General features: G+C 50.2%; 60 protein-coding genes and 1 tRNA gene (2 of these 61 only partly in view). 40 read left to right on the top strand and 21 right to left on the bottom strand.

Annotated features, from left to right (window positions below; genetic code table 11):
* On the top strand, window positions 1-171 hold the 3' portion of the coding sequence (locus G9C99_RS13240; RefSeq protein ID WP_166417985.1) for a Hint domain-containing protein. The gene continues 732 nt to the left of window position 1, outside the view; the window shows 171 of its 903 coding nt (coding positions 733-903); its start codon lies off the left edge, out of view; its stop codon occupies window positions 169-171.
* Window positions 172-256: 85 nt separating this feature from the next.
* Here G9C99_RS13240 and G9C99_RS13235 read toward each other — a convergent pair.
* Window positions 257-332, bottom strand: a tRNA-Trp gene (locus G9C99_RS13235).
* A gap of 178 nt (window positions 333-510) precedes the next feature.
* Here G9C99_RS13235 and G9C99_RS13230 point away from each other — a divergent pair.
* Window positions 511-1047, top strand: coding sequence for a peptide-methionine (R)-S-oxide reductase (locus tag G9C99_RS13230; RefSeq protein ID WP_166417984.1), 537 nt, complete (start codon window positions 511-513; stop codon window positions 1045-1047).
* A 44-nt stretch (window positions 1048-1091) separates the two neighbouring features.
* Here G9C99_RS13230 and G9C99_RS13225 read toward each other — a convergent pair whose 3' ends face one another.
* Window positions 1092-1997 carry a LysR family transcriptional regulator gene (locus G9C99_RS13225; RefSeq protein ID WP_166417983.1) on the bottom strand — a complete coding sequence of 302 codons (906 nt, stop codon included), beginning with the start codon at window positions 1995-1997 and terminating at the stop codon, window positions 1092-1094.
* A 111-nt stretch (window positions 1998-2108) separates the two neighbouring features.
* On the opposite strand from G9C99_RS13225, the gene G9C99_RS13220 reads away from it, so the two are divergent.
* The 3 genes from G9C99_RS13220 to leuB are packed head-to-tail and all read left to right on the top strand — an operon-like array spanning window position 2109 to window position 4400.
* The gene (locus G9C99_RS13220; RefSeq protein WP_166417982.1) at window positions 2109-2801 is read left to right on the top strand and encodes a gamma-butyrobetaine hydroxylase-like domain-containing protein; all 693 of its coding nucleotides are present in this window, start codon (window positions 2109-2111) and stop codon (window positions 2799-2801) included.
* Entirely contained in the window at window positions 2698-3306 is a 609-nt protein-coding gene (locus G9C99_RS13215) for a TauD/TfdA family dioxygenase (RefSeq protein WP_166418012.1), read from the top strand. The genes G9C99_RS13220 and G9C99_RS13215 overlap by 104 nt, the downstream gene beginning before the upstream one ends.
* Complete coding sequence (gene leuB / locus G9C99_RS13210; RefSeq protein WP_166417981.1) at window positions 3303-4400, top strand: 3-isopropylmalate dehydrogenase; 1098 nt, start codon at window positions 3303-3305, stop codon at window positions 4398-4400. Before G9C99_RS13215 ends, leuB begins: the two co-directional genes overlap by 4 nt.
* A gap of 26 nt (window positions 4401-4426) precedes the next feature.
* Here leuB and G9C99_RS13205 read toward each other — a convergent pair whose 3' ends face one another.
* The 7 genes from G9C99_RS13205 to G9C99_RS13175 all read right to left on the bottom strand — a co-directional run bounded on the left by G9C99_RS13205 (window position 4427) and on the right by G9C99_RS13175 (window position 12817).
* Entirely contained in the window at window positions 4427-5020 is a 594-nt protein-coding gene (locus tag G9C99_RS13205; protein ID WP_166417980.1) for a helix-turn-helix domain-containing protein, read from the bottom strand.
* 87 nt (window positions 5021-5107) lie between these two features.
* A complete protein-coding gene (locus G9C99_RS13200) occupies window positions 5108-6640 on the bottom strand; it encodes a trimethylamine methyltransferase family protein (RefSeq protein ID WP_166417979.1) in 1533 nt (510 codons plus the stop codon).
* Window positions 6641-6769: 129 nt separating this feature from the next.
* A complete protein-coding gene (locus G9C99_RS13195; RefSeq protein ID WP_166417978.1) occupies window positions 6770-7855 on the bottom strand; it encodes a hypothetical protein in 1086 nt (361 codons plus the stop codon).
* A 2-nt stretch (window positions 7856-7857) separates the two neighbouring features.
* Window positions 7858-9492, bottom strand: coding sequence for an ABC transporter ATP-binding protein (locus tag G9C99_RS13190; RefSeq protein ID WP_166417977.1), 1635 nt, complete (start codon window positions 9490-9492; stop codon window positions 7858-7860).
* Window positions 9489-10313, bottom strand: a complete 825-nt coding sequence (locus G9C99_RS13185; protein ID WP_166417976.1) for an ABC transporter permease — start codon at window positions 10311-10313, stop codon at window positions 9489-9491. Before G9C99_RS13185 ends, G9C99_RS13190 begins: the two co-directional genes overlap by 4 nt.
* The gene (locus tag G9C99_RS13180; RefSeq protein WP_166417975.1) at window positions 10310-11272 is read right to left on the bottom strand and encodes an ABC transporter permease; all 963 of its coding nucleotides are present in this window, start codon (window positions 11270-11272) and stop codon (window positions 10310-10312) included. The genes G9C99_RS13185 and G9C99_RS13180 overlap by 4 nt, the downstream gene beginning before the upstream one ends.
* Before the next feature lie 3 nt (window positions 11273-11275).
* On the bottom strand, window positions 11276-12817 hold the full coding sequence (locus G9C99_RS13175; RefSeq protein WP_166417974.1) for an ABC transporter substrate-binding protein: 1542 nt from the start codon (window positions 12815-12817) through the stop codon (window positions 11276-11278).
* A gap of 313 nt (window positions 12818-13130) precedes the next feature.
* Between G9C99_RS13175 and G9C99_RS13170 the strand changes: the two genes are divergently transcribed.
* Together G9C99_RS13170 and G9C99_RS13165 are read left to right on the top strand one after the other, a co-directional pair.
* The gene (locus G9C99_RS13170) at window positions 13131-13496 is read left to right on the top strand and encodes a c-type cytochrome (protein WP_166417973.1); all 366 of its coding nucleotides are present in this window, start codon (window positions 13131-13133) and stop codon (window positions 13494-13496) included.
* A gap of 14 nt (window positions 13497-13510) precedes the next feature.
* A complete protein-coding gene (locus tag G9C99_RS13165) occupies window positions 13511-14449 on the top strand; it encodes an XdhC family protein (protein WP_166417972.1) in 939 nt (312 codons plus the stop codon).
* 103 nt (window positions 14450-14552) lie between these two features.
* Here G9C99_RS13165 and G9C99_RS13160 read toward each other — a convergent pair whose 3' ends face one another.
* Complete coding sequence (locus G9C99_RS13160; RefSeq protein ID WP_166417971.1) at window positions 14553-15116, bottom strand: TetR/AcrR family transcriptional regulator; 564 nt, start codon at window positions 15114-15116, stop codon at window positions 14553-14555.
* A 123-nt stretch (window positions 15117-15239) separates the two neighbouring features.
* On the opposite strand from G9C99_RS13160, the gene G9C99_RS13155 reads away from it, so the two are divergent.
* From G9C99_RS13155 to G9C99_RS13145, 3 genes are all read left to right on the top strand, one after another.
* The gene (locus tag G9C99_RS13155; protein ID WP_166417970.1) at window positions 15240-15701 is read left to right on the top strand and encodes a (2Fe-2S)-binding protein; all 462 of its coding nucleotides are present in this window, start codon (window positions 15240-15242) and stop codon (window positions 15699-15701) included.
* A gap of 3 nt (window positions 15702-15704) precedes the next feature.
* Window positions 15705-17876, top strand: a complete 2172-nt coding sequence (locus G9C99_RS13150; protein ID WP_166417969.1) for a xanthine dehydrogenase family protein molybdopterin-binding subunit — start codon at window positions 15705-15707, stop codon at window positions 17874-17876.
* 204 nt (window positions 17877-18080) lie between these two features.
* Complete coding sequence (locus tag G9C99_RS13145) at window positions 18081-18896, top strand: SDR family oxidoreductase (RefSeq protein ID WP_166417968.1); 816 nt, start codon at window positions 18081-18083, stop codon at window positions 18894-18896.
* 124 nt (window positions 18897-19020) lie between these two features.
* On the opposite strand, the gene G9C99_RS13140 is transcribed toward G9C99_RS13145, so the two are convergent.
* Window positions 19021-19593 (bottom strand): helix-turn-helix domain-containing protein, encoded by a 573-nt coding sequence (locus G9C99_RS13140; RefSeq protein ID WP_166417967.1) that lies wholly within the window; start codon window positions 19591-19593, stop codon window positions 19021-19023.
* A 112-nt stretch (window positions 19594-19705) separates the two neighbouring features.
* On the opposite strand from G9C99_RS13140, the gene G9C99_RS13135 reads away from it, so the two are divergent.
* A complete protein-coding gene (locus tag G9C99_RS13135; RefSeq protein ID WP_166417966.1) occupies window positions 19706-20872 on the top strand; it encodes a benzoate/H(+) symporter BenE family transporter in 1167 nt (388 codons plus the stop codon).
* Window positions 20873-20968: 96 nt separating this feature from the next.
* Here the strand turns inward: G9C99_RS13135 and G9C99_RS13130 are convergent, their stop codons facing one another.
* A complete protein-coding gene (locus G9C99_RS13130; protein WP_166417965.1) occupies window positions 20969-21898 on the bottom strand; it encodes a DMT family transporter in 930 nt (309 codons plus the stop codon).
* A gap of 106 nt (window positions 21899-22004) precedes the next feature.
* Between G9C99_RS13130 and G9C99_RS13125 the strand changes: the two genes are divergently transcribed.
* Window positions 22005-22973 (top strand): LysR family transcriptional regulator, encoded by a 969-nt coding sequence (locus tag G9C99_RS13125; RefSeq protein ID WP_166417964.1) that lies wholly within the window; start codon window positions 22005-22007, stop codon window positions 22971-22973.
* Between the two features lie 144 nt (window positions 22974-23117).
* On the opposite strand, the gene G9C99_RS13120 is transcribed toward G9C99_RS13125, so the two are convergent.
* Window positions 23118-23912, bottom strand: coding sequence for a dimethylarginine dimethylaminohydrolase family protein (locus tag G9C99_RS13120; RefSeq protein ID WP_166417963.1), 795 nt, complete (start codon window positions 23910-23912; stop codon window positions 23118-23120).
* Between the two features lie 103 nt (window positions 23913-24015).
* Here G9C99_RS13120 and G9C99_RS13115 point away from each other — a divergent pair, with 103 nt between their 5' ends.
* From G9C99_RS13115 to G9C99_RS13085, 7 genes are all read left to right on the top strand, one after another.
* On the top strand, window positions 24016-24804 hold the full coding sequence (locus tag G9C99_RS13115; RefSeq protein WP_205859858.1) for an ABC transporter ATP-binding protein: 789 nt from the start codon (window positions 24016-24018) through the stop codon (window positions 24802-24804).
* Window positions 24805-24831: 27 nt separating this feature from the next.
* Entirely contained in the window at window positions 24832-25599 is a 768-nt protein-coding gene (locus G9C99_RS13110) for a transporter substrate-binding domain-containing protein (protein ID WP_205859857.1), read from the top strand.
* A gap of 49 nt (window positions 25600-25648) precedes the next feature.
* A complete protein-coding gene (locus G9C99_RS13105; RefSeq protein WP_166417960.1) occupies window positions 25649-26377 on the top strand; it encodes an ABC transporter permease in 729 nt (242 codons plus the stop codon).
* Complete coding sequence (locus G9C99_RS13100) at window positions 26370-27143, top strand: ABC transporter permease (RefSeq protein WP_166417959.1); 774 nt, start codon at window positions 26370-26372, stop codon at window positions 27141-27143. Before G9C99_RS13105 ends, G9C99_RS13100 begins: the two co-directional genes overlap by 8 nt.
* Before the next feature lies 1 nt (window position 27144).
* Window positions 27145-28074: a citrulline utilization hydrolase CtlX gene (gene ctlX, locus G9C99_RS13095; protein ID WP_166417958.1), complete on the top strand. Its 930-nt coding sequence runs from the start codon at window positions 27145-27147 to the stop codon at window positions 28072-28074.
* 16 nt (window positions 28075-28090) lie between these two features.
* Window positions 28091-29146 (top strand): ornithine cyclodeaminase, encoded by a 1056-nt coding sequence (locus G9C99_RS13090; protein WP_166417957.1) that lies wholly within the window; start codon window positions 28091-28093, stop codon window positions 29144-29146.
* Between the two features lie 71 nt (window positions 29147-29217).
* Window positions 29218-29859, top strand: coding sequence for a TetR/AcrR family transcriptional regulator (locus tag G9C99_RS13085; protein WP_166417956.1), 642 nt, complete (start codon window positions 29218-29220; stop codon window positions 29857-29859).
* 158 nt (window positions 29860-30017) lie between these two features.
* Here G9C99_RS13085 and G9C99_RS13080 read toward each other — a convergent pair whose 3' ends face one another.
* On the bottom strand, window positions 30018-31949 hold the full coding sequence (locus tag G9C99_RS13080; RefSeq protein ID WP_166417955.1) for a lytic transglycosylase domain-containing protein: 1932 nt from the start codon (window positions 31947-31949) through the stop codon (window positions 30018-30020).
* Window positions 31950-32115: 166 nt separating this feature from the next.
* Between G9C99_RS13080 and dapA the strand changes: the two genes are divergently transcribed.
* From dapA to G9C99_RS13045, 7 genes are all read left to right on the top strand, one after another.
* Window positions 32116-32991 (top strand): 4-hydroxy-tetrahydrodipicolinate synthase, encoded by an 876-nt coding sequence (gene dapA / locus G9C99_RS13075; protein WP_166417954.1) that lies wholly within the window; start codon window positions 32116-32118, stop codon window positions 32989-32991.
* Between the two features lie 166 nt (window positions 32992-33157).
* Window positions 33158-33367, top strand: coding sequence for a hypothetical protein (locus G9C99_RS13070; protein ID WP_166417953.1), 210 nt, complete (start codon window positions 33158-33160; stop codon window positions 33365-33367).
* Between the two features lie 423 nt (window positions 33368-33790).
* Entirely contained in the window at window positions 33791-34264 is a 474-nt protein-coding gene (gene smpB / locus G9C99_RS13065) for an SsrA-binding protein SmpB (RefSeq protein WP_166417952.1), read from the top strand.
* Between the two features lie 113 nt (window positions 34265-34377).
* Window positions 34378-34650 carry a hypothetical protein gene (locus G9C99_RS13060; RefSeq protein WP_166417951.1) on the top strand — a complete coding sequence of 91 codons (273 nt, stop codon included), beginning with the start codon at window positions 34378-34380 and terminating at the stop codon, window positions 34648-34650.
* An 80-nt stretch (window positions 34651-34730) separates the two neighbouring features.
* The gene (sseA, locus tag G9C99_RS13055) at window positions 34731-35585 is read left to right on the top strand and encodes a 3-mercaptopyruvate sulfurtransferase (RefSeq protein WP_166417950.1); all 855 of its coding nucleotides are present in this window, start codon (window positions 34731-34733) and stop codon (window positions 35583-35585) included.
* A gap of 1 nt (window position 35586) precedes the next feature.
* Window positions 35587-36771: an amino acid aminotransferase gene (locus G9C99_RS13050; RefSeq protein ID WP_166417949.1), complete on the top strand. Its 1185-nt coding sequence runs from the start codon at window positions 35587-35589 to the stop codon at window positions 36769-36771.
* A gap of 200 nt (window positions 36772-36971) precedes the next feature.
* Window positions 36972-39158, top strand: a complete 2187-nt coding sequence (locus G9C99_RS13045; protein WP_166417948.1) for a transglycosylase domain-containing protein — start codon at window positions 36972-36974, stop codon at window positions 39156-39158.
* Here the strand turns inward: G9C99_RS13045 and G9C99_RS13040 are convergent.
* The 3 genes from G9C99_RS13040 to G9C99_RS13030 are packed head-to-tail and all read right to left on the bottom strand — an operon-like array spanning window position 39155 to window position 40914.
* The gene (locus tag G9C99_RS13040) at window positions 39155-39553 is read right to left on the bottom strand and encodes a hypothetical protein (RefSeq protein ID WP_205859856.1); all 399 of its coding nucleotides are present in this window, start codon (window positions 39551-39553) and stop codon (window positions 39155-39157) included. The two genes, G9C99_RS13045 and G9C99_RS13040, sit on opposite strands and share 4 nt — an antisense overlap.
* Window positions 39554-39568: 15 nt before the next feature.
* The gene (locus tag G9C99_RS13035) at window positions 39569-40162 is read right to left on the bottom strand and encodes an MlaC/ttg2D family ABC transporter substrate-binding protein (protein ID WP_166417947.1); all 594 of its coding nucleotides are present in this window, start codon (window positions 40160-40162) and stop codon (window positions 39569-39571) included.
* Between the two features lie 2 nt (window positions 40163-40164).
* Window positions 40165-40914 (bottom strand): MlaA family lipoprotein, encoded by a 750-nt coding sequence (locus G9C99_RS13030; protein ID WP_166417946.1) that lies wholly within the window; start codon window positions 40912-40914, stop codon window positions 40165-40167.
* Window positions 40915-41094: 180 nt separating this feature from the next.
* Between G9C99_RS13030 and G9C99_RS13025 the strand changes: the two genes are divergently transcribed.
* From G9C99_RS13025 to G9C99_RS12995, 7 genes are all read left to right on the top strand, one after another.
* Window positions 41095-42831: a type I secretion system permease/ATPase gene (locus G9C99_RS13025; RefSeq protein WP_166417945.1), complete on the top strand. Its 1737-nt coding sequence runs from the start codon at window positions 41095-41097 to the stop codon at window positions 42829-42831.
* Window positions 42828-44132, top strand: a complete 1305-nt coding sequence (locus tag G9C99_RS13020) for an HlyD family type I secretion periplasmic adaptor subunit (RefSeq protein WP_166417944.1) — start codon at window positions 42828-42830, stop codon at window positions 44130-44132. The genes G9C99_RS13025 and G9C99_RS13020 overlap by 4 nt, the downstream gene beginning before the upstream one ends.
* 66 nt (window positions 44133-44198) lie before the next feature.
* Entirely contained in the window at window positions 44199-44663 is a 465-nt protein-coding gene (locus G9C99_RS13015; protein WP_166417943.1) for a RidA family protein, read from the top strand.
* Window positions 44660-45430, top strand: a complete 771-nt coding sequence (locus tag G9C99_RS13010) for a glycerophosphodiester phosphodiesterase family protein (protein WP_231704066.1) — start codon at window positions 44660-44662, stop codon at window positions 45428-45430. The genes G9C99_RS13015 and G9C99_RS13010 overlap by 4 nt, the downstream gene beginning before the upstream one ends.
* 48 nt (window positions 45431-45478) lie before the next feature.
* A complete protein-coding gene (locus G9C99_RS13005) occupies window positions 45479-46657 on the top strand; it encodes a GNAT family N-acetyltransferase (RefSeq protein ID WP_166417942.1) in 1179 nt (392 codons plus the stop codon).
* Window positions 46654-46941: a 4a-hydroxytetrahydrobiopterin dehydratase gene (locus G9C99_RS13000; protein WP_166417941.1), complete on the top strand. Its 288-nt coding sequence runs from the start codon at window positions 46654-46656 to the stop codon at window positions 46939-46941. The genes G9C99_RS13005 and G9C99_RS13000 overlap by 4 nt, the downstream gene beginning before the upstream one ends.
* Before the next feature lie 25 nt (window positions 46942-46966).
* Entirely contained in the window at window positions 46967-47752 is a 786-nt protein-coding gene (locus tag G9C99_RS12995; protein WP_231704065.1) for a mechanosensitive ion channel family protein, read from the top strand.
* Between the two features lie 39 nt (window positions 47753-47791).
* On the opposite strand, the gene G9C99_RS12990 is transcribed toward G9C99_RS12995, so the two are convergent.
* On the bottom strand, window positions 47792-48280 hold the full coding sequence (locus tag G9C99_RS12990; protein WP_166417940.1) for a peroxiredoxin: 489 nt from the start codon (window positions 48278-48280) through the stop codon (window positions 47792-47794).
* An 85-nt stretch (window positions 48281-48365) separates the two neighbouring features.
* Here G9C99_RS12990 and G9C99_RS12985 point away from each other — a divergent pair, with 85 nt between their 5' ends.
* The 3 genes from G9C99_RS12985 to G9C99_RS12975 all read left to right on the top strand — a co-directional run bounded on the left by G9C99_RS12985 (window position 48366) and on the right by G9C99_RS12975 (window position 50879).
* On the top strand, window positions 48366-49577 hold the full coding sequence (locus tag G9C99_RS12985) for an NAD(P)/FAD-dependent oxidoreductase (protein ID WP_166417939.1): 1212 nt from the start codon (window positions 48366-48368) through the stop codon (window positions 49575-49577).
* Window positions 49574-50131, top strand: a complete 558-nt coding sequence (rsmD, locus tag G9C99_RS12980; RefSeq protein ID WP_166417938.1) for a 16S rRNA (guanine(966)-N(2))-methyltransferase RsmD — start codon at window positions 49574-49576, stop codon at window positions 50129-50131. Before G9C99_RS12985 ends, rsmD begins: the two co-directional genes overlap by 4 nt.
* 103 nt (window positions 50132-50234) lie before the next feature.
* Window positions 50235-50879 (top strand): HAD family hydrolase, encoded by a 645-nt coding sequence (locus G9C99_RS12975; protein ID WP_166417937.1) that lies wholly within the window; start codon window positions 50235-50237, stop codon window positions 50877-50879.
* 2 nt (window positions 50880-50881) lie between these two features.
* On the opposite strand, the gene map is transcribed toward G9C99_RS12975, so the two are convergent.
* The gene (map, locus tag G9C99_RS12970) at window positions 50882-51691 is read right to left on the bottom strand and encodes a type I methionyl aminopeptidase (protein WP_231704064.1); all 810 of its coding nucleotides are present in this window, start codon (window positions 51689-51691) and stop codon (window positions 50882-50884) included.
* Window positions 51692-51767: 76 nt separating this feature from the next.
* Window positions 51768-52475, bottom strand: coding sequence for a DNA/RNA nuclease SfsA (sfsA, locus tag G9C99_RS12965; RefSeq protein ID WP_166417935.1), 708 nt, complete (start codon window positions 52473-52475; stop codon window positions 51768-51770).
* A gap of 114 nt (window positions 52476-52589) precedes the next feature.
* On the opposite strand from sfsA, the gene G9C99_RS12960 reads away from it, so the two are divergent.
* From G9C99_RS12960 to G9C99_RS12945, 4 genes are read left to right on the top strand one after another with little or no spacing between them, the layout of a single operon-like run.
* The gene (locus tag G9C99_RS12960) at window positions 52590-53321 is read left to right on the top strand and encodes a competence/damage-inducible protein A (RefSeq protein ID WP_166417934.1); all 732 of its coding nucleotides are present in this window, start codon (window positions 52590-52592) and stop codon (window positions 53319-53321) included.
* Complete coding sequence (locus tag G9C99_RS12955; RefSeq protein WP_166417933.1) at window positions 53318-54040, top strand: GNAT family N-acetyltransferase; 723 nt, start codon at window positions 53318-53320, stop codon at window positions 54038-54040. Before G9C99_RS12960 ends, G9C99_RS12955 begins: the two co-directional genes overlap by 4 nt.
* Window positions 54041-54061: 21 nt before the next feature.
* On the top strand, window positions 54062-54631 hold the full coding sequence (locus tag G9C99_RS12950; protein WP_166417932.1) for a peroxidase-related enzyme: 570 nt from the start codon (window positions 54062-54064) through the stop codon (window positions 54629-54631).
* Window positions 54632-54666: 35 nt separating this feature from the next.
* A complete protein-coding gene (locus G9C99_RS12945; protein WP_231704063.1) occupies window positions 54667-55572 on the top strand; it encodes an OmpA family protein in 906 nt (301 codons plus the stop codon).
* A gap of 80 nt (window positions 55573-55652) precedes the next feature.
* Here G9C99_RS12945 and G9C99_RS12940 read toward each other — a convergent pair whose 3' ends face one another.
* Window positions 55653-55976: the 3' portion of a LysR family transcriptional regulator gene (locus G9C99_RS12940; RefSeq protein ID WP_166417930.1), read on the bottom strand. It continues 582 nt past the right edge of the window; only the last 324 of its 906 coding nucleotides appear in the window; the start codon falls outside the window, past its right edge; it ends in the stop codon at window positions 55653-55655.

The raw sequence follows: 55976 nt of genomic DNA, 5'->3' as shown, positions 1-55976 counted from the left end.
AACGGATCCCCAAGCGAAAGCTTCTTAGCGGGGGATTATCTATGTAACGACGGAAGTGCGATTCAAAGAGAATTAGAAGAAATTTTCGAGAATCTACCTTTCAAACAAATCAAATCAGCAAAACGTATTTCTCGTTCTTTTGAAGCAACGGTCATCGCTTCCGCAGCTTAACCGGGTTTTGAATTTTCTTCACAGCAACGAAACACTCAAAGCTGTGCGGAGCTCAACCTGTTAATAACATTTTACGGAAGTGTCTTGGCAGGGGCTGAGGGACTCGAACCCACGACCCTCGGTTTTGGAGACCGATGCTCTACCAACTGAGCTAAACCCCTAAGACGAGGCAGGGATTACGGCACCTCAGGATTGGAATCAAGAGCCAAATGCGCTTTCGGCGATTTCTTTCAGTAAATTACTCTCGCTTCCGTGAGTTTCGATCAACAATTTCTCACGCAAGCTTGCTTCGACGCATACGAACCTCGTTGCTATCTTCTTCGCAGGAAGGAATTCACCATGATTGATAAACAAAATTTGGGCCGCCGCGCATTTCTAAAAACGAGCGCCGTTACGGCCATTGGCCTCCCACTTGCGAGCATCGCAAACGCTGCAACTCCGGCAGGCAACGACGGTTTTAACTACGAGGTCACTCGCACCGATGCAGAGTGGCGCGACTTTCTAAGCGATTCCCAATACACAGTAATGCGGTTCGGCTTAACAGAGTTGCCCCACACCAGCTCCCTTGCGACAGAGACTTCTGAAGGGACTTATAGCTGCCAAGGATGTGAGCTTGATCTTTATCAGTCCGTTTGGAAGGTAGAGCTTGATATTGGTTGGGTCTTCTTCAGCCACTCAATCCCCAATTCCATTTTGACTGCAATCGACGGAAACCCACCCGATGGCATGTCAAACGGCGACGAAGATCCAGCAGCGATGATTGAGGCCCACTGCCGTCGTTGTGGTAGCCACCTTGGGCATGTTGTTTACGCCCGGAATCAACTTGTGCATTGCATTAACGGCACGGCACTTAAGTTCACTCCAACTGCTGCCTAAACATATATCACACCCTAAAACACCCAGTGAAATGCGCTGGGTGTTTATTTTTGTATCAGATCCAGACAACGATCTGTAGCTGCAGGCATTGTTTCGCTTTCTGCCTGACCAAGAAGCCATTTCGCGAAAACATCGCATTTTGAAGCACCCGAAGTATTCACAACCAACCGATAGCCACGATCAGACTGAACCGTGTCGAAACTTGCTGGTACAAGCCTCTTTTGTTCGAAGTAGCGACCAATGAATGGCAAAAAACCTATCGCAACACCTCGCCCACACGCGGCGGCCTCTAGCACCAGATGCGGCTCTTCCAGAATTTCTCCGCGATCCGCAAATTTGACAGGGGCACCTACGGCAGCGAGCCAATGCCGCCAAGCGTTTCTGTCTCGATAGTGAATAGGTGTGATAAGGCTGTCCCAAAATTTCTGGCCCAACTTCAAATTCGGCGCTGCGACCGGAATAGACATCGTACTAAAAAGCGGATGACTTCCGGTTTTTAGATGTTCAAGTTCAGACCAAATGATCGAAACATCTGCGAACCGAGCATCTGGCTCCCCGATCAAATGAAGAAGATCAACTCGGAGCTCGGGATGTTCTGCTTCGAATTTGCCTATTCTTGGTAGCAACCATTGAGACGACAAATATGGGCCAACTGACACCCGCAAGACCTCTTGAAGCGTTATTTTTTTAGTGAGAGCTTGTAACTCTTGCCAGATCTGGGCGGTTGCCTCAGCAAGTTCAATTCCGTCTCGCGTCAGACAGACCTCCCTGACGCGTCGCTCAAACAGGCGTTTTCCCATCGCAGTTTCGAGAGCAGTAATGCGATGGCTGACCGCCGAAGGTGTCACATTCAATGCCACTGCTGCATTTGAAAAACTAAGCGCGTCGGCTGCATGATGAAAGTAGATCAACGCACCTAGAAATGAAGGGTCTTTGGGGTCGAGTCGCATATCTGCCCTACACTTGAAATTTGCTCAACTGTCCTGTGATGAGACATCGTTTGTCAATTCAAATTCAATGCAACCTAATGCTGCTCAAAGAACATGCTTAGGACGCGCCCCATGTTACCTGCACATCACACCTTACTTTCCGCAATAATTCAAAATGGCCTTCTGGTTTTGAAATGGGCCGACAACCACGAAAGCCGTTTTCACGCCATTTGGCTGCGACACCAGTGCTGGTGCTCAGAATGTGGCACTCCTGAAACCGGCGTCCGTAGTATTCGACTCGCCCAGTTTGACGAGAATATGTCGTTTGGCGAGATTGCTTTGACCGAAGAAGGTTTGAGTGTGACTTGGCCTGATGAAAACCACACTTCGGTTTATTCTGCACGTTGGCTCCGAAACCATTGCTATTCCGAACCCGAGCGCCAAAAACGCTGTGTAAATCCAGTACTGTGGGATGGAGCTCTAAGCGCAAACCTGCCAATTGGCTCCCTTACCGAAGCCGAAGCAGACCCATCAGCACGCCTACATATTTTAGAAGCTGTCCGTGATCATGGGTTCTGCAAAATTATTGATGCGCCAACGGATCCCGCCGAAGCTTCGCGAATGATCAATTTAGTTGGTACACAACGTCAAACCCATTTTGGCACCTACACTCTGAAAAAAAAAGAAAAGCGTCACCAACGTTGGCGATACAACAGGCCCACTGGATCCGCATGTCGACGAACCGTACCGCTTCGCCGCTATCGGAATCACAGTGTTTCAAGTGCAGCACCCAAGCTCGAATGGTGGTGCCTCAACACTGGTTGACGGTTTCGAAGCCGCGCGCATATTGAAAGAGCAGCACCCAGAAGATTTTGAATTACTGTGTAATACGCAGATTACATGTCAGCGATTTGATCCCGGTGACAATAGCCATGGAAACATGAGATGGTACAAGTCGCGCCTCCCCATTATTCAACTCAACGATCAGGGCGAGGTTTGCGGCGTTCGAATGAATGAGCGTCAGATTTCTCCGCTAGATGCGCCTGAAAATCAGGTTATTCCCACCTACCGCGCATTGAAGCGGCTATTTGCGTTGCTCTACGATGACGCGTTGCGTCTCACCTTTGACCTTAAGGCCAGTGAGGGCTTACTCTTTGACAATCAGCGGTTACTACATGGCCGAACCGGGTTCACCCCTGAAGAACCTGCACGAGCGGTGTTAACGTCATCGGTGGACCTAGATGACTTTCACTCGACCTTACGTCTGCTGCAAAGAGAATTGGACCCAGATGCGATGCATATGCTCTTACGTCAGGGAATGGCCGGATGAACAAGCCCTTTCAAGTTCTCGCCCTTGGGGGTGACCATATTGGCCCTGAAGTTGTCGCCAGTGGCTTAAGCGTTTTGCGCCATGTTTCAGCAAGATATGAGATTCCCGTCGAAATTGACGAAGACCTGCTGGGAGGCGCGTCGTGGGATGTGCATGGGACATTCTGTACGGACACGGTTGCCGCCAAAGCGCGCGCCGCCGATGCCGTACTGATCGGCGCAATAGGAGGGCCTGAATGGGATAACATTCAAATAGACGGTCCAATCACAGAAACCGACGGGCTGACCCGTCTCAGGATCGAATTAGACGTCTTCAACGCACTGCGCCCAGCGCGCGCATGGAACGCATTGTTGTCGAGAACCCCCTACCGTCATGAAGTTGTGGAAGGGGCGGACATATTAGTGGTTCGGGAGAACGCCGGGGGTATCTATTATGGAGAGCCCCGCGGGCGAGAAGTTCAATCCGACGGTCAAATTCGCGCATTTGAAATCAGCGAATATAGAACAGAAGAAATTGAGCGGATCGCCCGATGCGCGTTCAGAGCCGCGCAAGCTAGGCGTGGACATGTCACATCAGTCGACAAATCCAACGTTATGGAAACAGGTCGGCTGTGGCGAGAAACGATTGATCGAATTGGTCGAGACGAATTTCCAGATATTCGTTTATCGCACTTGTTGATGGACTATGCGCTTTTTGCCGTCGCCAAATCCCCCCAGGACTTTGATGTTTTGCTTGGCGACAATCTGTTCGGAGATCTCATGTCTGACCTAATTGGTGTGATTTCAGGCTCATTAGGCATGCTGCCCTCAGCAACGCTGCCCGGAATTGCACGCCCAGGACATCCACTAAAGGGCGGTATTTACGAACCGACACACGGCAGTGCCCCCGACATCTCCGGGCAAGGTGTAGCTAATCCGATTGGTACAATTCTCTCTGTTGCAATGATGTTTGAACACGGCTTCGGGGTCGCCTCTGCGGCAAGGGCGATCGAAATTGCGGTTGAGCAGTGCTTAGACTCAGGTCTGTTACCGCCTGACCTAGGCGGAACAACTTCAACGGAGGACCTAACACTGGCGATATTAGAACGCCTGTAAACAGTTCCCGATATGTTGAGTGGAAGCTAAGCCACCTTTGAACGAATGCTCATAAACGTGACTTCTGGAGATACAACTTCTTGCATACCGTGGCGCAACTCAGCATTGAAGCTCAGGACATCGCCTTCTGACAATTCGAAAATCTGCTGGCCGACGCTATAAACACATTCCCCGGTTAGGATGCGTAGTACAACGAAACCTCCCAATACATAGGATGGATGCGTTCCGTTGGTCTCACGGGAAACAGTAACATCCGCAACTTCGAGATCCTGAAGGTCATCTTTATATTTGCAATAAATTTGGAAATCATGGACATGGCCTTCTGCAATGCGCTTTGACGCGATTCCGGTACCCGCCTTGACCAAATTGATATCGAGCGTCGGAGCCGTATGTTCAAAAAATGAAACCAATGGCAAAGCAAGGGCCTTTGACAGCGCATGCAATGTCCCAAGCGAAGGAGATATTAACCCGTTTTCAATCCGAGAAACCATCGCTGCCGAGATATCAGACATATCTGCGACTTCTCTGAGTTTAAGACCGAGTTGCTTGCGACGTTTATAGACAACTTTACCGACGGCCAAATCCACGTCGACACCGATACCATTCTGATCGTCACTCATATTGTTGTCCATGTGATACCCGCATTGTTCTAGTCTGCATGTTCTTTCATTAGCACATTAAAACGAACGGGCACCACATGCTATAGATTAGGCCGCGCTCCTGGAACGGATTTCAGATTTTCGCCGCGCAACGAAATCTTTTAAAGCATCATCAACTGACTGATCCAGTGGCGGTTGCTCATATTCAGATAGTAACTTTTTCCACAGCCGGTTTGCGCGATTTTCCGCACCCTCGCTGCCCTGCTCCGACCATGTTTCGTAGTTGCGTGTATCCGTCAAAATTGGGTGATAAAAAGCATGTTCATATCGCTCAAGCGTATGGGAAGAACCGAAAAAGTGCCCCCCTGGACCAACTTCTTTAATCGCATTAAAACCTAACGTATCTTCGTTCACGACCATGGGTTGGAAACTTTCGGTCATAAGCTGTAAAAGTTCAGCGTCCAAGATAAGCTTCTCATAGGAACCCGACAATCCCCCCTCTAGCCATCCAGCAGAGGCGAAAATGATATTGGCGTGCCCCATAACAGCAGCCCACAAACACATTTCAGTTTCATAAGCCGCTTGGGCATCTACGAGATTTGAACCCGTATTCAAGGACGACCTGAACGGCAGACCATAGCGCCGCGCCAATTGCCCGGACGCCCAAGTGGTCTTCGCAAAAACCGGTGTCCCAAATACCGGTGAGCCCGTACGCATGTCCACATTTGTCAGGTAAGAGCCATACACAACCGGCGCACCTTTTCGCACAGCCTGTGCCAACACACATGCCGCTAAGGCTTCGGCATTTTGAACTGAAAGAGCGCCGGCTTCAGTTGCAGGGCTCATAGCACCTGCCATCGTAAATGGGGCGATCACAAGCGGTTGTCCGACTTGTGCCATCTCCACGATACCCTCAGCCATAGCGTTATCAATCATCAGCGGAGAATTCGTATTAATAGGCGCAGTTATTACAGGCCGAGCGATCATATCGTCATCGGAAGCATCCATAATGATTTTTGCCATAGAAATCGCGTCGCGGGCGCGCTCTTGCCCGTTGCTCCAAAACTTCCATGTTTTATCGGTCAAAGTCGCATGAGCATAGCCGACATCCAAATGCCGTGTCTCCGCAGGTAAATCTAACGGTTCAAATCCTCCGCCACCTGCCTGGTGCACCGCGTTAATGGAATGCACAAGTTTTACAAATTCGCACATTTCCTCAAACGTTCCAGCGCGCCGCCCACGATCCAAATCATTGGCAAACGGTGGACACATAACAGATGAAAAAATGATATTATCACCGCCGAGCGTCAAATCATAATCCGAGTTTCGAGCATGAAGCCGCACTTTTGATGGAGCGTGAGCAATCATTTCCATGACTAAACCGGGATCAATTTTGACCATTTCCGAAGCTTCGTCGACCAACGCCCCAATGGAACGCAAATAATCTCGAGATCTCGCATCTAGAACTTTTATCCCGATGTCACTGAGTATTCTCAACGAGTTGTTGTGGATTAGATCCAATTGCTCTTGGTCCAAAACTTCGATCGGCGGATAGGGGTTTTTAAATTCTTTCCACGGTGTTTGTTCCAGCTTTGCTGAACTGTCCCGCCGTTTATTGCGTCGGTTTGCGGTTCGGGCCATTGGGACACTCCTAAATTAGTTGCATACGTCATCCCGACAGGCCCGCTTAGGCGCAGTTTTGGTAGATTACCCCATCGGTTGATAATAACAGTTTAGCAATTTTTTGCATTTAAGGCAAATTTTTAATTATCAAGCAATTCCAATATCATTCAATTCAACAAGCTCTGAGTGACCATGTGTATTTAGCAATGCCTTAACCTGTGGGTCGTCAAGGAATTCAAAGCGGCCTTCGCGCCAGAAAACTTTGTTATCTAATTTTGCAGTTGCATCGAAAACGGTCCAAGCAATTTCACCCGGTGCATAATTTCCGCATGTGTGAAAATGAAGGTAACGCGGGTTTGCAAAGGCAACCTTACCCCAGCGCTCAATGTTACGTTTCGCGCCTATTGGGTAAAAGCACCCCGGATTGATCCCCGCGTGCCAACTGTGAACATTCATTGGATCGATACCCAAAAAATGACCCACACGTTTATAGTGCGTATGCACCTTTTCTGTTAACGCTTTTGGTCCATCAAACGCGATAATTTTGCCATCTTTTACTTCCGCCATCACCACCTCAGGAAGAAGGAGTTCATCATCAGGGTATTTTTGATTTCCCGACGCCATCAGCCAATTTGTCAAAGCAACAACACCGTTGGCCGATGCACATGATATTGGGCGCGGCGCGCACACCGGATACCGCGTTACCGTAAAATCTTCGGCCTCTCCTGCCTGAATTGCCTCTATATCTTGGCTGCCGCTGATATCCGTGCCGTGCGGGCAGGTGATATGCCATTTCTTCGCGCTATTGGCCTGCGCATCATAGGCGGCGCGAATATCTTCCATTAAACGATGTGGCACAGTGCATGATGGGCCACCCAAAACACCCACATCCAAAGCATAACTCATGGTTTTACTTGCAGATCCAGGAATATCACTAAATCGCAATGTATCCCCCAAACGAGAATGAAAAAACACATGGTCAAACTGACTCAATGCCCTTTTCACTTCAGCAGGAATATCATTCAGACCAGCGTGGTCGCCCACCTTAATGATTTGGGTGGAAATCCCTAATTCAGAAGCCACATCAGCCACACATTCCGGGACCACAGCATCATAGATTCCTAAGCTCGGGTCTTCGGCAATAATCGCGATACTGTCTCCCTTCGTTGCTCCGATCGCATCGCGAATTAAGGACTCAGCGCCTAATCTTGGGTCAAAGTTTTGAAATCCCATCGCTATTGCCCCCCCGCTTCCATTCGACGCTCGGTCAGAACGTTTTCCAACCACCCTACGCGCATCTCAGGTGTCGAGCTCATTAGCAAGTGGGTGTAATCATTAAATGGCGGGGCAAAAACTCGGGCCTTTGCGCCTTGTTCAACGACGGTTCCAGCCTTCATCACCACAACGTCATTCGCAATCGCGCGTACCATCGCCATGTCATGGGTGATAAAAATATACGAAATACCAAACTTTCTCTGAAGTTTTAGAAGCAGTTCGATGATCCCGTCGGCCACCAATGGATCAAGCGCGGAGGTCACCTCATCACAGATAATCACATCAGGCTCTGCGGCCAAAGCTCGAGCGATACAAACCCGTTGTTTTTGCCCACCCGAAAGCTGGTTCGGGTAGGCCTGCGCCATCTCGACAGGGAGGTCGACAAGGTGCAGTAACTCATGGACGCGGTTAAGCGTGTTTTGCTTAGACATCCCCACAAAAACTTGTGCGGGGCGACCAATAATCTCGGCAATTGTTTGCCGTGGATTCATTGCCACATCCGGTAATTGATAAATCATCTGAATAGATTTGCGCTGCGATGCTGTACGATCTGACAATCCCGATGAAAGCGGTTGATCATTATAGGAAAGAGTGCCTTTTGAAGGAGGTAACAACCCCATAATGACGCGCGCCAATGTCGATTTTCCACTGCCAGATTCACCAACTATCGCGAGATTTGATCCGCGTTTCAGCGCGACACTAACGTCATTAAGCACCTGCACAGTACCATATGACGCATCAATACCTTCCGCACCTAACGCAACAGGTTCATCGTCTGACAGCTCTGTTTCAATAACGGTGCTCCGTACATTCAACAGCTCTTTGGTATAGGCATTTTGCGGCGCATTTAACAGGCTTTCAGTGGCTTGCTCTTCGACTTCAGCACCATTTTTAAGCACCTTAATCCGGTCAGAGATCTGAGCCACGACACCTAAATCGTGAGTAATATATAATGCAGCTGTTTTATATTCTTGGATTACCTCTTTGATGATCGCGAGAACATCGATTTGCGTGGTGACATCCAGTGCGGTCGTCGGCTCGTCAAATACGATTAAATCCGGCTCACCTGCCAGTGCCATTGCAGTCATCGCACGCTGTAACTGCCCTCCCGAAACCTCATGTGGATAGCGCATTCCAAAAGCCTCAGGATGGGGCAGGCCCATCCGAGCGAACAATTCAACCGCACGTTTTTCGGCTTTCGCTGTATTCATATGTTTATGGATCTTGGTCACTTCCAAGACTTGAGCCAACAGTCGATGCGCAGGATTGAAGGACGCCGCAGCGCTTTGCGCAACATAGGCGACCTTCTGCCCTCGTAACTGGGCCAATTGAGCGACTGATCCCCCTAAAATTTGCTGACCGTCCAGCCAAATTTCTCCACTGGAAAGCCTCAGCCCACGCCGCGCATATCCCATAGCGGCCAATCCGATCGTTGACTTCCCAGCACCGGATTCCCCAATCAAACCGACAACTTCGCCTCTGCGTAGTGTCAGATCGATACCCTTCAAAATCTCTGTAGGTTTAGCCCGCTTTTTTCGGCTATCCACAATCGTTTCGATCCGGAGATCCCTCATTTCCAAAAGATAGTCATTCATTTGTGAAGGTCCAAATTGGCGTTTCGTTTCAATAAACCATCCACGATCAAATTCACCCCAATCGCGAGCAGGGCCAAAGCGAGCGCAGGTAAGATCGGCGCCGAACGGCCAAAAGTAATAGCCAGCGCGTTTTCTTTTACCATTCCTCCGAGATCAGGATACGGGGGTTGAATCCCCAATCCCAAAAAGGACAAGGATGAAATCAAAATCGCAGCAAAGACGAACCGAAGCCCAAATTCTGTGAACAAAGTTGGTGCGACGTTTGGCAACACTTCTTTGAACAAAAACCACCGCATGGTTTCCCCACGTAAACGTGCGACTTCGATGTATTCCATTGCAGCCACATCAGACGCTACAGCGCGTGTTAGGCGGAACACGATCGTTGAAGACAATACAGCCATCATCATCAACAAAGAGGGAATAGAAGTCCCAATTGCCGAGAGCACGATCAACGCAAGAATTAGGCCCGGAAAGGCCATCAACGCATCTACGCTCCGCGTTACGATGAGATCGAACCATCCCCCGGTTATTGCTGCGGCTATGCCCAGAGGGCACCCTATTGCGAACGCTCCACACGTAGCGAAGAACGACACCAACACTGTCATTCTCCCGCCGGTGAGTATGCGAGCCAACAAATCGCGCCCAACATTGTCCGTTCCCAACCAATGGGTTGCACTCGGGGGTTCCCAGACTGACCCCGAAATTTCTACAGCAGAATAGGGTAGCAACATTGGCCCAAACGTAACCGCCAACAAAAATACTACGACAATCACAACACCGATTCTTGCGCTCAAATTCAGGTCTCGCAGTAGGTTTATCATTTAGGCCTCCTACGGCGCGGATTTGTTAGAATAGATAAGATATCTGCCGACAAATTTAGCAGCACGTAGACCGATGCAAAAATAAGACCACAAGCCTGCACCAACGGCATGTCTCTCTTTGAAACAGCGTCGATCATCAACTGCCCCATACCGGAGTAATTGAACACAGCCTCGACCACGACGACCCCAACAATCAGATAAGCCAAGGTCAGCATGACAATATTCAAAACCGGAGACAGCGCATTTGGTAAGGCATGACGCAAAATAATGCGGCGACGGCCCGCCCCTTTGAGTTCAGCCATTTCAATGTATGCTTGGTTCATCACTGACAGCACAGCAGCCCGCGTAAGGCGCATTGTGTGCGCGGAAACCACCAATACCAAAGTTAGACATGGCAATGCAACGGCCTGCAATTGCTCAATAAAACTCATAGAAGACGAAATTCGCGACAATGCAGGAAACCATCCCAACGTCACGGCACCGACAAGCAATAACAAATATCCAAGCAAGAAGTCTGGCAGCGATACAAAAACAAGCGTCATAATCGTTATGCTTTTGTCGGCAAGCCGATCTTCGTACAGCGCAGCAACCAACCCCAATCCAACAGCGAACGGAATCGCGATAACCGCAGCAACTGATGCCAGAAAGAATGAGTTCCGCAACCTTGTGTCGATCAAATCCGTAATTTCGCGGCCGCTGATCAGCGACACACCTAGATCCCCCTGCACAAAGTTATAAAGCCACTCCAAATATCTCAAAATGGCTGGGCGATCTAAACCGAGTTCATCCCGAATGGCTTGAACCGAGTCCGGTGTGGCTTGTTGACCCAGAATCGCATGTGCGACATCCCCCGGTAGAATTTCTGTGCCCGCAAAAACCATAAGCGAAACAATGAAAAGTGTGACCAATCCCGAAGCTAGTCGCTTCAGGATTAGTCCGCTTAGACCTGCCGATTCCATAAATCAGCTTTCCAACCACACACGTTCGACAGCCCGAAGGCCTGACATGTTAAACGAACCTGCCGGATAGAACCCTTTCACTTCATCGCGCACGCCATCCTGGTTGTTGCGGAAGAACGGAATACCTGCCCCCCCATCTTCATGAATCATCAGCTGCGCATCATGATACAAGGCTTTGCGACGGTCAAAGTCTGTCTCTCCACGGGCCAATTCAATAATCTGATCAAATTGTTCACGACGCCACTTCGTATCATTCCAAGCAGCCTCGGAATGATAGGCCGTGGTCAGCATGATATCCGCGGTTGGACGCCCCCCCCATGCACCAATCATAAATGGCTTTTTCAACCAAACATTTGACCAGAACCCATCGTCTGGTTCACGCACGATCTCAATATTCAGCCCGGCTAAGCCTGCCGTTTGCTGAAACAAAGTCGCCATTTCTTCAGAGCGCGCACCTGCAACATTTGAAATACTCAGAGGAAGCGTGCCGTCAAACCCTGATTCACGCACATGAAACGCAGCACGTTCCGGATCATATGGCCGTTGCGGAATATCAGCCGCATAAAATGGATCAGATGGGGGAATGGGATGATCATTTCCCAACACGCCGCCATTAAGCTGATCAATGATTTGCTGACGGTCCATTGAGTATTTCACTGCCAGCCTAAGATCCAAATTATCAAAGGGCGCGGTATCGCAGTGCATTAAAATTGGGCTATGGCCCCCAGATGGATGGCTTTCGATGTGCACACCCGGCGTTGCTTCGATCAACGCAATTGCCTGCTCATCAATTTGCTGCGCCATATGCAACTCGCCAGTCACCAGTCCGCTGATACGAGCAGCCCGATCTTCAACAAACAGAACTTCCACTTCTGAAACATGGGCGCGATCTGCTTTCCAATATTCAGGGTTGCGCGACGCGCGCAGGAAATCACCCGGTTCAAATTCCTCCATTCTATAAGGACCAGTGAATACGCCTGCGGAAAAATCTTCAGTCCCATTTGGGACGATCAGCAGGTGAAAATCGCTCAGCAAAAATGGTAAATCAGCATTGGCTTTGGATAGGGTGATCACAACAGCGTTGGGCCCATCAACCGCGATATTCACAATATCGCCCATTAAGCCTGCAGCGCCGGATGTCGAATCTTCGCCGCGATGCAAATTAAGTGAATAAACAACATCATCCGATGTCATTGATTGCCCATTGTGGAATGTGACACCCTGACGTAGATTGAATTTCCACGTCTTCGCATCAGAAGATGCTTCCCAGCTTTCGGCCAGCTCTCCGACAAGTTCATTATTTTCTTCGATTTCAGTCAAACAATTACCAAGCGTAAAGCCAAGCATCGCATGGCCGCTTGATGAAAATGTGCGTGGATCAAGGGAATCGCTGGCTGCACCACCAGTCATGCCCACAACAAGAGTCCCCCCTGGCGTCGGTGCCGCTCGCGCAGAAGACAACCCCAGCCCTGCTATCATACCAAGTGCGGCAGAGCTTTTAATCAGCCCCCTCCGCGTTAAGCCATTTGCATTGTACGCGCTCATTTTTTTCTCCCTAGTTTGTCTGTCGGCATTGCACTGGGTGGATGTTCACATCTCTTAATTTGCTTATTAGGTAATTTTTTGCATTTTGAGAAAAAAAGCAAGCTATTTGTTACAGACGTAATTTTTTGCCCAGAGACAACCTGCACCCCAAAGGTGTAATTTAGATTGCGGTTCGGATTATTCGTTCGCTTTTTCATGGAGCAAAAGCAGACAGCTCTTCACTGGTTGCGCCCCAACTACGCAGCCACCCACATTGACAAAACAACCAGTTGGGTCTAATTGACAAAACTCCGATATCCACCAAGGACCCGTCATGAAAATGCTATCAACGCTAATCGCCTTGATGACCCTAATGCCCCTATCAGCCTTTGCTGACGCCAACGCCGCAGAAGGCGAACGCGGTTTCCGTCGCTGCACCTCATGCCATTCCGTTGAGCTAGGACAACGACGCTCCGGGCCATCTCTGTTTGGAATTGTTGGTGCACAATCAGGTGCCGTAGAAGGGTTCCGATATTCCAACGCCAATCTCAATGCATGCATCATTTGGAACGAAACAAACCTTATGACATTCCTTTCTAATCCACGCAGGTTCATGCCCGGCACACGGATGAACTCTCCGGGTTTGCGAAGTACACAAGATATCGAAGATTTAATTGCCTACCTCAGCCAACAGAATTAGAGCCCGTCACCAACATGAATAAGCACATTGCTCCGGAAGATAGCTTAGACGCTATTCGTTTTTTAAACGAAACGGACGAGCAGGGCGTTCTGGCGGTTATAATAGGTGTGTCAGGACCAAGTTATCGACCAGTTGGTGCGATGATGGCAGTCACTGCTTCGGGTCATTCCTTGGGAACACTCTCATCCGGTTGCGTTGAAAAAGATATTATTCTCAACGCCAAATCTGCACTTCACACCGGAAAGCCGAAAGTGGTTCGATATGGCCTTGGTTCTGAAATAATGGACATAATATTACCCTGTGGCGGAGGCCTTGAAATTCTACTGCTGCCAACACCTTCAAAAACTTTAATGCACTCTATCGTCGAAGAAACCGGGCACCGAAGACCTGTACTCCTACAGGTGCATCCAGAAGCTGGCATCGCTGTATCAACCAGTGAAGACGACAGTTTCGCACCCGCTACATGCCGTATCTTAATGCTACCCAAACTGAGATTCATTTTGTTTGGAAAAGGAAGTGAGATTACAACGTTTGCCAATCTGGTAAACAGTCTTGGATACGAGCAATGCATCTGTTCACCAGACGAACACGAATTATCTCAACTCAAGCATACTTTATCATCAACGATACACCTCAACGCACCACGCTGGCCAACTGACGTTCACACTGATCCTTGGACTGCTATCCTATTGTTCTTTCATGACCACGAAAGGGAACCCCCCATCCTGTTACACGCGCTGTTAAAACCTTGTCACTTTATTGGTGCACAAGGCTCGCGAAAAACAGCCGCGACGCGACGCGATCGACTCAGAACGATTGATCCGAACATAAACTTAGAACAACTCGCAGGACCAATTGGATTAATACCTTCGACACGCGATGCAAAAACGCTCGCTGTTTCTGTTCTCGCCGAGGTGTTGGCAAAGGAGCGAATAACAGGCTTCGAAGCCTAGAATTTTGGCAACGCTTTAAGTGCACAATCTGATATGGACGATGACACAGGCCCATGCCGTTGGGGCATCGCACACTACACCCCATTGCTGCAGATATACTATGTTACGCTGCACCGAGTATTGGCTTAAGCACTTGTTTAAGGGTGCTATACAATCGATGTAAGTGTTCCAGATCGTGCGCGTTACTTTTGATTTGGGAAAAGCTGGCCTTTATGAACACACTCAATTCGTCCGGTGTCACGCCCGCCTCTCGGATATTGGCCTCCGCCGGGGAGATCGCGTGTTTAACACCATCAGCATAGAGTTTCATCAAGCCGTCTTTGTCTGCACCATCCATTTGGTCAACCATCTGCATAATTTCATCGGCATGAGGAATTTGGGCCAACCCAACGAATGGATTCATCGCAACATGTCGATATGCGATATCAAGGCGCTCTAATATATCCTCAACACCCTCACAGTCTGCTGCAATCGCACCAGCCGCTTTTTGGGCATAATGATGCATCGCGCCACACATCAGCTCTTCTTTACTTGCAAACGCATTGTAAAGAGTCTGTCTGGAAACCTTTGCTTCAACAGCAATTTCACTAATGGTCGTCTTTTTGACCCCGTAGTGCGCAAACAATTTAAAGGCGGCTTCGACGATTTTTCTGTCTCTATCGTTCATTTAGCTGGCTTAGACCTCATCTGTCCACGTGTCAAATGTTTGACAAAATGATCAATTTAGTCCATTAGTACACTCAGTTTAAGTTCAGCTCAGCAATCCACCGAATTTTAGGGAGAAAAGCACATGGTCACCTCACTCATGATAAACGGTCACCGACAAGAAATTGATGTCCCGGATGGCACACCTCTCTTGTGGGTAATTCGAGACGAACTCAAGTTGACAGGTACTAAATTCGGATGTGGCGTAGCATCATGCGGAGCTTGTACAGTCCACATTGACGGCCAACCAACCCGTTCCTGTCAAACCTACATTGAAGATGTTTCAGATGCCGAAATCACAACCATTGAAGGCGTCGAATCCGAAGTCGCAGGCGCAGTGCACCAAGCGTGGAACGAGTTGAGCGTCGTTCAGTGTGGTTATTGTCAATCCGGCCAAATCATGTCGGCCATTGGGCTGTTAACTGAAAATCGCACCCCCAGCGTTGAAGAAATTGAAAACTACATGTGGGGCAACGCCTGCCGCTGTGCCACCTACCAGCGTATTCGTGCAGCCATCCAACGCGCGTCAGAAATTCTGGAGGCCTGATCAATGACCAACCACTTATCACGCCGCTCTTTTCTAAAATCCGCCTCCGCAGCAGCTGCGGCTTCTCTAATTATCGGTTTTGGCCCGGATAAGGTGCTTGCCGCATCCGACGGAATATCTGAATTCACACCTTTTATACGTATCTCTAGTGACGGTGTCGTTACCGCAATTATCAAGCATTTTGAATGCGGCCAAGGCGCAGCCACCGGCCTCGCGACGCTCATCGCTGAAGAAATGAATATGCCCCTTGATCAAATTGAGATCGAATTTGCCCCGGCAGACGGGACGCGCTATGCAAACTTACTCTTTGGTTCGCAAGGCACCGGAGGATCGACTTCGCTTGCTAACTCGTTCATGCAATATCGTACGGCAGGCGCCGCTGCCCGAGAAATGCTTATAACAGCCGCAGCCGAACAGTGGGGCATAAGCCACGAAACTGTATCTTTAGACAACGGTCAACTGATCTCAGGCAGTAACGTACTTAGCATCGGAGACGTCGCAGGCAATGCTGCGCAGCTCAATGTTCCGGCTGAACCTACACTTAAAGACCCTTCCGAATTTACGGTTATTGGCAACCCTAACACCGGACGCTTGGACAACGCAGCCAAAACAACTGGCACCGCGCAATACGCGATGGATATACATCTAGATGGGCAAATCGCGGCAGTGCTTTTGCGCAGCCCCAGATTTGGTGGCACACTTGTTTCGATGGACGACAGTGCTGCAAGCGAAATACCAGGTTTTATACGAGCAACTGAAATACCTACCGGCGCAGGTGTTGTCGTGTATGCCCAAACAACATGGGCAGCGTTCCAGGCCCGCATGGCCATCAGCGCAGAATGGGATTTTTCAAATGCTGAAAACAGAAGCTCTGACCAAATAAAGAGTGATCTGTTGGCTGCCGTAAACTCAGAACCCGAGCATCATGCTAAGGGAGACCGCACCGCCACAGAAGAAGCCCTGAACAACGCCACACAGATAATAGAGCAAGAGTTCTTTTTCCCGAATCTCGCCCACGCTCCTATGGAACCCTTAACCTGCACAATAGCGCCTGCTGAAAACGGGGTCGTTCTCTACGACGGTTGTCAAAGTCCTGCTGGTGGTCAAGCGGCGCTCTCTGCCGTATTGCAAATCCCGGCCGAAAACGTCGAAGTAAACACGCTATACGCTGGTGGCTCTTTTGGTAGACGTTCGACTGCGACCGCTGACTATCACGTCGAAGCAGCGCTAGCCTTTGCGCTGAACGGCGGTCATCAACCCGTAAAACTGGTCTGGTCTCGCGAAGACGATCTGGCCGGCGGATATTACCGCCCCGCTGTCGCGCACAAAGTGCGAGTTGGCCTAGATGAGAATGGGAAAATCTCTGCTTGGGATCATCGAACCACCAGCAAATCAATTTTCAAAGGAAGCCCCTTTGAAGCGTTTTTGGTCCACAACGGCGTCGATCATAGCTCTGTAGAGGGCATCACTGACACGCTTTACGATCTCCCCGGCCAATTTGTTGGCCTGACCGACGATAAAACGCCCATCACGGTGAGCTGGTGGCGCTCAGTTGGGCATAGTCATACGGCGTTTGTCATGGAATGCATGATGGATATGGCAGCATCTGCAGCCGAGCAAGATCCGATCGACTACCGATTAGCCCACCTTACCCAAGGAACTTCGGATCAAGCGCGCCTCGCTGAGGTTCTACGCATCGCCGCCGAGAAAAGCGATTGGGGGCGAAACCTCCAAAATGATAGGGCGCGTGGTATCGCTGTTCACAAATCATTTGGAACATATGTGGCAGAGGTCGTCGAGATTTCGCAAGATGATAGCTATGTGCAGATCGAAAAGGTAACATGCGCAGTCGATTGTGGGGTCCCTGTAAACCCGGACGTTATCAAAGCGCAGATCGAAAGTGGCGTCGGCTATGGCATCGGGCATGCAATGCGCAACGAAATTACCTTAACCGATGGCGAGGTCGATCAATTCAATTTTCCTGATTACGAGCCATTGCGCATCAACGATATCAGAGCAATTGAAACTCACATTGTTCCCTCCACGGAACCCCCTTCGGGGATCGGTGAACCCGGCACGCCCCCTGCCAGTGCTGCGCTCGCAAATGCGATCGCGGTGCTTGGTATGCGCGTTACCCACCACCCAATGAACAAAAACGGGGTCGACTTCGCTTAAGAGTCGGCTGGGCTAATTCAATTCCTCAATCGTGTTAGCCCAACACAACCCTACCACTATGTAACCCGCAAGCTAAATGAAGCCACGTAAACATCCTAGGGTGTTTCTAAATTCCTCGCGAATTTATGTGCCTTCCCCCTCTAACGCTCTGCACGTACGCGGTCGAGTGCTTCGTCGAATCTCAAATTCCCCAAAGGAAAACACATGCCACAAACCATTCTTATCACCGGCGCGTCGTCCGGAATTGGCAAGGTCACAGCAACGCACTTTCAGGCAAAAGGTTGGAATGTCGTTGCCACCATGCGCGATCCAAAAGACGGTGCGGAATTGGCAAGATTAGACAATGTCCAAGTGGTCCGCCTTGATGTAACAAACTCTGATTCCATTCTTTCGGCTGTTGCGCACGCACTTGAACATTTTGGCCAAATTGATGCCTTATTGAACAACGCAGGATACGGGGCCTATGGCCCACTGGAAAATTTCGAAATGGACCGTATCCGCCGCCAATTTGATACAAATGTCATTGGACTGTTAGAAGTCACCAAAGCGGTCCTCCCGCATATGCGCGAACGCAAATCTGGTACTGTCGTCAACATCAGTTCTATTGGTGGGCAAATGACCTTTCCACTTGGATCGCTTTATCATGGAACTAAGTTTGCTGTTGAAGGGATATCCGAAGCGCTCCACTATGAACTGGAAGCAATTGGCATCAAGGTCAAAATCGTTCAACCCGGAATGATCGCAACTGATTTTGGACAACGTTCTCTAGATTTCGCAAATGAGCCTGCTATTGATGAGTACCAAAAGGTTGTTGGCGCAGTGATGGCTGCATTTGGCAACCAAAGCTTTCCACCATCGAATCCAGAAATCGTAGCCGAAGTAATTTGGAACGCCATTACGGATGGCTCCAAGCAATTGCGATATCGTGCAGGCGCCGACGCAGAAATGCTGCTGAGCAGCAGAAAAGAAACTGACGATGAAGCATTCATCGATAACATCAAGGTGCAATTCGGCCTCTAACGAGGCTTTAGAATCCTATATGATCAAGCAGCATGCCCTAATCGGGATCTGCTGCTTGGTATACTGATCCCGTACGCTCAGGATCAGTTTAAAAATCTACGTTGGTTAGAACGTTTTATCACACCTATTTATCGATAGGGTCGAACAGCGTGGTTCTCGGGTAGTGTAAAGTGTTGTGGAATTGGACCTGCTCGTTGGTTAAGTTTCGATATCCATGGGGTTGGTCAGCGCTAAACCTAAGCCCGTCACCACATCGATAACGCGTCCATTCCCCATTTTGCAAAACATCCATTTCTCCACTCGTCACAAAAATATCTTCGACAACGCCGATATCATGAGAATGTGACGTATGAGTCTGCCCTGGCTTCAGCGTTATCAGAAACGTTTCTGAACCAAACACTGGGTCGAAGGGAAAAATTGTGTGAAACTCGATACTTTCCTGAAAGCGTATTGGGTCAATTTTCGCGGGTGTAAACGTGTCCGTTGCCTGAATAAGATCTTCGATAAACGCCGTCAAAGGTAAGTGAAACCCTTTTGCCAACTTCCATAGTGTCGCAATTGTTGGACTGGAATCTCCACGTTCAATTTGATGCAGCATTGCTTTGCTAACACCTGTCAATTCAGCAGCCTGGGACAAGCTAAGCCCAGCGTTCTGGCGAACGGCCTTCAATTTGATTTGTATTTTTTTATCTGTCATCTGCATCTTAAGTATTGTCTGTTATAACAAGCGTACGTTATAACAGACAAATCATCGGTAACATCCTATGTAATCAACCCTACCCTTCCCAAACGACAAAGGCACGCTTGTTATGTTCGCCGGTTTTAAGCTCTCTCATTTGGTTTCTGGATGCATCGCGGTATTGGTCGGATACACAGGAAGCGTCGCAATAATTTTTCAAGCAATCGAGCTGCTAGGAGCAACACAACAGCAAGCCAACAGCTGGATGTTAGCCTTAGGGGTAGGAATGGGTCTCAGCGGCCTGATCCTGTCTGTTCGCTACCGGATGCCAATTTTGACAGCCTGGTCGACGCCCGGCGCAGCACTCTTGGTCATCAGCCTTAATGGAATTCCTATGAACGAAGCCATTGGGGCATTTTTGTTTTGCGGTGTACTGCTCACTTTGACCGGAATGACCGGTTGGTTCGAAAAGCTGTCGCACATTATCCCTGACGCGATAGCCAACGCGATGCTTGCAGGAATATTGTTCCGTTTCGGATTAGAAATTTTCCCCGCCATGAAGGAAAACCTTCCTCTGGTTGCAGCTATGTGCCTCACCTACCTCATTGGGAAACGCTGGTTGCCCCGCTATGCGATTCCATCAGTATTGACTGTCGGCACCTTATTTTGCTGGATTGATGGGGCTTTCATTACCAATGTAGAGTTTACTTTTTCGGTAGCAAAACCAGTACTCATCGTGCCAGAATTCTCTTTGATTGCCCTAATCAGTATCGGGCTACCTCTTTATCTTGTCACAATGACATCCCAAAACATGCCGGGTGTTGTAGCCTTAAAATCAGCTGGATACGCCCCTCCAGTTTCGGCAAGCATTACCGTGACGGGCATAACCACCATCCTGCTCGCACCTTTCGGAGGCTATGCTTTCAATCTCGCCGCGATAACAGCGGCGATCTGTGCGGGACCAGAGGCCGATGAAGCCAGTGAAACTCGATACAAGGCAGTTGTGGTTGCTGGCATTGTCTATTGCATTGTTGGGCTATTCGGGGCCGCCGTCATTGGTTTATTCCTTATAACCCCAAAAGCATTGGTTGTTACTGTTGCCGGGCTCGCTTTGCTTGGTACAATAGGGAATAGCCTTAGTGCTGCTTTGTCGCAATCCAATCAGCGCGATGCGGCACTGGTCACATTCATGACCACAGTATCTGGAATAGCTTTTTTTAATATCGGCGCTCCTGTTTGGGCACTTATTTTTGGCTTATTGGTAAATGCAGCATTGTCCAAAACTCGGGCCCCTTAACGTCAATTTCCCACAAACCCTTTGGTGACGCTTCAAATTGCAGCCCTAGATTCCAGGTATCATTGTTTCAAACACACTTATTCACCTTTTGTGTCGTCACTCGCGCTTCAAAATCATATACCCCGAGCCAATTATCATCAGCATTCCCATTAAGGTGACCATTGTAGGTACACTATCAAAAAACAGGGAATCCCACACGACCACGAATACAAGGTAGCTGTATTCAAACGTTGCTACCGTAGATGGAATTGCTATTTTATAGGCCCCGGCAATTCCAAGGCCGATCAAAACCGTTAAGACAGCCAGCACCCCAAGTACCACCCATTCATTTTGACCAACGGGCACCCAATTTCCCAACAAATTCGGATATGCATGTGCAGTCGCCTCGTCAGGCGGCCAGAGTAACAGGGCTGCGCTCACGCTTAAGCCAGCAACCAGCATTGTGATCGTGAGAGATACAGCCAGCGCAGCAATCGGTACAGTTTGGCATTTTGTTCGCGTTAGGATATGGCCAATTGCATAAAATACAGCACCAACGACCGGTGCAAGCGCCCAAAAAGAAAAGACGTCGGTACCGGGTCGGAGCAACACCAAAACGCCTACAAATCCCAACACCACCGCGCACCACCCCCGCCTATCGACACTCTCACCAATGGCATAGGCGGATAATACGGTGACGAAAATCGGAGCCGTATAAGTCCCAGCTCCAAGGACAGATAAACTCACAAAGGGAATTGCCCCGTAAAACAACAGAAACATCAGAGTCATACACAGTGATCTCAGAAGAACCCAAGGCCTGAACGCATCATTTAATAGGCCTTTGTCCGTTTTTTGCAGAACAGATACGGCGTACAACAGCGGCAGCGCCAAAAGCGCCCTGAGTGCAAAAATTTGACCCAAAGGCAATGCACTGCTGAAGAACTTAAAAATCACATCTTGCACAGATGTAATAAAAAGCGCGCCCACAATGAGCGCGACCCCTAGTGCTACATTATTGGGGCGTTCTTGCTCGTGTACTATTCTCATTTCAGCTCTCGACATATCGGTGGATTATCTAAAACCAAGAATATTGAATTTCAAAGCTTTTGATTATGCCTTGTAAACTGATCTCATACATTAGTATTTTTAAACAATGGAACGTGCACCAGTTTACGGAATAGAAGTATTTCTGACGATCATTCGGGAAGGCTCTTTGAAAGCTGCCGCTGATACATTAGGTGTTGGTGCCCCTGCGGTAAGCCTCCAGTTAAAATCTCTGGAGGAAAAAATGGGTGTTGGCCTCATTCACCGCACCACCCGTAACATCGAACTCACTGACGCAGGGCGTATTCTGTTTGAGACAGCAGCTCCGGCTTATCGAGACATGGTAGATGCCATACGTAAAACCCAAGAGACAGCGTCATCACTAACTGGGACGCTGCGCCTTGCGGTAACCCGCGGCGCTTACATGACAGCAATCGCCCCCATTTTGAAACCATTCCTTGCGGATCATCCTGGTCTCAACATTGACATATCTCTCAGTGAGGGGCTGACTGATATTGTCCAAGACGGATTCCACGCTGGTGTTCGCCTGGGGGATATTCTTGCACCAGATATGATTGCTGTAAGACTTACCCCACCGTTAACGTCGGCTTTCTCTGCTTCGCCAAGTTATTTGGACCAGCACGGACGCCCCTCACACCCCAGCGAGCTTTTAAATCATCAATGCATTCGCTACAAACTTCCTTCCGCTAACAAAATCGCTGCATGGCAATTTATCGAGAACGGGCAAGAAAAGACCATAAACCCTCCGGCGCGCCTGGTCTTCGATAGCGTCGGCGGCGTTATTCAGGCTGCCCGAGACGGGCATGGAATTGGCTGGTCATTGCGCGCGACCATCACTGATCGCTTAGACAGTGGCGAACTCGAAACAATATTGAGTGAATATTCAAAAGACCTTCCACCCTTCTATTTATACTACCCCGAACAAAACCGCCGCATAGAATGTCTACGCGTGTTTATTGACTACCTTATCGCGCACCAAAAGAAAGAACGCCGTTACGATCAACGTCGATATAGTTATGAGTTGACAGGGCTTAGCAGCCAGACCCACAAGGCATGAGCACATTTTTCCTCCGTTTAAACACAACACAGGAAGCTTTGGCCGAAAAAACCTGCACGTATCTAACGAGCAACAATCAATATATTAAGTCGAAGCGGCGGCGGTTAAAGGTTCCACTTCAACACCGCCGCCTAAGGTTCTGAGTTAAGCTGGCGGAGAAAACCGCAATGACAAACAAGACATGCCACCGTCCAATTTACCCGCCTCAGTATTGCCTACCTTTTGCACGTCATATCCAGCCTCGCGTAAGATCGCTTCGGTTTGAGGAAAGCCATCAGGCATAATCACCAGATCGTTGTAACGGATTGAATTTGCGCAAGGTTCTTCGCCTTCCGCTACGTAGATTACATTATATCCCTCAAAACATCCGCTGTCGGCCAAACGCTTGGTGGATAGGATTGTGTTTTCATCCAAAAGTGAGCAGTCGGTTTTGAAATGTAGCACACCTTCGGGGGTTTCCAGTTCACGTACCGTGTAACCCCAATCTGCCACGAGTGCGCGCAACTCTTCGATACCTGCGCTGTCGGTGCGGGCAGATGTTCCCACCAAAATTTCAGTTTCCGTGGTCAGGATATCACCGCCATCAATGAAACCGGGCCCTTCGACCACACGCACATCATTGTAAAGCTTTTTCAGTACCGCGGTCATGACCGCTGCTTCGCCAATACGTGAAGGAGTCCCCGGGCGCATTGCGATCGCCCCTTCTGGCAAGCAGAGCGCGGCATCTTCAACGAAAACTGAATCCGGAAACTCTTCGAGGGGTTCCAAAACCGTAACTTCAGCGCCTGTAGATTTCAGCGCCGTCACATAATCCGCATGGTGCTGCAGAAATAAATCGAGGCTTGGGGTACCAGTATCAATGGCACGAAGCCCCTCTGTTACAGATATGCCCGGCTTACGTGTGATGGCGTGTGTGAATGTATAAGACCGTTTGCTCATAAAGCTCTCCAGCTTGGGTCGCAGATTTGCGGTGGTTAAAAGATATTGACTTCATATTTATACAAGTGCATAAATTTATGCAATCGTATAAATGGAGGCGAGTATGCAAGGTCAACACCATTCAGCCGCGCCCGTGATCGAAGTTCGGGATCTGCACAAATCCTTTGGATCAGTAGAAGTTCTTAAAGGAATTGATCTATCAGCGCGCCCCGGAGAGGTTATCTCTCTGATTGGTGGCAGCGGTTCAGGAAAGTCCACGACTCTGCGTTGCCTAAATCTACTTGAGACCCCAACAAGTACCGGCTTGCTCAAACTTCTGGGTGAAGAGGTACATCTGAAAACAGATCGGCGCGGTGTCGGTCACGTTTCGAATAAGAAACAACTCCGTCGCCTACGCAGCAGACTGGGCATGGTGTTTCAAAGTTTCAATCTGTGGCCTCACATGACGCTTGAGCAAAACGTGATGGAAGCTCAGGTGCAGGTATTAGGGCGTACGAAAACCCAAGCCCGCGACAATGCACATCAATTATTGGAACGTGTCGGCCTAACGGAACGCCTGAGTATGTTTCCATCGCAATTATCTGGCGGCCAACAACAGCGCGGCGCTATCGCACGAGCATTGGCTGTTGACCCTGAAGTTATGCTTTTTGACGAGCCGACATCGGCACTTGATCCGGAATTGGTCGGCGAAGTCCTGAATGTAATGAAGAACTTAGCCGAAGAAGGTCGCACAATGATCATCGTTACACATGAAATGAAATTCGCGGCTGAAGTCGCGGACAAAGTGGTTTTCCTCAATCAAGGGCGGGTTGAGGAAGAAGGGACACCGGAAGAAATATTCCAAGCCCCGAAATCAGAACGCCTTCAGCAATTCATCCGATCAGTCGGCTGAAAGCAACCAATTCCTATGGGAGGAACCATGAAACTCAAATCTGCATTTCTTGCTCTAGCCGTTGCTGGCTTTGCAACCGCTACTACAGCAGAAACCGTACGTGTTGGCATCGCGACCGAAGCCTACCCACCGTTTTCGACACCTGATGCGTCCGGAGCTTATACCGGCTGGGAAATCGACATCATCAATGCCATCTGTGAAGAGGCCGCGCTGGACTGTGAAATTATCGCAACTTCATGGGATGGGATTATTCCCTCTCTTACGTCTGACAAAATCGACGTGATTGCTGCCTCACTCAGCATCAATGAAGAACGCATGCAGGTCATTGATTTTTCTGATAAATACTATCAGACTGGCGCCTCAATCGCCACAGCGACAGCCAGTGGCGTTACCCCCACCCCAGAAGGGGTAGCAGGTCGCAATATCGGTGTGCAGTCTGGTTCTATTCACCAAGCTTATGCACTAACCCATTTCCCGGATGCCAATATTCGCGAATATCAGACGCAAGACGAAGCCAATCAAGACCTGTTCGCAGGCCGGATCGATGGCACCTTAGCCGATGTTTTGGTTTTGGCCGAATTCCTAAACTCTGACGAAGGTCAGCTTTGCTGTGAAGACGCTGGATTGGTTGCAACTGACCTAGAAATCCATGGTCAAGGTGTCGGCTTTGGTATCCGTCAAGGCAGTGACGAACTCAAGGCGACGTTGAACACAGCAATCCAAGGTATCCGTTCCAACGGTGTCTATGACGATATCACCGCTCGTTACTTTGATTTCAATATTTACGGCGAGTGATCACAGCATCTGAAAGGGGCATTGGCCCCTTTCAAACTGGGAGGGAAGCATGGCCACAAATTATCGAGAAATGAGCGCGGCCGAATTGCTGGCGTTAGAACCGCCTGGCTGGGGTGGCGCACTATTGGATGGGCTTGCAATATCTTTGCAGGTTGCTGTTCTTGGTTATCTTATCGGGATTTTAATCGGTTTGGGCGGAGCGGTACTAAAGCGTTCTGGCGGGCCGATCACAAGAGATCTGATGGGTCTCTATACCACGCTTGTACGTGCAATTCCTGAACTTGTTCTCATCCTTTTAGCTTATTTCGCAATGCCTGAGCTAATCAATCAAATGCTGTCTGGCTTTGGCTTCGAACGCATAGAAATAAACGGATTTGTCGCCGGCGTTGTTGTGATCGGCTTTGTACAAGGGGCATATGCAACTGAAGTCCTACGCGGAGCTATGGGGGCTGTACCAGTAGGCCACATCGAAGCCGCACAAAGTTTTGGCATGCATCCGCTTCGTATCTTTGCTCGCATCACTGTACCTGAAATGCTGCCCTCAGCCCTGCCCGGCCTATCAAATCTGTGGCTGATCGCCACCAAAGATACCGCACTTTTGGCCGTGGTGGGCTTTACCGAACTTACTCTGGCTGCGCGCCAAGCCGCCGGGGCAACCAAACAGTACTTTCTGTTTCTTCTGGCCGCTGGGGCTCTCTACTTGATCATCACATTACTATCAGGTTGGATTTTCCGCCTGATTGAAAACCGCGTAAACCGGGGGGCACACCATGTCTGATCAATCGTTCTGGCAACCACATCGACTGATCCTGATGGCACTCGCCACCGCAATAGTTTTGACAATGGCCTTGAACATGGATTGGAGTTGGCTGCCAGCCTACCGTGCAGATATCCTTGATGCAATTTGGATCACCAGCGCGCTTCTGGTGAGCTCGATTGTAGCGGGTTTCCTACTGGCGGTTCCGATCGGGTTGGTTCAAGTCACTGGTCCGCGCCCATTGGCGTGGCTGGCTTACGGGTTTTGTACCCTTATCCGTGGAACACCAATCCTGCTACAGATGTGGGTTCTGTATTACGGATTAGGATCGCTGTTTCCCTACATACCCGAATTACGCCAAAGTTGGCTGTGGCCCTATCTGATCGAGGCTTGGCCTTATGCCTTTGTAGCACTGACACTGTCCTTTGCTGGATATGAGGGCGAAGTTATGCGTGGCGCATTCAAAGGTGTTCCCCACGGAGAGCTCGAGGCAGCAGAGGCCATTGGCATGCATCCTTTCACCATTTTACGCCGTATTTGGCTGCCCCGCGCAATTCAACGTGTGTTACCAACCCTTGGTGGGGAGTTCATCCTTCAACTCAAAGCGACCCCATTGGTTGCAACCATTGCTGTGGTCGATATTTATGCAATTTTTGGCCGTATTCGTCAGGAGACATTCATCACCTATGAACCGCTCCTGATGTTGGCCCTAATCTATCTAATGCTCGCAGGCTGTATCGCCTTCCTTTTCCGCCTGCTGGAAAACAAACTCCCCTCACGAGGCTAACATGCAAAAAAGAAGCGTTCAGGCACCATCTGCTGCCATCATGATCAGGCCGCATCGTTTTCACCCCAATCCCGCGACGCAGGCCGACAACGCCTTTCAAACGACACCAGACACAGATGGCGCTGATATTCTTGCCAAACGCGCCCACCAAGAAGTCACACAAGCAGCCAATGCCCTGCGCAATCTGGGTGTCCGTATCGATCTATTCGAAGACCAAGGTGATGAAACGCCTGACTCTGTGTTTCCTAATAATTGGTTTTCTACCCATCATGGTGGTCATGTTGCGGTTTACCCAATGTTTCCCGAAAATCGCCGCGGTGAGCGGCGCATGGATGTGATCGAATTGCTCAAACATGATTTTCGAGTGCAGGATGTGATCGATTACTCTGGACTGGAGCCAGATGGGCTATTTCTTGAAGGTACAGGGGCCATGGTTCTCGATCATCAAGATCGGGTCGCTTATGTCATTCGCTCCAATCGGGCTGATCCTGTTCTACTTGAACGGTTTTGTACGCATTTCAACTATGAACCAATGGTATTCGATGCCGTAGATCGCAATGGCACGCCAATCTATCACACCAATGTACTTATGTGCATCGCAACTGAATTTGTCCTCATCGGCCTAGAAATGATTCCCGACGAAACGCGCGCAAGCGAAATCAAAGCGCGACTGGCTGAAGCCGGGCGCATTGTGATTGCCTTGTCCACACAGCAAATCGAAAAATTCGCCGGCAATGCGATTGAATTGCAGGGCGAAAAGGGGCGCATCCTCGCCCTATCTCAAACAGCAATGGACAGCCTAACTGAAACGCAAATTGGGCTCATTGAACAAAGCGCCCAATTGGTCCCGCTGGCGATCCCAACCATTGAGATGGCTGGGGGATCTGTGCGTTGCATGATTGCGGGCAATCATCTGTCCGAACGAAACTGAAACAAGATAAATATCCATGACACAAAATTTAAATACCGTTCCATTTGTGAGCGTTGAAAACATGATGCAACTGGCTCTCGAAGTCGGTATCGAAGACTGCATTGCGGAAATTGCAACCTATATCGAAGAAGACTTCCGCCGCTGGCCTCTTTTTGACAAAACGCCCCGTGTAGCATCCCATTCTGACGTCGGTGTAATCGAATTGATGCCAACTTCGGATGGTGTTGAATATGGGTTCAAATATGTGAATGGCCACCCAAAAAACACCAAAGAGGGCCTGCAAACGGTCACGGCGTTTGGTTTGCTCGCGGATGTAGATACTGGCTATCCAGTGTTGCTGACAGAAATGACCGTGTTAACAGCGCTACGCACGGCCGCGACCTCTGCGGTTGCCACCAAATATCTGGCGCGCAAAAATGCCCACAGCATGGCGATGATCGGCAATGGCAGCCAATCCGAATTCCAAGCATTGGCATTGCACAAATTATGCAACATCAAAGAAGTCCGTCTGTACGACACAGACCCCGAAGCCACACGCAAATGTGCGGCTAATCTGGCAGACACTGATTTGAACATAGTCATTTGTTCTAGTGGCCAAGAAGCCGTAGAAGGCGCAGACATCATTACCACCTGCACTGCAGATAAACAAAACGCAACGATCCTAACCGATAACATGGTCGGTGCAGGGGTGCATATCAACGCCATTGGCGGCGATTGTCCCGGCAAGACCGAATTGCACCAAGACATCTTAACCAGATCTGAAATTTTCGTAGAATACCCGGAACAGACGCGGATCGAAGGCGAGATTCAACAGCTGGACCCTGACCACCCAGTAACCGAAATTTGGCAGGTCATGACGGGGGCTGCCGAAGGACGGCGTGACGATAGGCAAATCACACTGTTTGATGGAGTTGGTTTTGCCATCGAAGATTTCAGCGCTCTACGCTGGTTGCGCGACAAACTGAAAACAAATGCTCGGTGCGAGATGTTAGACATGATCGCTGATCCGGATGATCCTCGTGATCTTTACGGGATGGTTCAACGCGAAAAACAGCGCATGGTCACGAAGTAAGATAATCAATAAAAAACGGCAGCCGCACTGAATTTATTGCGACTGCCCTTCGAACAGACTAACAAAGTCCTATGCAAGTAGAACGCGAAAACATACGCCAAGAAAATACAGACACTCGACGGGCTGGGCTGATTCAAGCCACACTTCGAGTAATCGCAAAAGGAGGAGTCAGGTCAGCTACGGTCCGTTCAATCTCCAAAGAAGCCGATGTCACCCAGGGCTTAATTCGATATTATTTTAAAAACAAAGATGAGCTAATTGCAGCTGCTTACGAAAGCTATATGGCTGATCTTGTACGCACAGCAGATAAAGCATCGCGTGGGCAAAAATCTGCAGTAAGGCGACTAGAGAATTTTATTCGAGTATCATTAGAAGCCCCTGTTACGAGCCATGACTCCGTTTCAATTTGGGCTGGTTTTTTCGAAACGTTGCTGCACGACACTCGAATGACCGCCAGCCACAAACGAAGCTATGATACCCTGCGACTGCATCTAAAAATGATGATTGCAGAAGTTTTCAAGGAAACCGGGCGTGTCGTAAACGATTCCGAATTGCGGCGCCTCAGCATAGCAGGAAACGCAATTTTGGATGGTTTGTGGCTGGAGGGTGGCGCGCTTGCAAGCTCCTTTCACGACGATGAGCTTGTTGAGGTTGGCTTAGAAAGCTTTAGTGCTTTCCTCGGCGTAGACTTACGATCACCCAAAACAACATGATCCCTACAATGCACGAAGTGAGCCGTTGGAACCCGTCATAGCCTTTGCTTCAAAATCGCGAAGCCTGTGATTTCTCCGCAATTCTAAAGCTTTATAATCCGGTTCTTATCCGACAGTAGCCGCCTAACTCAAAATGGCTCTCATAAGGTTCCGCAAAATCACCTCAACACATCCGATAATCGTATCCCCTGAGTGCGACCCGTCAGGCGAGCCTGATATATAGTCACACTTTCTGTCACGCGCATTACATAGTTGCGGGTTTCACGGAATGGAATGTGTTCGATCCAATCAATCACCCCTTCCAAATCGCGACGCCGCGGATCGCCAAAGCGCTCAATCCATTGGCGCGGACGTCGTGGCCCTGCGTTATACCCAGCGGAAACCAAAATATAGTTATCCCCGAACTGATCAATTAACCCATCAAGGTAGCTGCTGCCCAAACGCGCGTTATAGCGCCAATCGCTCAACAGTCGGCTGCCACTGTACCCGATGCCCAAATCACCCGAAACATCTTGCGCGGTTCCGGGCATCAATTGCATCAAACCTCGTGCACCGGCTGGGCTGATCACCACTTGGTCAAATTCGCTTTCGCGACGGGCAATCGACAGGGCCAGTTCTGGTGGCGCGGGCAGGTTTGCCTCGCCAACTGGATGCAGCGGAAAATAAGCACGGGGAAGAGTGTGCCCTTGACGCGCTGCCTGCTTAGCGATCATCAAGGAGATATGGTATTCGTTCAGCGATAGCGCCAAATCGGCCATCTGCCCCAACTCTGTTCGACTTAGACTTTCCCCCAAGTGGACCATGAAACGTTCCGACAGGGTCTCTTCGCCAGCAGCCTGTAACAACAACGCCGCCTGCATCACGCTGGAGCGCATGAAAGAAGCCCCACTAAAATCGCCATAACTTTCGCGCCCCGTAAGCGCCTGATCAAAGGGCAGCCCGGCCCGCTCTGCTGCGAGTTGGCCATAAAAGCTGGATTGATACTCCGCCCCAAACGCATAAGCCACGCGAGCGCCGTCGCGATCACCTGCGGCCTCTAAGGCACGGCCCTCCCAATATCCAGCACGTCCCAAACTGATGGGTGTCCAAACTGCGGCACGAAACCGGCGAAAATGTCGAATAGCCGTTTGTGGGTCGTTTAATTTCGTCAGCGCAATATATCCTGACAACCATTCCAAATCGGCAAAGTTGCTTCCTTCAGATAGCTGATTGCTAGAGGCCAACTGATACGCCAACCGATTCTGACCTTCGCGCATGAAACGCCGGGTCAGAATGCGCCGCCAATTGGCCCAGCTCTCGGGCTGCCCCAGCGACGCAGTCGAACGGCCTCGCTCAATCGCCAATTCCGCCGCGCGACGTTCTTCGCCATTGTCTGCCCGCCAGCGAAACCGTTCAAATGCCAAACCGGGATCATTGCGCAAACTAGCGGGAACCGCATCAATCAACGCATTCACCCCGTTCCGCTCGGCCCGCAATCCCATACGCGCCTGCGCCAAAGCCTGCCATCCCGCGCTCACATAGGGCAACAAAGCCGTCGCCTCGCGGGACCGACCGCGCCACAAAAGCATATCCATACGCGTTTCATTCAGCGAACGGATCAACGCTGCGTGCTGGTCTAAATAGGCTGCCTGTGTTGTCACGCCCATGTTGTGACTGATCCAAGCCGTACGCAGAACTTCGTCTGCGTCAGATCGCCGTCCATTCGCGCGCAATGCACGCGCCAATGCCAATGCTCCGTCCCCTGTCTGCGGTGCCCCATTTGAAAAGTAATTCAAAACCTGCGCGTTGGGAGTATGGCTGGTAATCGCAGCCTCCCCCCGGCGCTGCAACAGCGGAAGACCTGGCCAATCTGGGCGCCGATCTAAAAAATTCTGATACTCAGGCAATGCACCAACACCAGCGCGCAATTGATGCCAAAGCACAACATCGACAGCGATCTGCCCCGTTTCAGACCTCCGCGCACTTTGTAGCGCTGTTTGGTAATCGTCGCCTCGCACAGCTTCCATCGCTCGGGCAAACGGCCCTTGTTGTGCCACCACGGCCCCGGTCATCCCGGCAAAACACAGCACTACGGCCAGAATCATACGCATAAGTTCAGGTTTCCTGATGTTTTTCGTTCACGCTCCCCCTAAATGTAGCGAATCCCCCCTTCCCTTCAACGCACAAACTTGGCATTGAGCGATCAGGCGGCATCAACCCGCCGAATTTTTTAATCGGGGTCACACTGAATCCCCACGCGATAGAAGGATGCGTATCATGTTTAAAGGGTCTCTCCCTGCACTTGTCACGCCGTTCACGGACGGCCAGGTGGACTTCGATACGCTCAAGAAGTTGGTCGAATGGCACATCAGCGAAGGCTCCGATGGTCTTGTCCCAGTTGGCACCACTGGCGAAAGCCCGACTCTGACGCATGATGAGCACGAACAAGTCATCGCTGAAGTTGTTAAAACTGCTGCCGGACGTGTGCCCGTAATCGCAGGTGCTGGGTCGAACAACACCGTCGAAACCGTGCGCTTTATGCAATATGCCCAAAGCGTCGGTGCAGATGCCGGTCTCGTTGTAACACCCTACTACAACAAACCAACGCAGCGCGGCTTGATCGAACACTTCACCCAAGCGCACGACTGCTGTGATCTGCCGATTGTGATCTATAACATTCCTGGACGTTCCATCGTAGACATGACCCCCGCTACCATGGGCGAGCTGGCAAAACTGCCACGCATTGTAGGTGTCAAAGACGCAACAGGCGATATCGCGCGCGTGTCCCAGCAACGCGCGAGCTGTGGGTCAAACTTTGTTCAACTGTCCGGCGAAGACGCGACAGCGCTTGGATTCAACGCCCACGGCGGCACAGGCTGCATTTCCGTCACCGCGAATGTCGCTCCGCGCCTTTGTGCGGAATTTCAGACTGCGACGCTTGCAGGCGATTACGCAACTGCGCTCCAACTTCAGGATCGCCTGATGCCATTGCACGAAGCCATCTTCATGGAACCGGGCCTTGTCGGTGCAAAATATGGCCTATCCAAACTGGGCCTATGTTCCGAAGAAGTGCGTTCGCCTTTGACCGGGCTATTGGAAGAAACCAAAGAAGCAATTGACGCCGCGATGCGTCACGCTGGCCTGATAAATTAATGTCAACCCTCGCGCTTATGCCCCTACAGGCGAACTAAGCGCGAGGCCCCAAACCTCAGCACTCACTCAAAAAACGCTACATCGCATGACAAAAGGTTAATTGTACCGAAGTTGTAAAGCCAATCCCACCCGTGCTATTCAATACTTAGCATCAAAGGGTGATATCATGGTAAATAGAGTTTTTTTGGTTTGTGCGCTTACGGCTTTGGTTAGCGCTTGCTCGTCGCACAATGAGTTTGGCGTTCCCGTCAGCGAAAGTACTTATTTGATGCTTACCAATCAACCCGGAAACATTGCACGCGAAACCCTATACGGTTTACCAGCGCCGTCCATTACGTCGACACAGCCCGTGTTGGAAACCTACCCAGTGCAATAATCTCAAATGACATTTTGTCGGTTCTTCAGCGACCATTGCTCATTTGCTTGTAGGTCATGTGATGAAAAATTCGATTAGAGTATTAGTGTTAGTTATATCGTTGGCGTTCTCCGCTGTATTCTTTTTTGCGTATTACGATTTGTATTTCAAATGGCGAAATTGTTTCAACGAGTTGGGCCGATGCTTCGATAGTGTTTCTAGCGTCGTCTATTTAGAGCAATCGGGTATAGCTTGGCTGTTTCTTGCTTCGCTCTCAGCTAGTATTGCGCTCTATCAACTATGGCGTCTGACCCGCTAACTACTCCGTAAAGGCTTAAACCATCTGAGACTACAAAGCCTCAAGGCACAAATCGTATACACAAGTGTCATACGTTGTTTTTAGGCCCTCTGGACACGCCGCGCCCAAGCGCCTACATCGGGTTTATGGCACAGACAAAATCAGACCCTAACTACAAGATCATCGCCGAAAATCGGCGGGCCCGATATGATTACGCAATCGAAGATGACATCGAATGCGGTATTATTCTTATGGGGTCTGAGGTCAAATCGCTGCGTTCTGCGCAATCCAACATCGCCGAAAGCTACGCCGCCGTCGAAGAAGGCGAATTATGGTTGGTGAACAGCTATATAGCGCCCTATTCCCAAGCTAAAACTTGGGGCCACGAAGAGCGCCGTCGTCGTAAACTTCTGGTATCCAAACGCGAGCTTTCGAAGCTGTGGCAGGCCACATCGCGCCAAGGTATGACAATTGTTCCACTTGTGATGTATTTCAACCACAAAGGCTTTGTCAAAATCAAAATTGGCATCGCTAAAGGTAAGAAAAACCACGACAAACGCGCAACCGAGGCCCAACGTGATTGGGGTCGCCAGAAACAACGTTTGCTGAAGAACGGGTAAGTTTCTCCGCTTTTTCCCCTCACGTCAATTCGAACCCTCTTCTAATGTGCTACCCTATATTGGGGTACAACATCGCCCTGACGACCAAATATGGACATCGGAAGGAAACGCACATGCTCGGAACGATCATTAGTCTATTGTCAGGCGCTATCGGCGGTAACGTCGCTGCACGTCTTGTTGGCTCTCTTAATCAGGGGCCACTTATGAACTCTCTTGCTGGAATCGTTGGTGGCGGTCTAGGCGGTCAGCTCTTGGGCGCAGCCGGCATAGGCGGCGGTGAGGGCATGGATCTTTCCGGCATCTTGACCCAGATCGTAAGTGGCGGCGTTGGCGGTGGCGTGTTACTTGCCGTTATTAGCTTTATCCGCAATGCAATGGGCAAATAGTCTAACAAAATAACGTAAATACTTGCCTCCCCGTCGCCTGCCCGTTAGGCAAGACGTAACTGAGTCATAGGGGGGCAAACATGGCCACAAATGATCCAAAAACACTGGTTTCGACAGATTGGTTAGAACAGCATCTAAAAGATCCTGATCTGCGCGTTCTCGATGCCAGCTGGTATATGCCTGCAGCCAATCGCGACGCCAAAGCAGAATACGAAAAATCCCACATTCCAGGTGCGCGCTTTTTCGATATCGACGACATCAGCGATCATCGCTCTGATATGCCGCATATGGCACCGCCTATTGAAAAATTCATGTCTCGCCTGCGCACAATGGGCGTAGGCGATGGGCATCAAGTGGTCATTTATGATGGATCAGGGCTATTTTCTGCTGCGCGGGCGTGGTGGCTTTTTCGGCTTATGGGAAAAACTGATGTCGCAGTGTTGGATGGCGGCCTGCCGAAATGGTTAGCTGAAGGGCGCGAAACCGAAGATTTGCCACCCGTCATTCGTGACCGCCACATGACCGTGCAGCGTCAGGCCCATTTGGTAAAAGATGTCACACAAGTTGCAGCTGCATCAAAGCTCCGAGATTATACAATCATTGATGCCCGTGGCGCTGCAAGGTTCCGTGGCGAAGAGGTTGAACCCCGCGCTGGATTGCGTTCGGGACACATACCGAACTCTGTAAATATTCCCTTTCAATCTGTGCTGAACGCTAATGGCACGATGAAAGATGTTAAAGCACTCGAAACCCAATTCACTTCGGCGGGTGTAGACATGGCAAAGCCTGTCATCACCTCCTGTGGTTCGGGTGTCACCGCAGCCATTCTCAATCTTGCCCTCGAACGTATGGGCCATACTCAACACGCGCTCTATGATGGCTCTTGGGCCGAATGGGGTATGTACAATGATCTCAAGGTAGCAACAGGCGAATAAGATGTTCACCAACCTAAAGCCACAACCGGCTGACAAAATCCTGCAACTCATCCAAATGTATCGCGAAGATCCGCGCGACACCAAAATCGACCTTGGTGTTGGTGTATACAAGGATGCCACGGGTAACACCCCTGTCATGCGCGCGGTAAAATCTGCTGAGCAAAAGATTTGGGAAGATCAGACATCCAAAGCTTACACAGGCCTTGCAGGTGATCCTGCATTTGGCGACGCCATGGTTTCTTTGGTGCTTGGGAATGCTGTTGATCGCGATGCAGTTGCTGCAGTTGCGACCCCGGGCGGAACCGGAGCAATCCGGCAGGCACTTGAGCTTATCAAGATGTCCAATCCAGATGCTACAGTTTGGATTTCAAACCCGACGTGGCCAAACCATCCGTCCATTATCAAATACCTCGGTATGAAAATGGGCGAATACCGGTATTTTGACTCAGAAACACGTGGCGTTGACTTCGACGGTATGATCGAAGATCTCAGTAATATCCCAGCGGGCGATGTGGTACTACTGCACGGCTGCTGTCACAACCCAACTGGGGCAAATTTGACGCTCGCACAATGGGCCGAAGTGATCGCTGTTCTTCAGGAAACAAATGCAATTCCATTTGTCGACATTGCTTACCAAGGGTTTGGCGATGGCCTAGAGGAGGACGCGGCAGCGGTACGTATGATCGCCTCTGAAATGCCTGAGACCATCATCGCTGCAAGCTGCTCAAAAAACTTCGGTATCTATCGTGAACGCACCGGTGTTTTGATGGCCGTCAGCCAAGACAAAGCTTTGCGTGACTTAACGCAGGCGAACCTCGCGTTTTTGAATCGGCAGAATTATTCGTTCCCGCCAGATCACGGCGCGCGTATTGTATCGACCGTTATGGGTGACGATGCCCTTGCGGCCGAGTGGAAAGCTGAACTCGAAGAAGTCCGCCTTAACATGCTGGCTCTGCGCGAGCAGCTCGCGTCTGAGCTACAGCGCCTTTCGGGCTCTGATCGCTTTGCATTTATTGGCCAACACCGCGGCATGTTCTCGCGCCTAGGCGCAACACCAGAACAAGTCGAAATGCTGCGCAAAGACCATGGCATCTACATGGTTGGCGACTCTCGCTTAAACATCGCTGGCCTAAATGCAGAAACCATTCCAGTATTGGCCAAAGCCATTATTGATTGTGGCATCTGATACGTCGTCAGACCTCGGTCACAAAATAACACGCGCCCTAAATTGGGGCGCGTTTTTGTTTTCTGCCTTTCGGTGTGGCTTTGATCACTCGGCAGAGTTTCGCTTTTCTCAATAATCCATTTGCAAGTAATTGACGCTCCCCTTGAAAGATTTATTGGAGTATGGTCAGGAAAAAGGCGAATGCCAGACAGGTAAGACAGATGAGCGGAACAGGTAGAAAAAAGCCAACTTTGGTTGCTGATAAGCGCTATTCAAAACCAACGGTAGCTAAAAAAACGTCTCAGGGAGCGGCAAAAAAGCCGACCCCAAAACGCAAACCTGCTCGCAAAAAAGATGCCCCTAAACGGCATTGGTTGATCGCCAGTATTTTACGAATATTCCGCTTTATTTGGCGTATTATCTGGGGCGTGATGTGGCGTGGCATTGCTGTCGTAAGCCTATTGCTAGCCTGCGGTATAGGATATTACTACTTCACTCTGCCCGATAGCCCATCTGCACTTGTCGATGGCCGCGCGCGCGGATCAGTTACTTTACTTGACCGAGAGGGCCAGGTCTTTGCTTGGCGTGGGGATCAGTTTGGCGGAATGATAACCACCGATACGGTTTCGCCATATTTACATGATGCGGTTGTCGCAACTGAAGACAAACGGTTCTACAGTCATTTTGGGATTAGCCCGCGTGGCATCGCATCTGCCATTCGCATCAATTTGCGCGAAGGGCGCGGCCCGCTTTCTGGTCACGGCGGTTCAACCATAACCCAACAAACCGCTAAATTGCTGTGTTTAGGTAATCCGTATGATCCATCCGCCGGACAAACCGAAGCAGAATATGAAGCGGAATGTCGGCAGGGTTCACTCTGGCGCAAAATCACCGAGATGACCTACTCCATGGCGATGGAGCTCAGATATACCAAAGAAGAAATTCTTTCGATTTATCTAAATCGAGCGTTTCTGGGATCTGGTGCACGTGGATTTGAAGCAGCCAGTCAGCGGTATTTTGGTATTTCAGCAAATGAAGTATCCCCTGCCCAAGCCGCGATGCTGGCTGGATTGTTGGTTGCCCCGACACGCTATGCGCCAACGAACAATTTGCAACGCTCCCGCGATCGTGCACAAATCGTACTGAATTTAATGCGAGACCAAGGTTACATCACAGCAGCCCAAGCCCAAGATGCACGCGACAATCCAGCATCACTGTCAACTGCTGCGGCGGCACGCGCGGGTGGGTATTTTGCAGATTGGGTCATGAGCAGCGGCCCTGATTTTTTCACCCGCGACACAACCGAAGACGTCATCATCCGAACCACGCTGGACCAGCGCCTGCAAACCGCTGCCGAAGAGGCGATGCTCGAGGTGTTTTCAACACGTGTGCGCGAGGGATCAGAAGCCCAAGCCGCGATTGTCGTTATGTCATCCGATGGCGCAGTACGTGCCATGGTTGGCGGTCGACAAACACGCGTCACAGGCGCATTTAATCGCGCGACGATGGCCAGCCGTCAAACAGGCTCTTCCTTCAAACCGTTTGTATACGCCGCCGCATTGGATTTGGGATACACCTATAATGACTACGTCGAAGATGCCCCTCTGACCATCAACATCCCGGGTTCTGGCCCATGGTCGCCAGCGAATTACGACCATCAGTTTCATGGTATGGTCACGATGACGGATGCTTTGCGACGTTCTCTAAACATTCCGGCTGTGAAAATTTCCGAAAGCGTTGGCCGAGACAACGTTCGTACTGTGGCGGAACAATTTGGCATTGAAAGCAACCTCGCCGATGGCCCCGCCCTTGCCTTAGGTGCGTCTGAGTCGACACTCCTTGAAATGACCGGAGCTTATGCTGGTATATTGAACGGGGGCAGCTCAGTTACTCCATTTGGTCTGGTCGAGCTTAGCCTGCAGGGAGACGATACCCCATTAATGCAGCAGCAGAGCGGCATTGGTGAACGTGTCATTTCGCGTCAGGCGGCCGAACAACTGATTTATATGATGAACCAAGTTGTTGAATCTGGCTCTGGAACACGCGCACAATTACCCGGCCGAGAAGTCGCCGGAAAAACCGGAACCACACAAGCAGCACGGGATGCGTGGTTCATCGGTTTTACCGCTGATTATGTTGCGGGTGTTTGGATGGGGTATGACGATAACACCCCACTCACTGGTGTAACTGGCGGCGGGCTACCCGCAACAATTTGGCAGGAAACGATGCTCCGCGTACATGAAGGTTTACCTGCACAGCCACTTCCGATGATTGTCCCTGAACCACCACAACCCATCGTTCCAGAAACACCTGAGCCTCAGCCAAATACCCAAAACCGACGCAATCAAACTGATAACTTGATTGAAAACATGCTGAGAAACTTGCTCGGAGGAAACCGAAACCGTTAATCTGATACGGTTTCGGCTGGGTTTTCTTCTGCGGTCTCTTGTGCAGGAACTTCGGCTTCTAACAGGGCGGTACATTCGTCATATTTAAAAGCGAACCCATTCCAAACCATGATCAAACCGCCATCTGCTGCGGGCATGAACATTGCCCTGGCTTGCCAAGTCTGACCCTCGCCATCGCACGCCATATCAAATAGCCAAGCATCCATGTCTCGGACATCCACGGGCAATGTCATACGGCATTCAGTTTCGACACCATAAAAAACGCCATCTTCAATACGAATGGCGTTTCCTGTCTCTCCGATGGTGGTACAATCAGCGCTGTTGCCTTGGCTATATTGCCCCGAAAAATCCTGTGCCTGCACAGCAGTTCCCGCGATCAATAAAGATAATGACATCCACCGCAGCATTATCTAACCCGCGTTACGCAAATCAGCGATCAAACGGTTCAAATCCCCGCCGCGGCGATCTAACATCGCACCGATTTCTTCACGTTCCACACGTGTCAAAGAAATACCTTCGATCACCATGTCAAAAAACAAATTTTGATTACCGGCTTCACGAACAAAGAAATCAACGCGGAATGGGGCTTGTCCCTGTAGAGCAACAGATGTTTCGACTTCGATCCAGCTGTTGTTACGGCGTGCACCTTCAATCTCTAAAGTCGCACCAATGAACTCGCGGAAACGACGCCCGTACTTACGTCCAATATAACCTTGGAACGCTTCGACAAACGCACGCTTTTGGCTATCACTCGCACTGCGGCCATCATTACCCAATACACGCAACGCAATTACACGCGTATTACCATAGCGGCTGAAAATACCTTCAAAATCGCGCAACATACGACTTTCGGAATTACCCGAATTGATAATGCCTTGAATGCGGTTGATCACCTCAGCCACTAAGCCCTCAGCCTGCGCCGGTGTCAGCGCCTGCGCGGACAGAGGCAACATCCCAAGTGCGCCAACGGCCAACCCTGATTTTACAAATTCACGACGTTTCATTTTTATTCACCATATAAATCATCGAACAATGCATCGATCTCATCGACCTCTTGCTCAGATACCTCTGCGCCCAATTCAAAGCGACGGTTTTCCAAATAAATTAATCGCGCCGCTGAATAGCTATCTTCACTTTCATATAAGATAGAATCGACCGTTTCTGAATACTCGTATCTGTCATCTATCCGAGACAGCGCATTTGCGCCGATCACAAGATAGTTTGCAGGGGATTCAATCACATAACCAAGCGGATTGGTGAAGAGATCAACAAATCGGCCTGCCATATGACGTTCTGTTGATGGCCCCAAGAGCGGCAACTCAACAAAATTCCCTTCAGGCACGCCCCAAACATATAGGGTTTCGCCAAAATCTGTGTCCTCTTCCGGGAGACCCATTTCATAAGCAGGGTCCAGAACACCGCCCAATCCGATGGTCGAATTAAAAGCAAACCGGAAGGAATTTCGTACCGCACCTTCCAAATCGCCTTGAAGTAAATTGTTCACAACTTTACCCGGAAGGCTAAGGTTTGAAGCAAAATTCGCAACGCCTCGACGCAACGGCCGCGAAACATTTTCACCATAGGCATTGGATACGGGCCGCAAAACATCATCGTCAATGTTGCGGTTTTCTTCGTGAACGCCACGATTCAATGTTTCGTATGGGTCTTGAATACCACCAACATTCTCGGGGTTCGTACACGCACCGAGAAACAAAATGCCCGCAAGAGCGGCAAAATTCACAAGTTTAGGAGCCATGGAGTATCGCATTTTTATGTTTTCAATTTCAAAGCACGGGGTTTCGCAGATAAATAGGTGTATTTCAAACGAGTCCAATCCCAGCAGAAGCATTCGCTTGCCTATTGTGGCTGAATGGTGACATCGTTAGGTATATTGTTAGTAAATTGTATAATTATATAAAAAACGAGCATCAGTAAAATGTCATCAAATATCCGTAACATGGGGCTAGAGCAGCTTCGCACAGCACTTCGGGATGATCGGTCACTTCTTTGGATTGTCGGTCTCTTTTCGGCTTTTGTGAATCTCCTTATGCTGACCGGGCCCTTGTTTATGTTACAGGTATATGATCGTGTTTTAGGTAGCCGATCAGAAGAAACGCTCGTTGCATTGTTTGTTTTGATCGCTTTTTTATTCGGAATGATGGGTATTCTAGATTTTTCGCGTGGCCGGATACTATCACGCATAGCCGCCCGATTTCAGGAAAAATTAGATCAACGCGTTTTCACAGCCGTGATGCGCGCCCGCGCAACGCGCAAAGCAGAAAAAGAGGCCTCAACCGGCATGGCCGACCTCGAAGGTATACGTTCGTTGATTGCCTCGCCCGTACTTGCTGCGTTTTTTGACATCCCATGGACACCCATTTTCCTATTTGGAATATTTTTGTTTCACCCATGGATGGGATATCTAGCCATCGGTGGCGGCGGCATTTTAATTGCCATTGCGCTATTAAATCAATTTGTCACACGTCAGGCCGTGCTCCGGGCCAGCCAATCTCAATTCGAAGCCCAAACAATTTCTGGCCGTTTCCGCGAAGACGCTGAGCTTATCCAAAGCTTGGGTATGTTGGGTAATACACTTCGCCGTTGGGAAATCGCGCGCAGCGAAGCCCTAGAAAAACAAGTCGTAGCCGGGGACTCGAGCGGGATATTTTCTGTAACGACGAAAACCCTGCGCATGTTTTTACAATCAACCATGCTGGCACTTGGCGCCTACCTCGTGTTGCAACAAGAAGTGACAGCAGGTGCCATGATCGCAGGTTCAATTCTGATGGGTCGCGCGCTCGCTCCTGTCGAGCTGGTCATCGGCCAATGGGCAAATGTTCAGCGTGCGATTAAAGGACGCGAAAATCTGGCCGTTTTGCTGGGCACCATTCCTGAACAAGCGCGTCGCCTTCCCCTGCCTCAACCAAAGGCACATTTGCTGGTTGATCAGGCCACGATCATCCCCCCCGGAGAAACGCAGGCCGCCCTGCGCATGGTGTCGTTTAACGTTGCACCAGGATCTGCGGTGGGTGTTATCGGGGCCAGCGGTGCCGGTAAATCCACATTGGCGCGTGCCCTCACCGGTGGGTGGCCCGTTGCAGGTGGCGCTATTCGTTTAGATGGTGCCTCACTTGATCAATACGATCCTGACGATCTCGGACGTCATATCGGGTATTTGCCGCAACAGGTTACGCTATTCACCGGAACGATTGCCGAAAACATCGCCCATCTTGAAATGGAACCAAACCCTGAACAGGTTGTTGCCGCTGCGAAAAAGGCCGACGCGCACGAAATGATCGTTAATTTACCAAAGGGATACGATACCTTAGTTAGCGATGCCACAGGCCGACTATCGGGTGGTCAAGTCCAACGCATCGGATTGGCGCGTGCCCTTTTTGGGAATCCCGTTATTTTGGTTTTAGATGAGCCAAATTCAAACCTCGACAATGACGGCTCTATTGCCTTGAACACTGCGATCAAAGCGATGCGGGCTGAGGGCAAAACAACCCTTATCATGGCGCACCGCCCCGCCGCGATTAAGGAATGCGACCAACTGCTAATGCTGGAAAATGGAATGGTCAAAGCCTTCGGTCCTAAAGAGGAGGTTCTACAAAAATTTGTCAGCAACCATCAACAAGTTCTGTCAAACCCAAAAATGGGAGGCGTGTCATGAGCAACTCTAGCCGTTTTTCTGCACGTCCCCAATTGGTGCTAGGTTTTCTCACATTGCTACTGCTCGTTGGCGGTTTTGGCGGATGGTCTGTGTTTGCCGAAATTTCTGGGGCAATTGTTGCCTCCGGGCAAGTCGAAGTCGAACAAAACAATCAGATCGTCCAACACCCCGACGGAGGTGTCGTTTCCGAAATTCTTGTTGAAGAAGGGGACATCGTAAATGTCGACGATGTTCTTGTTCGACTGGACCCCACCGCACTACTATCTGAACTCACACTCGTTGAAGGGCAGTTATTTGAAATTCTCGCACGTCGTGCACGGTTTGAGGCCGAGCGCGATGATCGTGCTGAAATTTCCTACGACCCTGAGCTGATCGAAGCGGCCCCAGACAACGCCGACCTAAGAAGCTTGCTCGCGGGTCAAGATCGGCTGTTTTTGGCACGACGGCACTCTCTCGATCAGCAAATTGAACAACTCGGCAATCGACGCCAGCAGCTCGAAGATCAGATTGTAGGCATTCGCGCACAGCAAGACGCGCTCGTTCAGCAACTTGAGCTGCTGGATGAAGAGTATGAAAGCCAAGCAGACCTTTTAGAACGAGGGCTGGCGCAGGCAACCCGTGTTCTTTCACTGCAACGTGAAAAAGCAAGACTAAGCGGTCAGCAAGGTGAATTGGCAGCCTCTGTCGCACAAACCGAAGGCCGGATTACCGAAACTGAAATCGAAATTTTACGCATCCGTTCAACACGGCGCGAAGAATCTATCGCGGAACTTCGTGATGTTCAGGCCCAGCAATTCGAGCTAGAGGAACGCCGCCGCAATCTAACTGAATTTTTGTCCCGACTTGAGGTGCGTGCGCCTGTCTCCGGTATCGTATACGGTATGCAGGTTTTTGCGGAACAATCCGTTTTGCGCCCAGCCGATCCAATTTTGTACCTGATACCGCAAGATCGTCCCTTGATCATAGCGAGCCGGGTCGACCCGACCCATATTGATCAGATATACGTCAGCCAAGAAGTCATCCTCCGGTTCCCTACGTTTGACGCTCGAACAACCCCAGAATTATTTGGTCGGATTGTGAAAATTTCAGCAGATGCGTTCACAGATGAAGCATCTCAGCAAAGCTTCTATCGAGCCGAAATCATTCTTCCTGAGGATGAAGCCGCTAAGTTACCTGATGATCTGGCGTTGATCCCCGGTATGCCTGTGGAATCTTTCATCAGAACCCAGGATCGAAGCCCCTTGCAGTACCTTATCAAACCCTTTTCAGATTATTTTGTTCGTGCCTTTCGCGAAAACTAATTTTTAGGTTTCACTTGGATGCGCGAACCGATAGCGTTTGTCAAAATGCGATCAACGGAGGCTATCATGGCTGGAAATTTTGAAACAAAACTTGCGGAAATGGGCGTCACGCTACCGGATGCACCTGCACCAGCGGCGAACTATGTTCCCTACGTTCAAGTCGGGGATTTGATCCATGTATCAGGTCAAATTTCAAACGGCCCTGATGGCTTTATCACTGGTAAGCTCGGCGACACCATGACAACAGAAGAAGGCGCTGCTGCCGCGCAAACATGTGCAATTGCCCTCTTGGCCCAAGTCAAAGCAGCGTGTGGCGGCGATCTTGATCGTCTTGTTCGTGTTGTAAAATTGGTGGGTTTCGTCAATTCGACACAAGAGTACGCTGAGCAGCCGATGGTCGTGAACGGCGCATCTGATTTTATGGCTAACGCTCTAGGCGAAGCAGGCCGCCACGCCAGATCCGCCGTCAGCGCAGCATCTTTGCCATTTGGTGTAGCCGTCGAAATCGAAGGCATTTTCCAGATCAAATGATGACTTTACCTGCTGAGTTTTTCACAGCCCCAATCGCACATCGTGGTTATCATGACCGCGATGCAGGGCGTCCTGAAAATTCGCGCGCCGCGTTTATTGCAGCGATTGAAGCAGGCTATGGTATTGAATTTGACCTTCAATGCACCAGTGATCATCAAGCCATGGTGTTTCACGACTACGATATGGCGCGCCTCACCGGGCGCGCTGGTCCGATCCAACAAGTAACCAAAACCGAAGCCGAAGCCATCACCTTGATTGGGAACGACGAGGGTATTCCTAGCTTTGCTGAAATATTAAAACTTGTTGATGGCCGAGTACCATTGTTGATCGAACTGAAAGATCAAGACGGCGTGATGGGCCCGAATGTTGGCCCCCTAGAGCAAGCCACAGCAAAAGCCCTAAAAGACTATCAGGGCCCAGTTGCACTTATGTCTTTTAATCCGCATTCCGTGGCTAAACTGGCACAATTCGCACCGGACATCCCCCGTGGCATTGTCACCGAGAGCTATACTGATGACGAGGCGCAGCTTATCCCCCTGAACCGCCGCGAAGAATTGCGCCGGATAGATGATTATGATCAGGTGGGGGCTTGTTTCATTAGCCATGAGGCGGCCGATCTCAGCACCCCGCGGGTAGCTGAACTAAAATCAAAAGGCGCGCATATTCTCTGCTGGACCATTCGCAGCCCCGAGCAAGAAGCCAAGGCACGCACAATAGCCGATAATGTAACCTTTGAAGGCTACGCAGCTGACCACCCTAAACCTTGACCTGATGCGGATAAACCCCAACTCTATACTCAATGAGTGAGGTAATTCATGGACGGCAGCCAAATCGAAATCCAAGCAATTGGCGACATCAATGCGATCTCTCCTGAAGAATGGGATGCTTGCGCGGCCTACAGTGATGGAAAGGCGCTTGATCCCTTTACCACGCATCGGTTTTTAAAAGCGCTTGAAGATAGTCAATCGGTTGGTTCTGGAACGGGCTGGACGCCCCATCATCTCATCGTGAGACAAGATGGAAAAATCATCGCTGTTGCACCAATGTATGCAAAGACCAACAGTCAGGGTGAATATATATTCGATCACGGATGGGCAGACGCCTACGAACGCGCTGGTGGAAACTACTATCCTAAATTGCAGATTGCAGTCCCCTTCACCCCTGCCACGGGGGCACGGTTTTTAACCCACCGAGGGTACGAAGACGTTGGCCAATCAGCTTTGCTGCAGGGTGCTATTCAACTGGCCGTAAACAACAACTTATCGTCCCTTCATACAACTTTTTGCACCGAAGCCGAAGCCATTGCAGGCAAAGAATTGGGTCTGTTGCATCGTACGACACAGCAGTATCACTGGCACAACAATGGTTACGCAACATTTGATACATTCTTAGATGCATTATCCGCCCGTAAACGAAAGGCGATCCGCAAGGAAAGGCGTATCGCCCAAGCATTTGGCGGTACCATACATACACTCACCGGTGACCAAATTCGGCCAGAAAATTGGGATGCTTTTTGGGGGTTCTATACCGACACTGGCGCGCGCAAATGGGGCAGGCCCTATCTGACCCGCGCATTTTTCGAATGTATCCAAACAACGATGCGCGACGATACTTTGCTTGTGTTGGCCGAACGTGACGGCGTGTTTGTCGCAGGCGCTATGAATATGATAGGCGCGCGTTCGCTATATGGGCGCTATTGGGGGTGCGTCGAAGACCACCCCTGTTTGCATTTTGAACTCTGTTACTATCAGGCCATCGACTACGCTATCGCGCACGGGCTATCCACTGTCGAAGCTGGCGCGCAGGGCGATCACAAGCTTGCGCGGGGATATCTACCTGTAGAGACACATTCCTTGCATTGGATACAAGACGCAGGGTTTCGCGAAGCGGTGGAGCGTTTTCTCGTTGAGGAGGGCCGTGCAGTTGGTCGCGAAATCGAAGTGTTAACCTCTTATGGCCCATTTAAATCGAAGAGCGAAAAGGACATCGAATGATTTTGTCAGGAGCTGAACGAGAAACCGCACTGGCGCCATTATTGGCAACCGGGTGGTGGTTGGCACCCGAAGGTGATGCAATCCACAAAAATTTCACCTTTACTTCTTTTAACGATTGCTTTGGGTACATGACACGCTGCGCTCTCTGGGCTGAAAAGTGGGATCACCATCCAAAATGGGCCAACAGTGGCCCAAGGCTGGCAGTCACTTTAACAACTCATAGCGCCGGAGGGTTAACTCAATTGGACGTAAATTTCGCCCAAAAGATGGACGCCCTGTTCTGACTTTGACATTCGAAAGGAAAAAACCTTGGCTTGGTTTTCCGCACTTATCTTTAATGTGATCACCGCCGCAATCATATTGGTTGCTGCATTTTGGCTCTCTGGACTCGCCAAAAAACTATGTAAATCTGCCCTCACACGTAACGGCTATCTTGATGATACTTTGGCTGGCTTTCTAGCAAGCATGGCGCGTTATGCCGTTTTAATCATCGCCGCTATTTTTGTTTTGAATCGCTTTGGCATCGAAACAACATCGCTTGTCGCTCTTATCGGTGCTGCCGGTTTGGCAATTGGTCTTGCATTGCAAGGCACGCTGTCAAACTTTGCTGCTGGTGTTATGCTTTCAGTGTTTCGCCCTTTCAAAATTGGGGACTTTATCGAAGGTGCTGGCCAATCAGGCACAGTCAAAGAAATCACGCTTTTCACAACCGAACTTGCCACCCCTGACAACGTGCAGATCATCGTACCAAATGCTGATATGTGGTCTTCCGCGATTAAGAACTATTCGTTCCACCCAACCCGTCGCGTTGACATGGTGTTTGGTGTTTCTTACGGCACCGATTTGAAAAAAGCCGAAAAAATCATGCTTGACCTGATCCAAGCTGACAGCCGCATTCTTAGCGACCCTGAACATTTTTTAGCTGTGACAAACCTCGGTGACAGCTCTGTTGATTTCACCATGCGTGTTTGGTGTGATGCAGCCGACTATTGGACGCTGAAGTTCGATATGACACGTGCAGTGAAAGAAGCATTCGACACGAATAAAATCGATATTCCATTCCCAACACAGACCCTATTCAACGTGAAGGGCTAAAAATATCTGGGCGCGCCAATACCGGCGCGCCCATGTTTATTAGAGGGCCGCTAACAACCCCTCGCCACCAGAAACATCACACACACCGGGGTTTTCTTCTTCCTGCAACACCGTGACGACGCCATCTTCGACAACCATGGCATAGCGCTTTGAACGCGCCATCAAGCCAGCAGGCGGGGCGTCAAAGTTCATTCCGATTTCTGTCGTCAATTCACTGTGCGCATCCGAAAGCAGCGTAATACCGGCCTCTGTAGCGCCAGTGACCTCTCCCCATGATTTCATCACAAACGGGTCGTTCACCGAAACGCAGATTATTTCATCAACGCCTTTAGCATCAAATTCATCTTTGGTTCGAATGAAACTCGGGACATGTGCAGAATGGCATGTTGGCGTAAACGCCCCAGGCACAGCAAAGACCACCACTTTGCGTTCCTTTAAACGGTCAGTCAGGGCCACTTCTTCTGGCCCATTGTCGCCAATCCGATAAAGTGTAGCGTTTGGTAGTCTTTTTCCGACAGAAATCATCATAAACATCCTCTTTGCACGATTGCGTTTCCTATGATCACAGTTATAGGCTCCCCCCAAGATTTGGGCTAGAACTTAGGGGAGCAATATGAGCCACATTATCGTTATAGGGGCCGGACAAGCAGGCAGTTCACTTGTCGTCAAACTGCGTGGACTAGGCTTTGACGGTCAGATTACTCTGATCGGCGAAGAAACGGCACCTCCCTACCAGCGTCCCCCACTCTCCAAAGCCTATTTGCTCGGTGATATGGAGCTATCTCGTCTTTATCTACGCCCTGAGGCATTCTATGGCGAACAAGACATTACTCTGCGGTTAGGCGAACGTGTAAGTGCGATTGATCCGGTAGCAAAAACCGTAACTGTGGGCGATGACGTACTGTCCTACGATCAACTGGCATTGACCACAGGTTCGACGCCACGCCGGCTTCCCGCAGCAATCGGTGGAGCGTTAGAAGGCGTCCATGTCGTTCGAACTCTCAAAGATGTGGACGCGATGGAACCGGAATTCGCCGAAGGCAAACACGCTCTAATCGTTGGTGGGGGCTACATCGGCCTAGAAGCCGCTGCCGTTGCAACAAAGAAAGGTGTCAAAGTCACCTTGGTGGAAATGGCTGACCGGATTTTGCAACGTGTTGCATCCCCTGAAACATCCAATTTCTTCCGCGATCTGCACACCAGTCACGGCGTAAACATTGTCGAAGGTGTTGGCCTGAATACGCTAACAGGCGAAGGTCGGGTTTCTGGCGCGAAACTGACAGATGATCGCGAACTGGACATTGATTTCGTTATCGTTGGTGTCGGGATTATGCCCGGTTCTGAACTGGCTGAATCTGCTGGTTTGACGCTTAACAATGGGATCGAAACCGACGCATTTGGGCGCACCTCTGATCCATCTATCTGGGCCGCAGGCGATTGCGCATCATTCCCGTTCAAAGGTGAACGTATTCGTCTCGAAAGTGTCCCAAACGCGATTGATCAAGCAGAAATCGTAGCAGCCAATATGATGGGCGCAGAAAAAGAATATGTAGCCACGCCTTGGTTCTGGTCCGATCAATACGACGTCAAACTGCAAATCGCGGGCCTAAATTCTGGATATGACAATATCGTCACGCGCCCTGGTGATAAGGAAGGCTCTGTTTCCTTCTGGTACTATCAAGGCGACACATTGCTGGCCGTTGATGCAATGAACGAACCGCGCAATTATATGATTGGCAAACGTTTGATCGAGGCTGGGAAATCCCCATCCAAAGCAGATATCGCCAACCCGGAAACCGATATGAAGGCTCTGCTGAAAGCGTGAGAATCATAGCGGGACAACACCGCGGGCTTGCGCTCGCTTCAGTCGGTAAAGGGGACGCAGGTGCACATCTGCGCCCCACCACCGACCGCGTGCGCGAAAGCCTGTTTAACGTCCTGACAAGTGGTGCATACCGTGACCCGATCACCGATTTACGGGTTTTGGATTTGTTTGCAGGCACTGGTGCCTTAGGGCTAGAGGCGTTGTCGCGCGGGGCTAAGCACGTTACCTTTGTTGATGATGGCCGAAAGTCCCAAAGTTTAATACGCGAAAACATTACTCTCTGTCGGCGCAAAGCTGATACAACCCTTCTTTCCTGCGACGCCACGCGACTGCCGAACAATCCTGATGTCGCATATGATCTTATCTTTCTTGATCCCCCTTACGGGAAAGGCATTGGAACAATCGCCCTAGATCACGCCATGAAAGGCGGTTGGATCAAAGATGATGCGCTGATCGTGTTTGAGGAGAGCGCACCGCAATCCCCCGAGGGCTTCACATTGTTGGATAGCCGCAAATACGGCGATACCCATATCGCAATCTTGGAACCCGTTTAACCTCGCAACTGTTTCAAAATGAAACACCTTGCGCGGGACCACGCCAACGTAAGATTTGACCTCTTGGGTGGGATGCATATCGTGCCCCAAAAAGGAATTTAACATGCGTCCATCTTTGGTGATTTTTGATTGTGACGGGGTGTTGGTCGATAGTGAGCCGCCCTCAAACCAAGTAATGCAGCAAAGCCTCTCAAAATACGGGTTAGACATGTCGCTCGAAGAGTGCATGAACGCATTTGTTGGCAGCACAATGAAGAATGCGATGGCGACAGCAATTTCGCTTGGCGCTGATTTGCCCGACAATTGGATCGCAGAAGTCTACGACGAAACCTACGCCACGCTGCGCAATGGGGTTCCGTTGGTGGACAGCATTGCACAGTTATTGGGTACGCTCAAAGCCGCTGACATTCCATTTTGCGTTGCCTCAAATGGAAGCGAAGACAAAATGAAAATCACACTTGGGCAAAACGGCCTATGGGATACCTTTAGTGATCGTATGTTTTCGGCCCACACATTAGGCGTGGCAAAGCCTGACCCAGATCTATTTCTACACGCAGCGGCCCATTTTCAATGTTCGCCCAACGATTGCGTGGTTGTAGAAGACAGCGGCAGTGGCGTCACCGCAGCAATACGCGCAAACATGCGCTGTCTCGCCTATGCCCCGCATTCTGATGGAAAAAACCTCCGCGATTTGGGCGCAGAGGTTTTCAAAAATATGGCGGCGGTTCCCGATCTATTAGGGTTATAAATCTAGCCCCAAGTCGGGTGGTATTTTCCACCTGGCGAAAGCGTAAAGATTTCGCAGCCATTTTCAGTAACACCGATTGAATGCTCAAACTGCGCTGACAGCGATTTATCCCGCGTTACGGCGGTCCAATCATCGGCCAAAACCTTGGTTTCTGGGCGCCCCAAATTCACCATCGGTTCAATGGTGAAAAACATGCCTTCTTCTAATACGGCCCCAGTACCGGGGCGGCCATAGTGCAAAACGTTTGGCGGCGAATGAAATACCCGCCCCAATCCGTGACCGCAGAAATCACGTACAACAGACATGCGTTGCGCTTCTACGAATTTCTGAATCGCAGCACCAATGTCACCAAAGGTATTTCCTGGTTTCACCGCGTTGATGCCCTCAAACAAAGCGTCATGCGTAATTTGGATAAGGCGTTCGGTTTTGCGGCCCAGCTTTCCAGCTACGTACATACGGGATGTATCGCCGAACCACCCATCGACAATAACCGTGACGTCAATGTTCAGGATATCACCATCCTTGAGCTTCTTTTCACCCGGGATTCCGTGGCACACGACATGGTTCACCGAAATACAGGATGCGTGCTTATAGCCTTTATATCCGATCGTTGCGGATTTAGCGCCTGCGTCATTGACCATCTTTTCGATCGCTGCGTCCAAAACACTGGTTGCAACGCCGACTTGAACCATCGGGGCGATGTCGTCCAAAATCTGTGCCGCCAACCTTCCAGCAGCATGCATACCGGCAAAATCTGCCTCTTCGTAAATTCGAATTCCATCACGTGTGATGCGACCGCGCGTATCGTCCAAGGGTTTGCTCCGTCTGTTCTTACGCTTTAGATAATCCATCCTTAGCAAACATGCCAGTACCTCAATCAAGCTGTACTTAAGGGGCTGCCATCGGGATTTTCTGCCCCAACCAAACTCCCTCAGGGGTGATTTGAGTATCATAGCAACACACTTCAACGCCGGCTGCGCGCGCCTCGGCAAAACCAGCGGCATAAGTTGGGTCAATGTCCGCGGCTAAATCCATCCGCGTGCAGTCGGTCCGTTGAATGAGGTAGAACATGACTGCCCTGTGCCCCTGACCAGCCATTGTCGCCAGTTCCTTCAAATGCTTCGCGCCACGTGCCGTAACGCTGTCGGGAAATTCAGCCAATCCAGAGTTACGGGAAAGCGTGACGCTTTTCACTTCGACATAACAATCAGGCAAACCGTCGCCCGACAAAAAGAAATCAATCCGGCTGTTTTCGCCATATTTCATTTCCGGACGTACAGTGGTGTAGGTAGAAAACTCTGGTATTTCGCGTGCCAGTAGCGCGGCTTTTAAGGCTTTGTTCGGGACAGACGTATCGACACCGGTAAAATGCCCATTTTCATGATCGACCAAGCGCCATCCGTATTTAAGCTTTTTCTTAGGGTCGTCGTTTGGCTCAAGCCAAATTTTTATCCCTTCCTCCCTCAAACCCATCATTGATCCGGGATTCGCACAATGGGCTGTGACTTCGCTGCCATCTTCGAGCCAGCAATCGGCCAAGAAACGTTTGTAACGGCGGATTAATCTCGCGGGGATCAAGGGCGTTGGAAAATGCATGTCTTTTCCTATCGCAAGAGGCCCTGAGACAAAAGACCTCTCCTCTTTCGTTTCAGCATCTGATTGCTCACGCGTCAATTTTCGTTATCTTTATCACGACGACGGGAGAAACAGATGAATAACCCAACTGCGGCGATGCTTGTCATCGGCGATGAAATTCTATCGGGACGGACCCGTGACGCCAACATGCACTATCTGGCGGGAGAGTTAACAAAACACGGCATTGATCTGAAAGAGGTGCGAGTCATTTCAGACGATGCCACAGCAATTATTGCATCGACCCGCGCTTTGGCATCCCATTATGATCATGTGTTTACTTCAGGTGGCATTGGCCCAACCCACGATGACATTACCGCAGACTGTATTGCAGCTGCTTTTGACACTCCGATCTCAATTCGGGATGACGCGCGCGCATTGCTGCAAGCCCATTATGACCGCGCCAACGTAGAATTGAACGATGCGCGCCTCCGAATGGCACGTATTCCAGATGGCGCATCATTGATCGACAATCCGATTTCAACCGCTCCGGGTTTTACCCTGTGCAATGTGCACGTGATGGCAGGCGTGCCTGCAATATTTCAGGCGATGGTCGCGAGCCTCCTTCCCCAATTGACGGGTGGCGCCCCGCTTTTGTCGCAAACTGTGCGCGCGATGATCGGTGAAGGGGTTATTGCAGAACCATTGGGGCAACTGGCCGCTGCGTTCCCCAATCTATCGTTTGGCTCGTACCCTTTTCAACAAGATGGTGTTTTTGGCACGAACATCGTCATTCGTGGTGTTGATGCTTCGCACTTAGACGCCGCTGCCAAAGACCTTAGTACTCTTGTGAAAGACTTAACAACATGACGCTTCCATCCGTTGAAACCCTTTACGAGGTCTGTGAGGCCACTTGGGCCCCTGCAAGTAAACAAACAGTTGGAAACTGGACCGTGCGTGACGGACAGGGTGGTGGACAGCGTATGTCGGCCGCCACTCGTATCGATTCTCTTCTCGAAACACAATTTGAGCAAGCAGAACAAGCAATGGTTGCTCTTGGCCAAGCAGAGTTATTCATGATCCGCGACGGAGAGGAAGAACTGGATACAGCTCTGGAAAACCGGGGATACATAGTCAAAGATCCAGTTAACCTCATGGTATGTCCCGTGGATACGTTAGCAACTGACTCTGTGGGTCGTTTGTCTGCTTTCACCATTTGGCCTCCGATGCATATTATGCAAGAGCTATGGCTCGAGGGCGAAATAGGCCCCGAACGCGTTGCCGGCATGATCCGCGCCAAGGGTAAAAAGACCACTGTTTTGGGGCGACAAAATGATCGCGCTGCAGGTGTAGCCTACGTCGCAATTCACAATGGTATTGCCATGTTACACGGGCTAGAGGTGACTCAAACACAGCGCCGACAAGGCGTTGCTAAAAACATCATGATAAAGGCCGCCCAATGGGCAAAGGAAAATGGTGCAACTCACCTCGCCATAATTGTCGTCCAGCAAAACGTCGCTGCAAATGCGCTCTATTCTTCCCTCGGGCTGGAATGTGTGGGACAGTATCATTATCGCGTAAAACAATAATATCAATCGTTAGGCCGAGTCATGAGCAACACCAGTCCCACCGCATTAGACCTTCCGATGATGGATCCGCTACCCGAAGAAACTCAGCGCTATTTTGACATTTGCACTGAAAAACTGGGAATGGTGCCAAATGTTTTAAAAGCATATGCCTTTGACATCGACAAGCTCAACACCTTCACCGCAATGTATAATGAAATTATGCTTGGGGACTCTGGCCTTTCAAAACTCGAACGTGAAATGATCGCTGTTGTCGTGTCAGCAATAAACAAGTGCTTTTATTGTCTCGTCGCTCATGGCGCGGCTGTGCGACAACTGTCTGGCGATCCCATGCTAGGGGAAATGTTGGTGATGAACTATAGGGTCGCCAAACTGGATGCGCGTCAGCGGGCCATGTTGGATTTCGCAACGCAATTAACCACCGCCAGCGCAACAGTCGAAGAAACCGATCGCAACGCTCTACGCGTGGTCGGGTTTTCGGATCGCGACATTTGGGATATTGCAACTGTCATTGGTTTTTACAATATGACCAACCGCATCGCATCCGGGACAGATATGAAACCCAACGAAGAATATCACGCCGCCTTCAGATGAATGCCCGGATTTTCATATTTGGGGCAATGCTGGGGATGTTACCCTCCGCCTCTTTGTCATTGCAGCTGGAGTTTCCGTCAAACGCACATGTTTCGGCCCGTACCGTACATGCGATGGATAGCTTTGCTTTGCCAGTAGGGCCCTGGCAAAACGGTGCACTTGAAACGCGCTCTGTAGAGGGTGCTATTGCCCAAACGGTTTGGCAGGTGCGCGCCTCTGTGCAGACGACAACGCAAATGTTGCGCCCGCTTCGGGAACAACTCATCGCGACTGGCTACGAGATATTGTTTGAATGCGCGGACAAAAGCTGCGGAGGATTTGACTTTCGGTTTGCACTTGAAGTCGCACCAGAACCTCAGATGCATGTTAATTTGGGGGATTTTCAATACCTATCTGCCCAGAGACAAAACGATGATGGGGAAACTGAATATCTTGGGCTGATTGTAAGCCGCAGTCAGGAAACTGGTTTTATTCAAATTAACCAAATCACCCAACCTGAAGCACCGGCACCCGAAGTCACAACCACAATTCCAGATGACGAGCCCGTATATGGTAGCACAAATGAAACATTTGGCACCCTACTCGAACAGCGCGGGTTCGTTGTTCTAGATGATCTTGATTTTCAAACTGGAGCTGCCCGTCTCACAAATGAATCCTTCGCCTCTCTTGAAGGGTTATCGGATTATTTGTCGCGGAACCCTGATCTTAAGGTAGCCTTGGTTGGGCATACCGATGCGGTCGGTTCTCTGGCAAATAACATCAATCTATCCAAGCAACGCGCGAATGCTGTTTTACGCCGATTGGTCGAAGAATACGGCGTAAACCGCACACAGTTGGATGCGGACGGTGTGGGGTATTTATCCCCTCGTGCAAGCAACTTGACGGACGAAGGCCGCGCACAAAATAGACGGGTTGAAGTGATCATCACCTCAACCCGCTAAGTGCAGGATACACCTGCAACACTACAACGAAAGCACGCCTTGTGGGGGCAAAATGCGGCCTTCGCATCACTCGTAACAGTTCACCAATTATTAGGGCCTTTGTCCGCAAACGCATGGACAAGAAAATCAACAAATGCGCGGACCTTGGGCTGTGTAAAACGCCCGGGCGGGTAAACCGCATAAATACCTTGGGTTTCTTCAGGAAGCCCTGGAATCGCTTCTTCGATCAAACCATCGCGCATTGCATCTGCTGTCAAAAAGCTCGGCAAATAAGCAATGCCCAAACCGGATACAGCTGCATTCAGTAGGCTTTGCCCGTCGTTAACACTCAACCAACCGGCCGTGCGCACTTGCCGCTTTTCACCCGATGGCGCCGCCAATTTCCAAACTGCGCCATTGGCTTG

The sequence above is a fragment of the Cochlodiniinecator piscidefendens genome, from assembly GCF_011326755.1.
GTDB classification, from domain to species: domain Bacteria; phylum Pseudomonadota; class Alphaproteobacteria; order Rhodobacterales; family Rhodobacteraceae; genus Cochlodiniinecator; species Cochlodiniinecator piscidefendens.
This window is presented reverse-complemented; position numbering and strand designations above follow the sequence as displayed.

What these genes read in the sequence shown, in the direction of transcription:
- G9C99_RS13230 (WP_166417984.1), top strand. Translation starts at nt 511, where the DNA reads ATGATTGATAAACAAAATTTGGGCCGCCGCGCATTTCTAAAAACGAGC.
- G9C99_RS13225 (WP_166417983.1), bottom strand. Translation starts at nt 1,997, where the DNA reads ATGCGACTCGACCCCAAAGACCCTTCATTTCTAGGTGCGTTGATCTAC.
- G9C99_RS13220 (WP_166417982.1), top strand. Translation starts at nt 2,109, where the DNA reads ATGTTACCTGCACATCACACCTTACTTTCCGCAATAATTCAAAATGGC.
- leuB (WP_166417981.1), top strand. Translation starts at nt 3,303, where the DNA reads ATGAACAAGCCCTTTCAAGTTCTCGCCCTTGGGGGTGACCATATTGGC.
- G9C99_RS13205 (WP_166417980.1), bottom strand. Translation starts at nt 5,020, where the DNA reads ATGAGTGACGATCAGAATGGTATCGGTGTCGACGTGGATTTGGCCGTC.
- G9C99_RS13200 (WP_166417979.1), bottom strand. Translation starts at nt 6,640, where the DNA reads ATGGCCCGAACCGCAAACCGACGCAATAAACGGCGGGACAGTTCAGCA.
- G9C99_RS13195 (WP_166417978.1), bottom strand. Translation starts at nt 7,855, where the DNA reads ATGGGATTTCAAAACTTTGACCCAAGATTAGGCGCTGAGTCCTTAATT.
- G9C99_RS13190 (WP_166417977.1), bottom strand. Translation starts at nt 9,492, where the DNA reads ATGAATGACTATCTTTTGGAAATGAGGGATCTCCGGATCGAAACGATT.
- G9C99_RS13185 (WP_166417976.1), bottom strand. Translation starts at nt 10,313, where the DNA reads ATGATAAACCTACTGCGAGACCTGAATTTGAGCGCAAGAATCGGTGTT.
- G9C99_RS13180 (WP_166417975.1), bottom strand. Translation starts at nt 11,272, where the DNA reads ATGGAATCGGCAGGTCTAAGCGGACTAATCCTGAAGCGACTAGCTTCG.
- G9C99_RS13175 (WP_166417974.1), bottom strand. Translation starts at nt 12,817, where the DNA reads ATGAGCGCGTACAATGCAAATGGCTTAACGCGGAGGGGGCTGATTAAA.
- G9C99_RS13170 (WP_166417973.1), top strand. Translation starts at nt 13,131, where the DNA reads ATGAAAATGCTATCAACGCTAATCGCCTTGATGACCCTAATGCCCCTA.
- G9C99_RS13165 (WP_166417972.1), top strand. Translation starts at nt 13,511, where the DNA reads ATGAATAAGCACATTGCTCCGGAAGATAGCTTAGACGCTATTCGTTTT.
- G9C99_RS13160 (WP_166417971.1), bottom strand. Translation starts at nt 15,116, where the DNA reads ATGAACGATAGAGACAGAAAAATCGTCGAAGCCGCCTTTAAATTGTTT.
- G9C99_RS13155 (WP_166417970.1), top strand. Translation starts at nt 15,240, where the DNA reads ATGGTCACCTCACTCATGATAAACGGTCACCGACAAGAAATTGATGTC.
- G9C99_RS13150 (WP_166417969.1), top strand. Translation starts at nt 15,705, where the DNA reads ATGACCAACCACTTATCACGCCGCTCTTTTCTAAAATCCGCCTCCGCA.
- G9C99_RS13145 (WP_166417968.1), top strand. Translation starts at nt 18,081, where the DNA reads ATGCCACAAACCATTCTTATCACCGGCGCGTCGTCCGGAATTGGCAAG.
- G9C99_RS13140 (WP_166417967.1), bottom strand. Translation starts at nt 19,593, where the DNA reads ATGACAGATAAAAAAATACAAATCAAATTGAAGGCCGTTCGCCAGAAC.
- G9C99_RS13135 (WP_166417966.1), top strand. Translation starts at nt 19,706, where the DNA reads ATGTTCGCCGGTTTTAAGCTCTCTCATTTGGTTTCTGGATGCATCGCG.
- G9C99_RS13130 (WP_166417965.1), bottom strand. Translation starts at nt 21,898, where the DNA reads ATGAGAATAGTACACGAGCAAGAACGCCCCAATAATGTAGCACTAGGG.
- G9C99_RS13125 (WP_166417964.1), top strand. Translation starts at nt 22,005, where the DNA reads ATGGAACGTGCACCAGTTTACGGAATAGAAGTATTTCTGACGATCATT.
- G9C99_RS13120 (WP_166417963.1), bottom strand. Translation starts at nt 23,912, where the DNA reads ATGAGCAAACGGTCTTATACATTCACACACGCCATCACACGTAAGCCG.
- G9C99_RS13115 (WP_205859858.1), top strand. Translation starts at nt 24,016, where the DNA reads ATGCAAGGTCAACACCATTCAGCCGCGCCCGTGATCGAAGTTCGGGAT.
- G9C99_RS13110 (WP_205859857.1), top strand. Translation starts at nt 24,832, where the DNA reads ATGAAACTCAAATCTGCATTTCTTGCTCTAGCCGTTGCTGGCTTTGCA.
- G9C99_RS13105 (WP_166417960.1), top strand. Translation starts at nt 25,649, where the DNA reads ATGGCCACAAATTATCGAGAAATGAGCGCGGCCGAATTGCTGGCGTTA.
- G9C99_RS13100 (WP_166417959.1), top strand. Translation starts at nt 26,370, where the DNA reads ATGTCTGATCAATCGTTCTGGCAACCACATCGACTGATCCTGATGGCA.
- ctlX (WP_166417958.1), top strand. Translation starts at nt 27,145, where the DNA reads ATGCAAAAAAGAAGCGTTCAGGCACCATCTGCTGCCATCATGATCAGG.
- G9C99_RS13090 (WP_166417957.1), top strand. Translation starts at nt 28,091, where the DNA reads ATGACACAAAATTTAAATACCGTTCCATTTGTGAGCGTTGAAAACATG.
- G9C99_RS13085 (WP_166417956.1), top strand. Translation starts at nt 29,218, where the DNA reads ATGCAAGTAGAACGCGAAAACATACGCCAAGAAAATACAGACACTCGA.
- G9C99_RS13080 (WP_166417955.1), bottom strand. Translation starts at nt 31,949, where the DNA reads ATGCGTATGATTCTGGCCGTAGTGCTGTGTTTTGCCGGGATGACCGGG.
- dapA (WP_166417954.1), top strand. Translation starts at nt 32,116, where the DNA reads ATGTTTAAAGGGTCTCTCCCTGCACTTGTCACGCCGTTCACGGACGGC.
- G9C99_RS13070 (WP_166417953.1), top strand. Translation starts at nt 33,158, where the DNA reads ATGGTAAATAGAGTTTTTTTGGTTTGTGCGCTTACGGCTTTGGTTAGC.
- smpB (WP_166417952.1), top strand. Translation starts at nt 33,791, where the DNA reads ATGGCACAGACAAAATCAGACCCTAACTACAAGATCATCGCCGAAAAT.
- G9C99_RS13060 (WP_166417951.1), top strand. Translation starts at nt 34,378, where the DNA reads ATGCTCGGAACGATCATTAGTCTATTGTCAGGCGCTATCGGCGGTAAC.
- sseA (WP_166417950.1), top strand. Translation starts at nt 34,731, where the DNA reads ATGGCCACAAATGATCCAAAAACACTGGTTTCGACAGATTGGTTAGAA.
- G9C99_RS13050 (WP_166417949.1), top strand. Translation starts at nt 35,587, where the DNA reads ATGTTCACCAACCTAAAGCCACAACCGGCTGACAAAATCCTGCAACTC.
- G9C99_RS13045 (WP_166417948.1), top strand. Translation starts at nt 36,972, where the DNA reads ATGAGCGGAACAGGTAGAAAAAAGCCAACTTTGGTTGCTGATAAGCGC.
- G9C99_RS13040 (WP_205859856.1), bottom strand. Translation starts at nt 39,553, where the DNA reads ATGTCATTATCTTTATTGATCGCGGGAACTGCTGTGCAGGCACAGGAT.
- G9C99_RS13035 (WP_166417947.1), bottom strand. Translation starts at nt 40,162, where the DNA reads ATGAAACGTCGTGAATTTGTAAAATCAGGGTTGGCCGTTGGCGCACTT.
- G9C99_RS13030 (WP_166417946.1), bottom strand. Translation starts at nt 40,914, where the DNA reads ATGGCTCCTAAACTTGTGAATTTTGCCGCTCTTGCGGGCATTTTGTTT.
- G9C99_RS13025 (WP_166417945.1), top strand. Translation starts at nt 41,095, where the DNA reads ATGTCATCAAATATCCGTAACATGGGGCTAGAGCAGCTTCGCACAGCA.
- G9C99_RS13020 (WP_166417944.1), top strand. Translation starts at nt 42,828, where the DNA reads ATGAGCAACTCTAGCCGTTTTTCTGCACGTCCCCAATTGGTGCTAGGT.
- G9C99_RS13015 (WP_166417943.1), top strand. Translation starts at nt 44,199, where the DNA reads ATGGCTGGAAATTTTGAAACAAAACTTGCGGAAATGGGCGTCACGCTA.
- G9C99_RS13010 (WP_231704066.1), top strand. Translation starts at nt 44,660, where the DNA reads ATGATGACTTTACCTGCTGAGTTTTTCACAGCCCCAATCGCACATCGT.
- G9C99_RS13005 (WP_166417942.1), top strand. Translation starts at nt 45,479, where the DNA reads ATGGACGGCAGCCAAATCGAAATCCAAGCAATTGGCGACATCAATGCG.
- G9C99_RS13000 (WP_166417941.1), top strand. Translation starts at nt 46,654, where the DNA reads ATGATTTTGTCAGGAGCTGAACGAGAAACCGCACTGGCGCCATTATTG.
- G9C99_RS12990 (WP_166417940.1), bottom strand. Translation starts at nt 48,280, where the DNA reads ATGATGATTTCTGTCGGAAAAAGACTACCAAACGCTACACTTTATCGG.
- G9C99_RS12985 (WP_166417939.1), top strand. Translation starts at nt 48,366, where the DNA reads ATGAGCCACATTATCGTTATAGGGGCCGGACAAGCAGGCAGTTCACTT.
- G9C99_RS12975 (WP_166417937.1), top strand. Translation starts at nt 50,235, where the DNA reads ATGCGTCCATCTTTGGTGATTTTTGATTGTGACGGGGTGTTGGTCGAT.
- sfsA (WP_166417935.1), bottom strand. Translation starts at nt 52,475, where the DNA reads ATGCATTTTCCAACGCCCTTGATCCCCGCGAGATTAATCCGCCGTTAC.
- G9C99_RS12960 (WP_166417934.1), top strand. Translation starts at nt 52,590, where the DNA reads ATGAATAACCCAACTGCGGCGATGCTTGTCATCGGCGATGAAATTCTA.
- G9C99_RS12955 (WP_166417933.1), top strand. Translation starts at nt 53,318, where the DNA reads ATGACGCTTCCATCCGTTGAAACCCTTTACGAGGTCTGTGAGGCCACT.
- G9C99_RS12950 (WP_166417932.1), top strand. Translation starts at nt 54,062, where the DNA reads ATGAGCAACACCAGTCCCACCGCATTAGACCTTCCGATGATGGATCCG.
- G9C99_RS12945 (WP_231704063.1), top strand. Translation starts at nt 54,667, where the DNA reads ATGTTACCCTCCGCCTCTTTGTCATTGCAGCTGGAGTTTCCGTCAAAC.